This is a genomic window from Agarivorans sp. Toyoura001 (assembly GCF_005405585.1).
Lineage (GTDB): Bacteria > Pseudomonadota > Gammaproteobacteria > Enterobacterales > Celerinatantimonadaceae > Agarivorans.
Genome location: NZ_BJEQ01000010.1, coordinates 55075 through 112745 on the forward strand (window position 1 = coordinate 55075; position 57671 = coordinate 112745).

The 57671-nt window shown below is 44.4% G+C and carries 52 protein-coding genes (1 of these 52 running past the window's edge); 20 read left to right on the top strand and 32 right to left on the bottom strand.

The annotated features are described in order from the left end of the window. The 6 genes from FFR00_RS12890 to soxR all read right to left on the bottom strand — a co-directional run. On the bottom strand, positions 1 to 437 hold the 5' portion of the coding sequence (locus FFR00_RS12890) for a YitT family protein (RefSeq protein WP_137673813.1). Its footprint begins 160 nt before the window's first position; 437 of the gene's 597 nt are visible here — the first part of the coding sequence; its start codon is at positions 435 to 437; its stop codon lies off the left edge, out of view. A 157-nt stretch (positions 438 to 594) separates the two neighbouring features. Next, complete coding sequence (purD, locus tag FFR00_RS12895; protein ID WP_137673814.1) at positions 595 to 1884, bottom strand: phosphoribosylamine--glycine ligase; 1290 nt, start codon at positions 1882 to 1884, stop codon at positions 595 to 597. An 85-nt stretch (positions 1885 to 1969) separates the two neighbouring features. Continuing rightward, a complete protein-coding gene (gene purH / locus FFR00_RS12900; protein ID WP_137673815.1) occupies positions 1970 to 3562 on the bottom strand; it encodes a bifunctional phosphoribosylaminoimidazolecarboxamide formyltransferase/IMP cyclohydrolase in 1593 nt (530 codons plus the stop codon). A gap of 270 nt (positions 3563 to 3832) precedes the next feature. Next, positions 3833 to 5668 carry a diguanylate cyclase gene (locus FFR00_RS12905; protein WP_137673816.1) on the bottom strand — a complete coding sequence of 612 codons (1836 nt, stop codon included), beginning with the start codon at positions 5666 to 5668 and terminating at the stop codon, positions 3833 to 3835. 67 nt (positions 5669 to 5735) lie between these two features. Further along, positions 5736 to 5912, bottom strand: a complete 177-nt coding sequence (locus FFR00_RS12910) for a DUF6435 family protein (RefSeq protein WP_137673817.1) — start codon at positions 5910 to 5912, stop codon at positions 5736 to 5738. Positions 5913 to 5983: 71 nt separating this feature from the next. Next, entirely contained in the window at positions 5984 to 6445 is a 462-nt protein-coding gene (gene soxR, locus FFR00_RS12915) for a redox-sensitive transcriptional activator SoxR (RefSeq protein WP_274595116.1), read from the bottom strand. 117 nt (positions 6446 to 6562) lie between these two features. Between soxR and FFR00_RS12920 the strand changes: the two genes are divergently transcribed. The 3 genes from FFR00_RS12920 (at position 6563) to FFR00_RS12930 (ending at position 8536) form a co-directional block, all read left to right on the top strand. Beyond that, positions 6563 to 6979 (top strand): VOC family protein, encoded by a 417-nt coding sequence (locus tag FFR00_RS12920; protein ID WP_137673819.1) that lies wholly within the window; start codon positions 6563 to 6565, stop codon positions 6977 to 6979. Between the two features lie 116 nt (positions 6980 to 7095). Continuing rightward, positions 7096 to 7503 carry a Zn(2+)-responsive transcriptional regulator gene (gene zntR / locus FFR00_RS12925; RefSeq protein ID WP_137673820.1) on the top strand — a complete coding sequence of 136 codons (408 nt, stop codon included), beginning with the start codon at positions 7096 to 7098 and terminating at the stop codon, positions 7501 to 7503. Beyond that, positions 7487 to 8536, top strand: coding sequence for an SO_0444 family Cu/Zn efflux transporter (locus FFR00_RS12930; protein WP_137673821.1), 1050 nt, complete (start codon positions 7487 to 7489; stop codon positions 8534 to 8536). The genes zntR and FFR00_RS12930 overlap by 17 nt, the downstream gene beginning before the upstream one ends. An 11-nt stretch (positions 8537 to 8547) precedes the next feature. Here FFR00_RS12930 and FFR00_RS12935 read toward each other — a convergent pair whose 3' ends face one another. Continuing rightward, positions 8548 to 8955, bottom strand: coding sequence for an META domain-containing protein (locus tag FFR00_RS12935; RefSeq protein ID WP_137673822.1), 408 nt, complete (start codon positions 8953 to 8955; stop codon positions 8548 to 8550). Between the two features lie 242 nt (positions 8956 to 9197). Between FFR00_RS12935 and udp the strand changes: the two genes are divergently transcribed. Continuing rightward, positions 9198 to 9965: a uridine phosphorylase gene (gene udp, locus FFR00_RS12940; RefSeq protein WP_137673823.1), complete on the top strand. Its 768-nt coding sequence runs from the start codon at positions 9198 to 9200 to the stop codon at positions 9963 to 9965. Between the two features lie 175 nt (positions 9966 to 10140). Here udp and fis read toward each other — a convergent pair whose 3' ends face one another. The 5 genes from fis to FFR00_RS12965 all read right to left on the bottom strand — a co-directional run bounded on the left by fis (position 10141) and on the right by FFR00_RS12965 (position 13491). Continuing rightward, positions 10141 to 10440, bottom strand: a complete 300-nt coding sequence (fis, locus tag FFR00_RS12945) for a DNA-binding transcriptional regulator Fis (protein ID WP_016402072.1) — start codon at positions 10438 to 10440, stop codon at positions 10141 to 10143. Positions 10441 to 10475: 35 nt separating this feature from the next. Further along, on the bottom strand, positions 10476 to 11432 hold the full coding sequence (dusB, locus tag FFR00_RS12950) for a tRNA dihydrouridine synthase DusB (RefSeq protein WP_137673824.1): 957 nt from the start codon (positions 11430 to 11432) through the stop codon (positions 10476 to 10478). Between the two features lie 163 nt (positions 11433 to 11595). Beyond that, positions 11596 to 12474, bottom strand: a complete 879-nt coding sequence (prmA, locus tag FFR00_RS12955; RefSeq protein ID WP_137673825.1) for a 50S ribosomal protein L11 methyltransferase — start codon at positions 12472 to 12474, stop codon at positions 11596 to 11598. A gap of 89 nt (positions 12475 to 12563) precedes the next feature. After that, positions 12564 to 12944 carry a hypothetical protein gene (locus FFR00_RS12960; RefSeq protein WP_137673826.1) on the bottom strand — a complete coding sequence of 127 codons (381 nt, stop codon included), beginning with the start codon at positions 12942 to 12944 and terminating at the stop codon, positions 12564 to 12566. A 76-nt stretch (positions 12945 to 13020) separates the two neighbouring features. Beyond that, positions 13021 to 13491, bottom strand: coding sequence for a hypothetical protein (locus tag FFR00_RS12965; RefSeq protein ID WP_161985161.1), 471 nt, complete (start codon positions 13489 to 13491; stop codon positions 13021 to 13023). A 249-nt stretch (positions 13492 to 13740) separates the two neighbouring features. Here FFR00_RS12965 and FFR00_RS12970 point away from each other — a divergent pair, with 249 nt between their 5' ends. After that, positions 13741 to 14769 (top strand): MBL fold metallo-hydrolase, encoded by a 1029-nt coding sequence (locus FFR00_RS12970; protein WP_137673828.1) that lies wholly within the window; start codon positions 13741 to 13743, stop codon positions 14767 to 14769. A gap of 70 nt (positions 14770 to 14839) precedes the next feature. Here the strand turns inward: FFR00_RS12970 and accC are convergent, their stop codons facing one another. From accC to FFR00_RS12990, 4 genes are all read right to left on the bottom strand, one after another. Next, positions 14840 to 16183: an acetyl-CoA carboxylase biotin carboxylase subunit gene (gene accC, locus FFR00_RS12975; RefSeq protein ID WP_137673829.1), complete on the bottom strand. Its 1344-nt coding sequence runs from the start codon at positions 16181 to 16183 to the stop codon at positions 14840 to 14842. A 12-nt stretch (positions 16184 to 16195) separates the two neighbouring features. Next, on the bottom strand, positions 16196 to 16648 hold the full coding sequence (gene accB, locus FFR00_RS12980; protein ID WP_137673830.1) for an acetyl-CoA carboxylase biotin carboxyl carrier protein: 453 nt from the start codon (positions 16646 to 16648) through the stop codon (positions 16196 to 16198). 35 nt (positions 16649 to 16683) lie between these two features. Beyond that, positions 16684 to 17130, bottom strand: a complete 447-nt coding sequence (gene aroQ / locus FFR00_RS12985) for a type II 3-dehydroquinate dehydratase (protein ID WP_137673831.1) — start codon at positions 17128 to 17130, stop codon at positions 16684 to 16686. Positions 17131 to 17273: 143 nt separating this feature from the next. Then, positions 17274 to 18659, bottom strand: a complete 1386-nt coding sequence (locus FFR00_RS12990; protein WP_137673832.1) for an MATE family efflux transporter — start codon at positions 18657 to 18659, stop codon at positions 17274 to 17276. A gap of 142 nt (positions 18660 to 18801) precedes the next feature. Between FFR00_RS12990 and FFR00_RS12995 the strand changes: the two genes are divergently transcribed. Beyond that, positions 18802 to 19644, top strand: a complete 843-nt coding sequence (locus FFR00_RS12995; RefSeq protein ID WP_137673833.1) for an AraC family transcriptional regulator — start codon at positions 18802 to 18804, stop codon at positions 19642 to 19644. 9 nt (positions 19645 to 19653) lie between these two features. Here the strand turns inward: FFR00_RS12995 and FFR00_RS13000 are convergent, their stop codons facing one another. Beyond that, positions 19654 to 20295, bottom strand: a complete 642-nt coding sequence (locus FFR00_RS13000; RefSeq protein WP_137673834.1) for a TetR/AcrR family transcriptional regulator — start codon at positions 20293 to 20295, stop codon at positions 19654 to 19656. A gap of 178 nt (positions 20296 to 20473) precedes the next feature. Between FFR00_RS13000 and FFR00_RS13005 the strand changes: the two genes are divergently transcribed. Together FFR00_RS13005 and FFR00_RS13010 are read left to right on the top strand one after the other, a co-directional pair. Beyond that, a complete protein-coding gene (locus FFR00_RS13005; RefSeq protein ID WP_137673835.1) occupies positions 20474 to 21712 on the top strand; it encodes an efflux RND transporter periplasmic adaptor subunit in 1239 nt (412 codons plus the stop codon). A gap of 8 nt (positions 21713 to 21720) precedes the next feature. Continuing rightward, positions 21721 to 24906, top strand: a complete 3186-nt coding sequence (locus FFR00_RS13010; RefSeq protein WP_137673836.1) for an efflux RND transporter permease subunit — start codon at positions 21721 to 21723, stop codon at positions 24904 to 24906. 80 nt (positions 24907 to 24986) lie between these two features. Here FFR00_RS13010 and FFR00_RS13015 read toward each other — a convergent pair whose 3' ends face one another. From FFR00_RS13015 to FFR00_RS13035, 5 genes are all read right to left on the bottom strand, one after another. After that, positions 24987 to 25352, bottom strand: a complete 366-nt coding sequence (locus FFR00_RS13015; protein WP_174235952.1) for a rhodanese-like domain-containing protein — start codon at positions 25350 to 25352, stop codon at positions 24987 to 24989. 158 nt (positions 25353 to 25510) lie between these two features. After that, positions 25511 to 27463, bottom strand: coding sequence for an acetate--CoA ligase (acs, locus tag FFR00_RS13020; protein WP_137673837.1), 1953 nt, complete (start codon positions 27461 to 27463; stop codon positions 25511 to 25513). Between the two features lie 288 nt (positions 27464 to 27751). Then, positions 27752 to 28558 (bottom strand): family 16 glycosylhydrolase, encoded by an 807-nt coding sequence (locus tag FFR00_RS13025; RefSeq protein WP_137673838.1) that lies wholly within the window; start codon positions 28556 to 28558, stop codon positions 27752 to 27754. A 157-nt stretch (positions 28559 to 28715) separates the two neighbouring features. After that, complete coding sequence (locus tag FFR00_RS13030; protein ID WP_137673839.1) at positions 28716 to 29348, bottom strand: 3'-5' exonuclease; 633 nt, start codon at positions 29346 to 29348, stop codon at positions 28716 to 28718. A gap of 8 nt (positions 29349 to 29356) precedes the next feature. After that, the gene (locus FFR00_RS13035) at positions 29357 to 31156 is read right to left on the bottom strand and encodes a DUF294 nucleotidyltransferase-like domain-containing protein (protein ID WP_137673840.1); all 1800 of its coding nucleotides are present in this window, start codon (positions 31154 to 31156) and stop codon (positions 29357 to 29359) included. 481 nt (positions 31157 to 31637) lie between these two features. Between FFR00_RS13035 and FFR00_RS13040 the strand changes: the two genes are divergently transcribed. Next, on the top strand, positions 31638 to 35159 hold the full coding sequence (locus FFR00_RS13040; protein ID WP_137673841.1) for a hybrid sensor histidine kinase/response regulator: 3522 nt from the start codon (positions 31638 to 31640) through the stop codon (positions 35157 to 35159). A gap of 464 nt (positions 35160 to 35623) precedes the next feature. Here the strand turns inward: FFR00_RS13040 and FFR00_RS13045 are convergent, their stop codons facing one another. Both FFR00_RS13045 and FFR00_RS13050 read right to left on the bottom strand, forming a co-directional pair. After that, positions 35624 to 36283, bottom strand: a complete 660-nt coding sequence (locus FFR00_RS13045) for a response regulator transcription factor (RefSeq protein WP_137673842.1) — start codon at positions 36281 to 36283, stop codon at positions 35624 to 35626. 67 nt (positions 36284 to 36350) lie between these two features. Continuing rightward, positions 36351 to 36959, bottom strand: a complete 609-nt coding sequence (locus FFR00_RS13050) for a LysE family translocator (RefSeq protein WP_137673843.1) — start codon at positions 36957 to 36959, stop codon at positions 36351 to 36353. 285 nt (positions 36960 to 37244) lie between these two features. On the opposite strand from FFR00_RS13050, the gene FFR00_RS13055 reads away from it, so the two are divergent. Next, the gene (locus tag FFR00_RS13055) at positions 37245 to 37736 is read left to right on the top strand and encodes an ABZJ_00895 family protein (protein ID WP_137673844.1); all 492 of its coding nucleotides are present in this window, start codon (positions 37245 to 37247) and stop codon (positions 37734 to 37736) included. A gap of 14 nt (positions 37737 to 37750) precedes the next feature. On the opposite strand, the gene FFR00_RS13060 is transcribed toward FFR00_RS13055, so the two are convergent. Both FFR00_RS13060 and FFR00_RS13065 read right to left on the bottom strand, forming a co-directional pair. Continuing rightward, positions 37751 to 38143, bottom strand: a complete 393-nt coding sequence (locus FFR00_RS13060) for a DUF5522 domain-containing protein (protein WP_235836222.1) — start codon at positions 38141 to 38143, stop codon at positions 37751 to 37753. Positions 38144 to 38215: 72 nt separating this feature from the next. Further along, entirely contained in the window at positions 38216 to 39187 is a 972-nt protein-coding gene (locus tag FFR00_RS13065; protein ID WP_161985162.1) for an alpha/beta fold hydrolase, read from the bottom strand. Positions 39188 to 39283: 96 nt separating this feature from the next. On the opposite strand from FFR00_RS13065, the gene FFR00_RS13070 reads away from it, so the two are divergent. Then, on the top strand, positions 39284 to 40300 hold the full coding sequence (locus tag FFR00_RS13070; RefSeq protein ID WP_161985163.1) for a GlxA family transcriptional regulator: 1017 nt from the start codon (positions 39284 to 39286) through the stop codon (positions 40298 to 40300). A 58-nt stretch (positions 40301 to 40358) separates the two neighbouring features. Here FFR00_RS13070 and FFR00_RS13075 read toward each other — a convergent pair whose 3' ends face one another. Continuing rightward, positions 40359 to 41255 (bottom strand): LysR family transcriptional regulator, encoded by an 897-nt coding sequence (locus FFR00_RS13075; RefSeq protein ID WP_137673847.1) that lies wholly within the window; start codon positions 41253 to 41255, stop codon positions 40359 to 40361. A 314-nt stretch (positions 41256 to 41569) separates the two neighbouring features. Between FFR00_RS13075 and FFR00_RS13080 the strand changes: the two genes are divergently transcribed. Further along, positions 41570 to 43591, top strand: a complete 2022-nt coding sequence (locus FFR00_RS13080; protein WP_161985164.1) for a methyl-accepting chemotaxis protein — start codon at positions 41570 to 41572, stop codon at positions 43589 to 43591. A gap of 308 nt (positions 43592 to 43899) precedes the next feature. Here the strand turns inward: FFR00_RS13080 and FFR00_RS13085 are convergent, their stop codons facing one another. Together FFR00_RS13085 and cutA are read right to left on the bottom strand one after the other, a co-directional pair. Then, positions 43900 to 45702: a protein-disulfide reductase DsbD gene (locus FFR00_RS13085; protein WP_137673849.1), complete on the bottom strand. Its 1803-nt coding sequence runs from the start codon at positions 45700 to 45702 to the stop codon at positions 43900 to 43902. Then, positions 45678 to 46001 carry a divalent-cation tolerance protein CutA gene (cutA, locus tag FFR00_RS13090; protein WP_235836223.1) on the bottom strand — a complete coding sequence of 108 codons (324 nt, stop codon included), beginning with the start codon at positions 45999 to 46001 and terminating at the stop codon, positions 45678 to 45680. Before cutA ends, FFR00_RS13085 begins: the two co-directional genes overlap by 25 nt. A gap of 189 nt (positions 46002 to 46190) precedes the next feature. On the opposite strand from cutA, the gene FFR00_RS13095 reads away from it, so the two are divergent. Then, positions 46191 to 46673 (top strand): FxsA family protein, encoded by a 483-nt coding sequence (locus FFR00_RS13095; RefSeq protein ID WP_137673850.1) that lies wholly within the window; start codon positions 46191 to 46193, stop codon positions 46671 to 46673. Between the two features lie 54 nt (positions 46674 to 46727). On the opposite strand, the gene FFR00_RS13100 is transcribed toward FFR00_RS13095, so the two are convergent. Beyond that, positions 46728 to 46910 carry a hypothetical protein gene (locus FFR00_RS13100; RefSeq protein WP_137673851.1) on the bottom strand — a complete coding sequence of 61 codons (183 nt, stop codon included), beginning with the start codon at positions 46908 to 46910 and terminating at the stop codon, positions 46728 to 46730. Positions 46911 to 47236: 326 nt separating this feature from the next. Here FFR00_RS13100 and FFR00_RS13105 point away from each other — a divergent pair, with 326 nt between their 5' ends. The 3 genes from FFR00_RS13105 (at position 47237) to FFR00_RS13115 (ending at position 50683) form a co-directional block, all read left to right on the top strand. Then, a complete protein-coding gene (locus FFR00_RS13105; protein WP_137673852.1) occupies positions 47237 to 47527 on the top strand; it encodes a co-chaperone GroES in 291 nt (96 codons plus the stop codon). Positions 47528 to 47579: 52 nt separating this feature from the next. After that, entirely contained in the window at positions 47580 to 49238 is a 1659-nt protein-coding gene (groL, locus tag FFR00_RS13110) for a chaperonin GroEL (RefSeq protein ID WP_137673853.1), read from the top strand. Positions 49239 to 49462: 224 nt separating this feature from the next. Further along, positions 49463 to 50683 carry a tyrosine-type recombinase/integrase gene (locus FFR00_RS13115; RefSeq protein ID WP_137673854.1) on the top strand — a complete coding sequence of 407 codons (1221 nt, stop codon included), beginning with the start codon at positions 49463 to 49465 and terminating at the stop codon, positions 50681 to 50683. Between the two features lie 166 nt (positions 50684 to 50849). On the opposite strand, the gene FFR00_RS13120 is transcribed toward FFR00_RS13115, so the two are convergent. After that, complete coding sequence (locus FFR00_RS13120) at positions 50850 to 51368, bottom strand: hypothetical protein (protein WP_161985165.1); 519 nt, start codon at positions 51366 to 51368, stop codon at positions 50850 to 50852. Positions 51369 to 51370: 2 nt separating this feature from the next. After that, complete coding sequence (locus FFR00_RS13125; protein ID WP_137673856.1) at positions 51371 to 52036, bottom strand: RNA polymerase sigma factor; 666 nt, start codon at positions 52034 to 52036, stop codon at positions 51371 to 51373. A 325-nt stretch (positions 52037 to 52361) separates the two neighbouring features. Here FFR00_RS13125 and FFR00_RS22055 point away from each other — a divergent pair, with 325 nt between their 5' ends. The 4 genes from FFR00_RS22055 (at position 52362) to mobF (ending at position 57578) form a co-directional block, all read left to right on the top strand. After that, positions 52362 to 52571, top strand: coding sequence for an AlpA family phage regulatory protein (locus tag FFR00_RS22055; protein WP_161985166.1), 210 nt, complete (start codon positions 52362 to 52364; stop codon positions 52569 to 52571). A gap of 366 nt (positions 52572 to 52937) precedes the next feature. Next, positions 52938 to 53225 (top strand): hypothetical protein, encoded by a 288-nt coding sequence (locus tag FFR00_RS13135; protein ID WP_137673858.1) that lies wholly within the window; start codon positions 52938 to 52940, stop codon positions 53223 to 53225. Beyond that, positions 53222 to 55018: a type IV secretion system DNA-binding domain-containing protein gene (locus tag FFR00_RS13140; RefSeq protein ID WP_137673859.1), complete on the top strand. Its 1797-nt coding sequence runs from the start codon at positions 53222 to 53224 to the stop codon at positions 55016 to 55018. The genes FFR00_RS13135 and FFR00_RS13140 overlap by 4 nt, the downstream gene beginning before the upstream one ends. Then, positions 55005 to 57578, top strand: coding sequence for a MobF family relaxase (mobF, locus tag FFR00_RS13145; RefSeq protein ID WP_137673860.1), 2574 nt, complete (start codon positions 55005 to 55007; stop codon positions 57576 to 57578). Before FFR00_RS13140 ends, mobF begins: the two co-directional genes overlap by 14 nt. Positions 57579 to 57671 lie beyond the last annotated feature (93 nt).

The window sequence follows — 57671 nt, forward strand, 5'->3', positions numbered from 1 at the left end:
CGAATATTAAAGCGCTTTTGTAAATATAGCGCCAGAATATTTACTCCACCTAAGCTGCCTTTATGGCGGATCAAAATAAGCATACCGGTACCAATTAAGAAACCACCTGCCACAGCGGCATAGGCGCGATTGAGCGCAGCGATATCAATCACAAGGTGCATGTAATCGGTAAACAAGGACACTAGTAATACACATGCAATAGTTCGAAAGGTGAAGGCGGCACCCATTTTGACAAAGCCTAATACAAAAAAGGGTAGGTTAATAATTAAGAAGATTTGGCCAAAGGAGAGGTCTAAAAATTGGTTTGCGAGTAAGGCTAAACCAGCGGTACCTCCGGTGAGTAGCTGAGTCTCTTTAAAAAAGAATACCCCTAAAGCCACCATGGTGGTGCCAATTAACAAGGCTAATATATCTTCTAAAAGATTGTGCCGTTCCATTGAGCTTCCGTTATTAAATACTGACAGAGAATAATAGCATCGCCAGTCAGTGTTTGAGATAAATCGCTATATGAAATCATAGAAACAAAAAAAACCACCATGATTATTACTCATAGTGGTTTTATCTGTTTATGCTACAGGCCGCTGAGTGGCTAAATTAGCTTTTTTCGCGGGCAATCGCGCGGTAACCAATATCGTTGCGGTGGAACATGCCTTCCCACGATACTTTTTTCACTAGCTCATAAGCATTAGCTTGTGCCTCGGTTACTGTGTTGCCTAATGCTGTGGCACATACAACTCGGCCACCATTAGTGACAATGTTACCGTCTTTATCGGCAGTACCTGCGTGGAACACTTTTGCGCTATCGCTTTCTTCGCTAAGGCTTGGCAAGGTGATTACGTCACCTTTTGGGTAAGAGCCTGGGTAACCCGCTGCTGCTAGTACTACACCCATAGCTGGGCGAGCATCAAACCTGGCAGTTTGGGTATCTAGTTTTCCGTCTACTGCAGCTAAACATAGCTCAACAATGTCCGATTGCATACGCATCATAATAGGCTGGGTTTCAGGGTCACCAAAGCGGCAGTTATACTCAATAATTTTTGGTGAACCATCGGCCATAATCATTAAACCAGCGTACAAGAAACCAGTGTATTCATTGTCTTCTGCAGTCATGCCTTTAACGGTAGGCATGATCACTTCATCCATAATACGCTGGTGGATTTCTGGTGTAACCACTGGTGCGGGTGAATAAGCACCCATGCCGCCAGTATTTAAGCCGCTGTCACCGTCACCAACACGTTTGTGGTCTTGGCTAGTTGCCATGGCGAGTACGTTAGTGCCATCTACCATTACGATGAAGCTGGCTTCTTCGCCATCTAAAAACTCTTCGATAACTACACGTGAACCGGCTTCACCAAAGGCATTGTCGGCTAGCATATCTTCAATAGCGGCAATGGCTTCTGCTTCGGTCATGGCAACAATTACGCCTTTACCTGCTGCTAAGCCATCAGCTTTCACTACAATTGGCGCACCTTGCTCTTTTACGTAAGCAATCGCAGGCGCTACTTCAGTAAAGGTTTGGTAGTAACCGGTAGGAATGTTGTGACGGGCTAAGAAATCTTTAGTGAATGACTTAGAGCCTTCAAGCTGAGCCGCTTTTTCAGTTGGGCCAAAGATTTTAAGGCCTGCCGCTCTAAAGGCATCGACCACACCAATCACGAGTGGTGCTTCTGGGCCAACAATGGTCAGTTCAACCTGGTTTTGCTGCGCAAAGCTAAGTAAGCCGGCAATGTCTTCTACACCAATGGCTACGTTTTCTAGCTTAGGCTCAAGCGCAGAACCTGCGTTACCTGGGGCAACAAATACTTTTTCAACTGAAGGAGATTGCGCAGCCTTCCATGCTAGAGCATGTTCGCGGCCACCGCCGCCAATCACAAGTACGTTCATGTTTGTCTATCCAATACTGAGTAAACGGGGCTTGGCGCACCAAGCCAAAATACAAAACAGCCAGCGCTGGGCTGGCTGTTGGTTTCTAGTGGTAGAAGTGGCGCATGCCAGTGAATACCATGGCCATGCCATGTTCATCGGCTGCGGCAATCACTTCATCATCGCGCATTGAACCACCAGGCTGAATCACACAGGTAATACCTGCTTCAGCAGCGGCGTCGATACCATCGCGGAACGGGAAGAAGGCGTCTGATGCCATTACACTTCCGGCTACTTCTAGGTTTTCGTCGGCCGCTTTAATGCCAGCAATTTTGGCACTGTAAACGCGGCTCATTTGACCTGCACCAACGCCAATGGTCATGTTGCCTTTAGCATATACAATCGCGTTAGATTTAACGTATTTTGCTACTTTCCAGCAGAATAGTGCATCGCGCAACTCTTCTTCACTCGGTTGGCGTTTGCTTACTACGCTTAAGTCGCTTGGGTTTACCATGCCTTGGTCACGGTCTTGAACTAACAAACCGCCGTTTACACGCTTAAGCTGTAAACCAGTAGTTTTAGTAGACCATTCACCACACTCTAACAAACGTACGTTTTTCTTAGCGGCAACAATTTGTGCTGCGGCTTTAGAGATTGCAGGAGCAATAATCACTTCAACAAACTGACGAGAAACAATCGCTTCAGCGGTATCAGCATCTAACTCGCGGTTAAAGGCAATAATGCCGCCAAACGCAGACGTTGGGTCGGTTTGGTAAGCACGCTCGTAAGCTTCTTGAATAGTGCCACCTAGTGCTACGCCACAAGGGTTAGCGTGTTTTACAATCACACAGCAAGGCTCGTCGAACTCTTTCACACACTCAAGGGCGGCGTCGGTATCGGCGATGTTGTTGAACGACAAGGCTTTACCTTGTAGTTGGGTGGCGGTAGCAACAGAGGCTTCTTCGATGTTGTTTTCTACATAAAAAGCAGCAGCTTGGTGGCTGTTTTCGCCATAGCGCATGTCTTGCTTTTTAGTGAATTGGCTGTTGAAGGTGCGTGGGAATTTGCTTTCTTCGTCGCCTTCTTTGTTGTCGCCGTAGCTTGGTACCATGGTACCGAAGTAGTTAGCGATCATGCCGTCGTAAGCGGCAGTGTGTTCAAAAGCGGCAATGGCTAAATCAAAACGGGTAGCGTGAGCGAGTGATTTATCGTTGGATGCCATTTCAGCCAATACGCGATCGTAGTCTGAAGCATTAACAACAATGGTCACGTCTTTGTGGTTTTTAGCCGCGCTGCGCACCATGGTAGGGCCGCCGATGTCGATGTTTTCAACCGCATCTTCAAGGCTACAATCTGGGTTAGCAACTGTGGCTGCAAATGGATATAGGTTTACTACTACCATATCGATAGCGTTGATGCCGTGAGTCTCCATCACTTCATCATCGGTACCACGTCGACCTAGTATGCCACCATGTACTTTTGGGTGAAGGGTCTTAACACGTCCATCCATCATTTCAGGAAAGCCGGTGTAGTTAGAAACTTCAATCACTTCAATGCCGTTTTCGGCAAGTAGTTTAGCGGTGCCACCAGTAGACAAGATCTCTACGCCTTGCTGGGCTAAAGATCGAGAAAATTCGATGATGCCTGTTTTATCTGAAACACTGATCAGTGCACGTCGAATTGGTCGAGCGTTTTCCATTGGAGTTTTATCCTCATTAGCAGTTATATGCGCTAGCGGTACAAGTTGCCCGAAAAATAAACAACTTAGGTTTGAGGCGCGCATTTTACAGTAAAAGTGTGAAGAATGCGCCGTTTTTAGCTGAATAATCTTGGGAATTGACACCTACTGGGTGGCTAAAAGCGCAGAAAGTACTATGAACACAAGCCGTTAACTGGGCTTTGTTGACCGCTTGGTGATAAAAATAAGCCTTAAAGGCGGAGTTGGGGCTGGCCTTAGGTTTTTTGTTCGTTAACCCGATTTGGTAGTTTGCTGAGTATTTGCTTGCTGCTTGGCGGCAATAGGTAGCTTAAAACTGTAACTGTTTCGGCCATTTTGCTTGCTGTTATATAAGGCTTGATCAGACAAGCTAATGATTTCTTCAAGGCCGATATCAGCACTTTCTGCAATAGATACACCCACGCTAATAGTGACATGAGACAGTCCTTCCACTCGGGTAAACTTATGGGGTATCTGTTGTTGGTTTATTGATTTAATCAGGCGGTTAGCCGCGTACTCGGCATAGTCGTAATCACTATTACTAAGAATAGCGATGAACTCTTCGCCGCCATAGCGGGCGATTAAATCACCAGGGCGTTTACAAATGCCGGTATCAATGAGGGCTTTGGCGACTTGCTCTAAACAAACATCACCTGCAGGGTGGCCATAGTGATCATTAAATTGTTTAAAGTGATCAATGTCTATCAGCATAATGGTAATTGGGTAGCCGCCGCGCTGGGCGCGTCGCCATTCTTGTTCTAAAAACTCATCCGCGCAGCGGCGATTAGGGATCCCGGTGAGGCTATCGGTAATTGATTGTTTCTCTAGCTCTCGGTAAGCGGTTCTTAATTCTTGTTGCGAGGCTTCTAAGTCAGAGGTGCGCTCCCGTACTCGGTCTTCTAATACTAACTGAGCTTGGCGTAAGTTAAGCTTGGCGTTTCGCTGGCTAAAGTAGAGTAGAAAAAACAAACTGATTGCTACCGACACCGAACTAACAATGCCTAGTACTACAATGTTTCGCGTGCGGGCGTAGACTTCAAAGGCTTCAGCTTTGTCTATCTCGGTGGTTAAGCCAAAATCGTAGGTGGGTTGCCATGTCCAAGCGCCCACCACAGTTACACCTCGATAATCTGGATAGCCCTCGGTGTTATAGCTGGTATTACCTTGAGTAGCACTTTGTGCCATAAAAGTGAGCGCTTTAAAGCTGCTATCGGTGCTGTTAGCTTGCGCTTTGGGGTCGGTAATATAGAGGTTATTAATTGCGCTTTGTCCCGGTTCTAAAATGCCAGAGCGATGTAACTCTTCATCAAATCGACTGGACGAGAGCATTAGGCCGTTACGATCAAAGGCATAGGTTTCTCCAGAGTCCCAAATGCGGCCGAGTTGGGTAATTCGGCTAAAGTGGTCAGCTTGATTCACGCTAATAATAAGCACCCCTTTGATTTGTTGCTGCTGGTTAATAACCGGTGCAGAGAAGTACATATTGTCGAGCTGTTTGGCTTTAGCTTGGTTAATGCCAGTAATAAAAATGGCTTCGCCCTCTAAAACTCGATTCATCTTAAGGTGTTCATATTCAAACAAAGGGTGCAGGGTATTGACTTGATTACGCATATTCGAGTTAAGGACTCGCCCTTCTACATCGCTTAACCAGTAGGCATCGTCTTGATAGGTTTCCATCATTAAGGCAAAGCTTCGTTCTACGTTAGCTTCGGCACTAGCGAGTAACATAGAGGGGCTTTTAGGGTTGCTAAAAATTTCGGCAGACAGAGTGATACGTTCCGACTGAGCGGCATTACGTAGTTCTAACAAACGGTGTTGGATCCAAATATGATGAGCTTCTTGAGTAGCCCTTAGCACGGTGCGCAAAGATTCTTTAACTTTAAGCTGAACCTCATCTTCAATATTCTCTAGCGCGGTAAATACAATGGCGAGAATAGCTAAACTGAAGAAGGCAACCATTGCGACTACGGTGCCTAATTTCACGAACTTGGGTTTGGAGTCTTGTTGATTGCTTAAAATATCTTTCACCAAGAGTTCAAAGGTTGATTGATAATTAACCAGTATGGACGGGGTATCGCGTTGTCTCAACTTAACGGCTTAAAATAACTTTTACATCAATAACTTGCGCATAGGTTAATTAAGCCGGTTAAAGCTGCTATTTCACTTCAGTCTCTAGTTGCTCAATCTCTTTCCACAGTTCGTCTGCATCGGCACTCAACATTGAGTAGGTCATAATGTCACCGCGCCGTTGCGCCAACATCGCTGATTCAAGCAAGGCATCGTACTTTTGGCGTTTGCGTTTGATAGGGTTGGGTTTTAGAAAACTAAACATAAACACTCCTTTGTTATTAATAAGAACGCATGGATGCAGTAAAAAGTTCTGTGTAAATCGATTATTTTTGGCTAGGTTTGCTCACTGCTGCGATTTAAGATCACTGGCCCGGTGCCATGAGCGGCTAACTGATCGTCGGGGTTATACAGCGGGCAGCTATTCATTGATAAACAACCACAACCAATACAACCGGTTAAGGAATCTCGTAGTTGAGTCATTGTCTCAATCCGTTGGTTTAAGTTTTCTCGCCACTGCTGAGAGAGCAGCTCCCAGTCATTTTTATTGGGTGTGCGGTTGTTTGGCAATCGGGCAAAAGCCGCTTTAATATCTGCCAGATTAATCCCCATTTTTTGTGCCGCTTTAATTACCGATACTCTTCTTAGTACCTCCGGGTGGTAACGCCGTTGATTACCTTGATTCCGCTGACTTTGAATCAAGCCTTTGGCCTCATAAAAGTGCAGGGTAGATACTTTTATGCCACAGCGCTTAGCCACTGCGCCTACCGATAGAGCGTGTTTGGCTTGTTGATTCATCTTGCTCTCCATTTTTTTCGAGTTTAGTAAAGAAAAAGCTTTACCTCAACTTAGCTTGAGGTTTTAAGGTATTTACTAAGTCAATACTAAGACGATTAAGCAATCACGGAGAGACGTATGTATTTAGAACATATAAACCTAACAGTTAAAGACATGGATCAAACGTTAGTTTTTTATAAAGCGGCATTTCCTCATTGGTGGGTGAGGGGGGAGGGCCAGCAAACGTGGTACGGTACCGATCGACGTTGGCTGCACTTTGGCGATGACAATCATTATCTTGCCTTTAACGACAACGGATACGGTGAAAATCGGCCTTTAGAGGGGAATCAATTAGGCGTGGCGCATTATGGATATGTAACGGCTGATCTAGATGCTGTGATTAGTCGCTTGCTAGCGGCAGGCTTTGAAATTCATCATGAAGGGGCGCAAAGTCAGCATCGGCGTAACGTGTATTTCCGCGACCCAAATGGCTTTGAAGTGGAGTTTGTAGAGTACTCATCAGACTTACCAAAAGAGCGAAATCTTTACGAATAGACTCCACCTACACTTATTTAAAAGGCCTGCTTGTCAGGCTTTTTTTGTTTCTTTGAGAAAATCCTTGACCCTATACCTAGCTACAGGGTTTATCATAGGTGTAGATGGAGGGTCGCATGTACAAAATTGGCGAATTAGCAAAACTCAGTGGTTTAACTGTGGAAGCGTTGCGCTTTTACGAGCGTAAGGGCTTGTTAGCGCCAGTAGCTCGTGGGGCGAATCAATACCGAATGTATAGCGAACAAGACCTGGCAAGGCTTGGTTTTATTCAGCGCGCCAAGCAAGCCGGATTATCGATTAAAGATATCTTGGAGCTGCTTACCCTGCGCGAGCATGCTGAAACCTCTAGCTGTGGTGATGTAAGCAGCGTGGTAGCCCACAAGCTACATAAGGTGCAGGAACAATTGCTTCAGCTGCAAGCGTTTGAAGCCACCCTCAAAAAGCTGCATGACGAGTGCTGCGGCGGTGAAGAAAGTGCTACCTCTTGTTCAATATTAAAGGCCTTAGATGATGTTATTGAATAACTTTGTAAGTTTGTTTTTAAGTGCTGCTCCTTGGTTGTTTTTAGGTTTTGTTATTGCTGCTAGCTTGAAATTAGGCTTACCAAGCCGTTGGCTAGCAAAGCACTTAGGCAATAGTAAGCCCAGTACGACCATTAAAGCGGCGTTTATTGGCGCGCCTTTGCCTTTGTGCTCTTGTGGGGTTATTCCCGCCGCCATGGGCCTGCGCCGAGCGGGCGCATCTAAAAGTGCCACCACTTCTTTCTTAATTGCCACACCGGAGACAGGTGTTGATTCAGTGGCAGTATCTTATGCCTTATTGGGGCCTGTAATGGCCATTGTTCGGCCCGTAGCTGCTATTACCAGTGCAATTGTGGCAGGTTTACTTGTGGGAAACAGCGAAGATAATAAGCCGGTTACTAGCGAAGTAAAAAGCTGCTGTAGCAAAAAAAACGCTAGCCAACAGCAGCAAGCAACTGCTGAGGTAAAGCTCAGCGTTAAACAAAAAATAAGCGCTTGGCTGAATAGCTTTGCTGAACTGGTGGGAGACAGCTATTTATGGCTCTTGATCGGTTTGGTATTTGCCGCCTTGATTCAAACTTACTTGCCCGAGAGCTTTATGACCCGCTGGGGACAAGGCTGGATCACTATGTTAGTGATGGTGTTGGTTGGCGTGCCTATGTACATTTGCGCCACAGCATCAACGCCTATTGCCGCAGGTTTAATCATTGCTGGTATATCGCCAGGGGCGGCCTTGGTATTTATGCTGGCGGGGCCGGCCACTAATGTTGCTACCTTAATGTTGGTTCGCCAAGAAATGGGAGTGCGTGCGTTAGCCGCCTACTTAACCGGTGTTGTAGTTAGTGCAATGGCCTTTGGCTGGGGCTTAGATTGGGCAATTGGCCAATGGCACTGGCAAGTAAATCCGGTAGCTTGGCAAGAGCACCAGTTAGTGAATAGCTGGTGGGTGGTAAGTAGTAGTTTGGTTATTGCGATATTGATGTTACGCGCAGGACTCAATGATGCGCGGCAGCGCTGGGTGGGCACTGCCGCATAAGTTCAATATTATTAATTAGTTGGCACGCGCTTAAACATTGCACCGTTGTTTAAGCGCAAATTTTCGCCGTCACTCATTAGCGGTTCTTCTAACGCTTGAATGAACTCCATTTCAATTTTATTAGCCATGTCGTCACACAGCATGCGTGTCATGCCAATAGGCTGATTAACCAACAGCTGTTTGCCATTCCACTCAGCTTGGCCAAAAAAGTTATTACAACCCGTGGTGCCAGAAATCTTAAAGCCCTTATCGTTTTCTTCTAAGGTAAACGCTGGCAACTTAATGTCGGCAATGTTGTAAAAGTCACCGGTCATATACCAACGGGTATCTGCTAAATCCATGCTTGGCTCCGATTGATTACTGGTACAGCCGGTTAAGCCCAACGCGATTGTTAAACCCAAAATTAGCTGTTTATTCATGGTAGTTACCTCAAGTAAGCACAAAAACTATTTCAAGCTATTGTAGAACACAGAGAGAGTGAAAAGTTCGTTTACTGATAAAATTAATGTTTTTTTTAGGTGGTTTTAATATCAACACAAAAAGTAACTATCAGCCTAATTGGCACTAAGTTACCGCCAAATGCGAGATGTTTCACACTTATTGGACAGTTCTCGTCCTATGCTTCGCTCATCAATCATTGGACGAAATTAAGTAGGTAAACATGAATCAGCAAGCGAGTGTATTTCATTTAGGTTTGAACCCAGAAATGCTGAAAGGCGCCACGTTGGCCATCATTCCTGGTGATCCACAACGCGTAGAGCGTATTGCTTCATTATTGGAAGAGCCAGAATTTTTAGCCTCACAGCGTGAGTTTACCTCTTACCTTGGCAAGTTGAATGGAACACCTGTTGTAGTGTGTTCAACTGGTATTGGTGGTCCATCTACGTCAATCGCGGTAGAAGAATTAGCCCAGTTAGGTATTCGCACCTTTTTGCGTGTAGGTACTACTGGCGCTATTCAGCCACACATTAATGTTGGTGACGTGATTGTTACCACGGCATCGGTTCGTTTAGACGGAGCCAGCAGCCATTTTGCTCCAATGCAATTCCCTGCTGTTGCCGATTTCTCCTGTATGCAGGCCTTAAACAGCGCGGCGCTAGACGCTAATGCTACTTGTCATGTCGGTGTAACTGCTTCAAGTGATACCTTTTACCCGGGACAAGAGCGTTACGACACGGTATCTGGCCGAGTAGTGAAAGCCTTTCAAGGCTCGATGGAAGAGTGGCAAGCTATGGGTGTGCTTAACTTTGAAATGGAAAGTGCCACCTTATTCACCATGTGTGCATCTCAAGGTTTAAAAGCCGGTTGTGTGGCGGGCGTTATAGTTAACCGTACTCAACAAGAAATTCCTGATGAAAGCTTGATGAAAAACACCGAGCACCAAGCAGTAAACATTGTAGTAGAAGCCGCACGTAAGATGCTTGGTTAACAAAAAACTAAGCCAACTTGCCTGATGGCTTAGCTGTCCTTTCCATATTCAGCCCAATAGTTCGTTAAGTTCTATTGGGCTTTTTTGTTCTCAGCGACCTGATAAGAATAAATCGTATGCAATAAAAAAGGCCTATCAACAGATAGGCCTTTTTGAGCAATATCTAAGTCTTAGCTTAGTTCATGCCGTATTTTTTTAACTTCTTGCGTAAAGTACCGCGGTTGATACCTAACATGATTGAAGCGCGAGTTTGGTTGCCACGCGTGTATTGCATAACTACGTCAAGCAACGGAGCTTCAACTTCAGATAGTACTAATTCGTACAATTCAGACACATCTTCGCCATTTAATTGTGCGAAGTAGTTGCGCAATGCTTGCTCAACAGAATCACGCAATGGACGTTCTTTCACTTCAGTACTCGTAGCACTGCTAGTCATAGTAGAAAGTGTGTTTGTGGTGGTATTTGAATCAAACATACTTGACGCTCTTTTTAATTAATTAATGATCACAACTATTCGAAAAACTGCTCAATCGCGGACGTTTGTACCAGGGCTGATTCAAGCTGGTTAAACTGGCTACGAAACTCGTCCGTGTCCGCTAATTGCTTCAAGTACCACCCCACATGTTTGCGAGCGATACGTACCCCTTGGTACTCCCCGTAGTGTGAATACAGGTTGTCTAAGTGGTGAAGCATTACTTCCTTCACTTCTTCGGCCTGTGGCGAAGCAATATGCTCACCAGTGCTTAAGAAGTGATTAATTTCTCTGAAAAGCCAAGGGTTACCTTGGGCTCCTCGACCGATCATGATGGCGTCCGCTCCAGTATAGGCCAGCACATGCTTGGCTTGCTCTGGGGTGGTGATATCACCATTAGCCACAATCGGTATTGAGACTTCTTGTTTTACTGCTTTGATAGTGTCGTACTCAGCCAAACCTTTATACATACATGCTCGCGTCCGACCATGAATGGCTAAAGCTTGAATGCCAGCCGTTTCTGCAAGCTTGGCAATATGCAAAGCATTGCGGTGTTCTGGTGACCATCCAGTTCTAATCTTTAAGGTCACAGGAACATCAACCGCCTGTACAACAGCATCAAGAATCTTTGCTACTAGTTCCGGTTGCTGTAACAGCGCCGAACCAGCTAGCTTTTTGTTTACCTTTTTCGCCGGACAACCCATATTGATATCGATGATTTGCGCGCCATTTGCCACATTATGTTGGGCGGCGAGAGCCATCAATTCTGGGTCAGCTCCAGCTATTTGAACACTGCGTATGCCGCATTCATCTAGGTGAACCATACGATTTAGCGATTTTTGGCTATTCCACACCCGAGGGTTACTGGACACCATCTCCGAAACCGTAAGCCCTGCGCCTAGTCGCCAACATAAGCGGCGAAAAGGTTGATCAGTAATGCCAGCCATAGGCGCTAGTATCACCGGATTGTCCAGTTTATAACTGCCTATATTCATGACTCGCGTTCTTCTCAATCTCAGGGCGGCGTAGTTTACGACTTTTTTAGCACGCTGGAAAGGCTATATTTTGAACATTTTTCAAAAAAAAAGCTGGATTTTTAGTGGAGGAATATGGCAGCAAACCCTTTGAGATAGGGTTTGCCCCACTTTTTCGGGTAACTTAGCGTTTTGTGCCGCTTAATCGACACCATTCTTGATCGAGAACAACCGGATCCATATCGCACTGTGATTGATAAGCATCCACAACGGTGGAACTTTGTTCTTCTAGAATGCCAGATAAGGCAATTAAACCTTGCGGTTTTAGGTAGGCGAGTATTACTTCTGCCAATTCTTTAAGTGGCCCTGCGAGAATATTGGCCACTACGATGTCGGCTTTAAAATCTGTTGGTTGGTCTTTGGGTAGATATAGCTCGAGTTTGTCGGCAACGCCATTTCGCTCGGCGTTGTCACGGCTGGCAAGAATGGCTTGAGGGTCGATATCAATGCCGACGACGCGTTCAGCGCCAAGCTTGATAGCGGCAATCGCTAAAATGCCGCTGCCACAGCCAAAGTCCACCACTGTTTTACCACTAAGGTCGAGTTGGTCTAGCCACTTTAAACATAGCGCTGTTGTGGGGTGAGTGCCTGTACCAAAGGCAAGCCCTGGGTCGAGCATTACGTTTACTGCGCTTGGGTCGGGTACGTCGGTCCAGCTTGGGCAAATCCAAAGGCGCTTGCCAAATTGCATGGGGTGGAAGTCTTTCATCCACTCGCGTTCCCAGTCTTTATCTTCAAGTTGATCTAGCTTGTAGTTGCCATCGTCAATTATCAGCGCTTCGCGCAAGAACTCAAGAATAGGCGCCATATCGGTGGTGGCGTCGTAAAGGCCTTGCACGTCGGTATCACCCCATAACGGTGTTTCCCCTAATAAGGGCTCAAATACCGGTGTGTCGTGACGGTCTAACAGGGTAACGGCTTGGCTACCGGTTTCCATTAGTATGTCGCCAATGGTCTCGGCAGTGTCTTTTGTGGCGTTAATTTTTAGCTGGATCCAAGGCATTGTCCGCTCCTCTAGAAGATTATGCGGCAAGTGTACTGGGTTAGATAAGGCTTAGCATTAAAAATATGCTAAGCCTTTTATTGGCGGGTTTAACTGCTCGGGCTTAATCCGCGATGGCGGTATTTAGCACGCTTGTATAATAGCTGTAGGCCTCGGTAACAGGCCAGTAGGGCAAGTACAATGGAAGGTGCATTGAACACCACGCTAACAATCACCACCGCTATGGCTAAATAGAGAAAAGGAATAAATTCGTATAGAGGCTCTGGGATCACCTTCCGTTTACGTAGAAAGGATTTTTTAAATTTGTCGTAACGACGGTAGTTAGACCTAAGCACCCACACTAAGGCTCCCATGGCAAATAAAATAGCCCCACCTACATGGGCTAGCCAAGGCTCTAGAAACAACATGGAGCTGGTGCCTGCATACAAATATCCACTAGGTAGTAATTCGTATATCGCTTTCGGTAACATGGTTGCCTCCATTGCTCTTAACATTCCATTAACTTATTAAGCATAGACTCAATGAAGAAATTGACCAAATAGTCTACTAATCTACTGTGCGATGCTTAGATGATTGGGCTGCTGCAGTTGTCGTTTGCGCTTTTTGCCAAGCGTGTTGGCGGTACTTATGCCGCAAATACAGCAGCGAACAGCCACGATACATGCATAACATAGCGATGCCGTAAGCCAGTAAAGTAGATTGGGTAGAGGCTAAGCTTAGTGCTACTGCGATAAAGAAGAAGGGCATAAATTCGTACAAGGATTCGGGAATGGTAAAGCGTTTGCGAGAGTGGACCACTTGATCGTGGCGTCTAAAGTTGGAACGCATCACCCATATAAGCGCGCCAAGGCAAAACAATAGCGCTCCGCCGGCTATGCCTAAGTTTGAGTCTATCCATAATACAGAGCTAGACCCTGCGGCCAAATACAGGCTTGGCAATATTTCATATATTGGCTTGATGATCATGATGTTACACGCTATTCCATTGTATTTATCGGCTAAATTACCACTTCCCAAAGCATAACTTTGCTCTAACTAAGATGAACAAAGTGTAAGTCAAAATGAAGATTCTGCTTTTTTCCGTGAGATTAGCTTGCTTGTTTGCTGTAACAACTTGGTTACAGATTGAACGGTATTTAGTCTTTCAAAAAGTAAACTTTATGGTTTACTTTGTTTGATTTGAATGTAAACTCTTCGGTGTAATTTGTAGAGGTAGAGATGTTGACTATTCGACGTACCGTAATGAGTTTTTGTTTGGGAGGATTAATGAGCACTTCGATAGCACCCGCACTGGCGGCAGACAACAGCATATTTAATACCACACAGCTTGATGGCAAGTATCAAAACAGCCAAGCAAGCCCTGCCAACAGCTCGGCATGGGGAATTTTATGGCGTTACGTGACTGAGCGTCGAGTAGATGCCACGCCGACTAATGCTATTCCAGTGTTGCCATTAACTGCCGCTTCACTCGATGCCTTGCCTTCAGAGCAAGATAGTGTGATTCGTTTCGGTCACTCTAGTGTTTATATGCTGGTGGGTGGGCAGCGATGGTTAATTGACCCTGTTTTTTCACAGCGTACTTCGCCGTTTAGTTTTATTGGGCCAAAGCGCTTTCATCAACCCCCGCTAAATCTTAACGAGCTAGATAACATTGATGGGGTATTGATCTCTCATGACCATTATGATCATTTAGACAAATACAGCATTGGCCTATTAAAAGACAAGGTTAAGCACTTTGTAGTACCTGAAGGTGTTGATCAACATTTAATTGATTGGGGCGTAAAGCCTGAACGTATTCAACGTTTACGGTGGTGGCAATCTGCAAAATTTGGTGAGCTAAGCATTACTGCCACGCCAACTCAGCACTTCTCTGGACGTGGATTATTTGATGGAAACCAAACCCTGTGGGCATCCTATGTGATTGACTCTCCCAACAAACGGATCTTCTTTAGTGGTGACTCTGGGTACTTTGATGGTTTTAAGCAAATTGGCGAGCGCTTTGGTCCCTTTGATCTCACCATGATGGAAACCGGCGCTTATGATAAAGATTGGTCAGCGGTGCATATGACACCCGAACAAGCGCTGCAGGCTCATCTCGATTTGCGTGGTCAAGCCATGATGCCAGTACATAACGCCACTTTCGATTTGGCCTTCCATTCGTGGTACGAACCACTAGAACGCATTAGTGCGCTAAGTCAGCAAGCGGGTGTGGAGTTAGTGACACCAAAAATTGGTGAAGTTTTCAAAGTTGGTCAAAACCAAACTACCGAAGCATGGTGGCGAGACTTAAAATAAGCACTTGGATTTACGCCAATAAAAAAAGGCCCTAAGCATGCTTAGGGCCTTTTTAGTATCAGCTTGTTGCTTATTGCATGCCGAGTTTTTTCTCAAGGTAGTGGATGTTTGCTCCACCAAATTGGAAGTTTTCGTCTTGCATAATTTTTTGCTGAAGCGGCACGTTAGTTTTGATGCCGTCAATCACTAGCTCTGACAATGCGTTCTTCATACGAGCAATCGCTATGTCACGGTTTTCACCGTAAGTGATCAGTTTACCAATCATTGAATCGTAGTAAGGCGGCACTGAGTAGCCTGCATAAACGTGTGAATCCCAGCGAATACCCATACCACCTGGTGGGTGGAAACGGTTAATGCGGCCTGGAGATGGGATAAAGGTTTCCGCATCTTCAGCGTTAATTCGACACTCAATGGCGTGACCCGTTAGCTTCACTTGATCTTGGCTAAACGACAGTGGTTGGCCAGCAGCAATGCGCAGTTGCTCTTTGATTAAGTCGATACCTGTCACCATTTCGGTAACCGGATGCTCAACCTGAATACGGGTGTTCATTTCAATGAAGTAGAACTCACCGTTTTCGTACAAGAACTCAAAAGTACCTGCACCACGGTAGTTAATTTCAATACAGGCACGAGTACAGCGCTCACCAATATTGCGACGCATATCTTCAGTGATGCCTGGCGCTGGCGCTTCTTCTACCACTTTTTGGTGGCGACGTTGCATAGAACAATCACGCTCACCTAGGTGAATCGCTCCGCCTTGGCCATCAGACAATACTTGAACTTCCACGTGACGTGGATTTTCTAAGTACTTCTCCATGTAAACAATATCGTTACCAAAGAACGAACCAGCTTCAGTACGGGTTAAATCAACAGAAGTATGTAGTTCTTCTTCTTTGTGAACCACTCGCATACCGCGACCACCGCCGCCGCCAGCTGCTTTAATAATAATTGGGTAACCAATGCGTTTAGCGATTGCAGCATTTTGCTTTTCATCGGTGCCTAGCGGGCCATCTGAACCAGGTACACATGGTACACCGGCTTTTTTCATGGCTTTAATCGCTTCAACCTTGTCGCCCATCATGCGAATGGTTTCAGCTTTAGGGCCTATGAAAACAAAACCACTTTTCTCAACTATTTCAGAGAATTCAGCGTTTTCAGACAAGAAACCGTAGCCCGGGTGGATCGCTACTGCATCAGTGACTTCAGCGGCAGCAATAATGCGCGGAATGTCTAAATAACTTTCCGATGCTGCAGGCTTACCAATACAAATTGATTCATCGGCTAACAATACGTGTTTTAAATCACGGTCGGCTGTTGAGTGCACAGCGACGGTTTTAATGCCCAATTCTTTACAGGCGCGCAAAATCCGCAGGGCAATTTCACCACGGTTAGCAATAACTACTTTATCTAGCATACAAATGCCTCTTTATTCGATGATGAATAGCGGTTCATCAAATTCAACAGCTTCACCGTCGTCAACTAAGATGGCTTTTACTACGCCAGCTTTGTCAGCATCAATCTGGTTCATCATTTTCATTGCTTCAATGATGCACAATGTATCGCCTACGTTTACTTGCTGGCCTTCTTGTACAAACGGTTGTGCTTCAGGTGAAGATGAACGGTAGAAAGTACCTACCATTGGCGATAGCATTTTGTGACCAGATGCCACAGCTTCGCTGGCAGCTGGCGCTGCAGGAGCATTAGCAGGTGCGGCAACTGGCGCTGGCGCAGCAATAGGTGCTGGGGCGTATACTGCTTGCGCTGCACCACTAAAATTACGGCTAATGCGTACTGCTTCTTCACCTTCAGTGATTTCTAATTCAGCTACACCAGATTCTTCAACTAATTCGATTAATTTTTTAATCTTGCGAATATCCATAAGGGCTCTCTTTATCGTATTAGGTTAATTAACAACTATTGCTGCAGCTTGTTTAAGGCTGCAGTCAAAGCAAATTGATATCCTTGGCTACCCAAGCCACAAATCACTCCCTCAGCTTTGTCTGCTAAGTAAGAGTGATGGCGGAAGGGTTCACGTGCATGCACGTTAGACAAGTGAATTTCTATAAAAGGAATATTCACACCTAGCAGAGCATCACGCAGTGCAACACTGGTATGAGTAAAAGCCGCAGGATTGATGATAATGAAGTCAATCTCGCCCATGGCTTGATGAATGCGATTAATCAGCTCGCCTTCGATATTGGATTGAAAATCCTGAAGGCTAACACCCATGTCATGGGCTTGAATGCGCAGCTGCTCAACAATGTCGTCTAAACTCTGGTGACCGTAAACCTCGGGTTCACGCTTACCAAGAAGATTAAGATTTGGACCATTGAGTAACAAAATAGAGAATTTATTAGTCATTTTCGTTGAAAAGCCAGCTTAAATTATAGAACGTGTCGATTTCTGAAGATTAGCACATTTATCAATGGTAAATGTGCTAAGTCATCGACATTTTCGGTAATTATAGTGTTTTCGCAGAAAATGGCAGCATTTTTCTGGTCTAATCAGTTCGTTTCGGCGAGAGGCTCTGTTGTTAGGTTACGTAGCCATTTCTTTTGGTTCATTCGCCAAAAGCACAACATAGCCTTAAATACTTCTTCGCTTAGGGCAATACAGAAGGCAGTAATTAAGCTCACATCAAACACAAAGATTGCGATAGACGTTAGCATTAAACCCACTCCCCATTGGCAGAAGGTATCCGACATTAAGCAAAAACCATTATCACCACCACTACGTAAAATACCGTTAATTAGCACCATGTTGAAGATGCGTAACCAGGTAGAGGCGGCCAAAATTAGCACCAATTGTTGTGCTAGTTCCAAGGTTTCAGACTCTAGCGCGCCAAACAAGTTCAATAAAGGGTAGCTTAATAGCCACACTGCAACACCAATAGCGATAGCGGCAATTGGGCTAACCAGTAAGGCTAAACGAGCATCTACCCAAGCTTGGTTAAACTGGTTCGCGCCTAGTTTATTACCCACCATAATGGAACAAGCAGCAGAAAAGCCCATGAAACAAGATATAGCCATGCCTTCAATAGGGCTGATCAAGCTCATTGCTGCTAAGGCATTGGTGCCTAGCTGACCATATAAGGTGGCAAATACAAATACACCACTAGACCAAATGCTAAAGTTGATCACTAAAGGCAGTGCCAGCTTGGCATATTTGTTTACTTCTGCGCGGCTAAATTGCCAAAAACCAATCATTGATACTTTTAGTAGTGGGTGCGATTGCCACCATAAACTGGTAACCAAAACGACAAGCTGCAACAAGCGGGCAATCACTGTTGCTACGCCTGCGCCAACAATGCCCATTGCAGGGATGGGTCCAAAGCCAAAAATAAGCACTTGGTTTAATAGAATATTAGCGACTACCGCAAAAATACTAATGTACAGCGGGAGTTTGGTATTGCCGCTAGCACGCAAGGCAGACTCGATTACAATCACTGGTAGGGTGAATAAGATCATCAACGCGGTGGCGCGAATGTAGTCACTACCAATGGCAACCAAGTGTGCGTCGCTGCTGCCCCATTGCATAATGGTGCTTGGGCTGAAGATCATAAATGCCAAGGTAGTAAGGGTAAAAATAAGCCCTGCGTAAAACGACAGTGCCACAGTACGGCCAATGGCGTTCCAGTTCTTAGTTCCCCAGTGCTGAGCACTTAAAATAGCGCAAGCAGTAGAAAAGCCATTCAAGATGACAATTGCCACAAAAAACGCACGACCAGCGTAACCTACTGCTGCCACTTCGGCATCACCTAAAGTAGCAACCATAAGTACATCCACTAGGCCTAACAGGCTTAGCAGTACTGCTTGTAAAGATATTGGCCAAGCTAGGCGCCAGAACTGCTCTAGCCATGAGCGATTCAATGTAATAGGAGATGCTTGCATAACAACCTCAAAACGTGACTTGCATCAGATAAAAGCTATCCGCTTGAAAACGGTAGCCAGAAATTATGGGCGCGATACTATCTTATATAAAAGAACTTCCACATAATTGAAGCTATCTAAAATATGTTTAAAACTATCATTTATGAATGAGCGGCATTGGCAAGACAAGTTTGATATAGGCTCCGCCTGCGTTGAGCGCTTTTTAACCACCGAGCGTTTTTCTGAGCTGGCTAAGCTTCAAGTTAATTTAGCGGGGGTATCTTATATTCGAGGCGAGTACTTCGTTAGTCGGCGAGCCCCGCAAGAACACTCAATTTTAATTTCTATGGCTGGTGTTGGCAGTTTGCATACGCCAGAAGGACGACAACGCTTAGGACCCAATGAAGTGGTGATTCTGCCCGCAGGAACCGATTATTCGTTTAGCTTGGCGAGTCATTTTTGGCGGCATAATTGGTTTCAGTTTTCGGCTGATATTTCTTGGTATCGTTTCCCTAAAAAAGCCAAGGTAATGAAGATTAATTCCAGCCAAAATATTGATAAGTGTTTGAAGCTACTACTAGATGAAGAAGGAAAAACCAAGGCCGATCCACTGGTGGAATCAGCGTTAACCCAATTGCTTAAACGCTATTTATTGCAGCTGCTCAAACCTTTAAAGAACCAAGAGCCTAGCCCCTTGCATAATTTGGAGCAGCAATTGCGCTCTTCATTGCACTATCCGTGGACTGTGAGCGAGATGGCCCAGCGTTTATCTGTATCTGAAGCGCATTGTTATCGCTTATTTCAACAAGAGTTTAAATGTAGCCCTAAGCAATACCTTACCCGTTTACGCTTAGAGCATGGCAGCTATCTATTGCGCGAAAGCCGCTGGTCTATCGACGTTATCGCTAGCCAGTTGGGCTATCAAGACGGCTTTGCTTTTGCTCACCGCTTCAAAAAAAGCTTTGGGGTTTCTCCGGGGCGTTATCGTAGGCAAAGCCAAGCTTAGCGTTAAATATTATCGTTGTAAGCTGGCAGCCAATTTGGCCACACTCACTCGCTTAAAAGTGTCTAAAGTAAGTTCTGCCACTTGTTGCAACTGTTGTTGGCTTGCGCCGTTAGTGGCATGCACATTTAAACCTTGTAAAACGGTGGCAAGATAATGGGCTAGTGCTTCTGGGTCAGCATCTGGGGCTAAATCTTGCTCTTGTTGGGCGCGTTCGAAGCGTTGTTGAAGGGCAATACTGCCTTCGGCTCGGCGAGCTTTAAGGGCTTCCTTAATGGTGCTGGCCGATTCGCTGCAAGATAAGGCTCCTTGCACAATCACACAACCTTGTGGTTGGTCTGGGTCGCTTAAGTTAGCCACCGCCCCCTTCAACATAAAATCAACTACATCGTAAATGGTGGGTTGCTCGAGAGCGGGGTAAAAAAAGGCTTGAGGACGTTTTTCGTAGAGTTCTATCGCTTGCAGAAATAGTTGTTCTTTATTGCCAAATGCAGCGTACATACTGGGTTTATTAATGCCCATTGCTTGGGTGAGCTCATTGAGTGAGGCGCCTTCGTAACCTTTTTGCCAAAACACCTCTAGCGCTTTTTCTAATGCATCTTCTGCATCAAAACTACGTGGACGACCTATATGCGAACAACATTTGGGAGACATTTTGTAACCTTGGTTTACTTTCTACGTTGATCATAGCTAAGCCAAATAGCCCTGTCTAGATAAATGCATACCGACCGGTACAAAAAGTTCTTGATCTTGATCATGTTTCAGAACTAATATACCAAGCAGTACAAAACATCTAGTAATTATCAATTATTCATCACTTGAGGGATCAGAGATGGCTTCAGTTTTTGATTTAACAAAAATCATCGCAATAAGTGCATTAAGCATATCGTTAATTGGCTGCGGTAAACCCGAAGCGGCTACTCAGCAAACCCCTCCACCTCCCAGTGTAGATGTTGCAGAGGTTCTGCTAGAACAAATTACCGAAACAGATTTTTACACCGGTCGCTTACAAGCTCCGCAAACCGTAATGGTGGTACCGCGTGTATCGGGCTATATCGACCAAGTGTTGTTTAATGAGGGCAGCGTAGTAACAAAGGGCGAAGTGCTATTTAAAATAGATAATCGTATTTTTGCTGCTGAAGTTGAGCGTTTAGAAGCCGAATTAGTAAGTGCTAAAAGTAGCTTAGAGTTGGCGAAAAAAGGCTATAAACGGGCCCAAGCCTTGAATAAGAAAAATGCTATCTCAGATGAAATCTTAGATAGTCGCTTCTCTGCCAGGGAGCAAGGTGCAGCAGCGGTAGCCTCAATCACCGCGGCCTTATCTCGCGCTCGCCTTGATTTAGATTTTACCGAAGTGCGCGCTCCTATCGCTGGTCGGGTCTCTAATGCGCTGATCACCGAAGGTAACTACGTAAACCTAGGGTCAAGCCAGTTAACCCGGATTGTATCTATCCAGCATATGTATGCTTATTTTGACGTGGATGAGCAAAGTTTTCTTAAATACCAAGAGCTGAACAATGTGATTCCATTGTCTGACAGCCAAGATTCGATTGCCGCTGTGCAAATGGCCTTGGCCGATGACAGTGTATTTAAACACTTGGGTAAGATTGATTTTATTGATAACGCCTTAACTGGTGCAACTGGCACCATTCGCTTACGTGCTCGCTTTAACAATCAAACTGGCGAATTACGCCCTGGTATGTTTGCTCGTTTGCAAATTGCTGGCAGTAGCCGTTACCAAGCAGTGTTGATTGACAACAAAGCGGTAGGCACTGACCTCAATAACAAGTTTGTTCTGGTATTAGACGACAATGACCAAGTGCAATACCGCCCCGTGGTATTAGGTGAGCAAATTAATGGCTTGCGAATTGTGTCGCAGGGTTTGTCTGGTTCAGAGCGGATTGTGGTTAACGGCATTCAGCGAGTGCGCCCACAAATGCAAGTTACCCCGGTACCTGCCAGCATGGCCAGTGACGAAGTCATATCGGAGCTTCGTCAGTCTCAACGTTTGTTAGAACAGCAGCATCAACAGTTAAGTCTTAATGCCAAGTTATCAGTTCAACAAGGATAAGTTAGCTTATGTTTTCTCAGTTTTTCATTAAACGGCCGATCTTCGCCGCAGTTATCTCCTTGCTAATGTTTATTGGTGGAGCAATTGCAGTGTGGCAATTGCCTATTACCGAATACCCCGAAGTGGTGCCGCCTACCGTAGTTGTGACTGCAAATTACCCAGGCGCCAACCCAAAAGTGATTGCCGAAACCGTGGCTTCGCCGCTGGAACAGGAAATTAACGGCGTAGAAGATATGTTGTATATGTCTTCGCAGGCGACCTCTGATGGCCGTATGACTCTGACAGTGACTTTTGCCATTGGCACCGATGTAGATCAAGCACAAAGCCAAGTGCAAAGCCGGGTCGACCGGGCGACGCCGCGTTTGCCTTTGGAAGTACAGCGCTTAGGTGTTGTGACCGAAAAATCGTCACCCGATTTAACCATGGTGGTTCACTTAAGTTCGCCTGAAGATCGCTACGACTTATTGTACTTATCTAACTATGCGGCGCTTAACGTAAAAGATGAACTGGCCCGTATTGAAGGGGTAGGCGCGGTGCGTTTGTTTGGCGCTGGCGACTACAGCCTACGTATTTGGTTAGACCCTAATAAAGTGGCTTCGCTGGGGCTTAACCCTAATCAAATTATCGCTTCTATTCGTGAGCAAAACCAACAGGCAGCTGCCGGCAGTTTGGGGGCTCAGCCTAGCGGTGAATCTGATTTTCAGATCCTGATTAATGTAAAAGGCCGTTTAAATACCACCGAAGAATTTGAAGATATCATCATCAAAGTCGGTGATAACGGTGAAGTGAGTCGGCTTAGAGATGTTGCCCGAGTTGAGCTTGGCGCAAGCAGCTACGCCTTACGTTCGTTGTTAGATAATAAAGACGCCATTGCGATTGGGGTATTCCAAGCTTCTGGCTCGAACGCGATTCAAATATCTGAAGACGTACGCGCTCGCATGGCTGAGCTGAAAAAGAGTTTCCCACAAGGCTTGAGCTACGACACGGTATACGATCCCACGGTATTTGTGCGCGGCTCGATAGAGGCGGTAGTCAAAACCTTGTTTGAAGCAGTACTACTTGTGGTGCTAGTGGTGGTGTTATTTCTGCAAACCTGGCGTGCGTCTATTATACCGTTAGTAGCGGTACCTGTTTCCTTGGTAGGTACCTTTGCATTTATGCACCTAATGGGTTTTTCACTGAATGCTTTGTCGTTGTTTGGCTTAGTGCTGGCGATTGGTATTGTGGTGGATGACGCCATTGTGGTGGTCGAAAACGTTGAGCGGAATATTGCCGAAGGCTTAAGCCCGGTGGCTGCGACTCAACAAGCGATGAAAGAAGTGACGGGTCCAATTGTTGCCACTACTTTAGTGTTGGCTGCGGTGTTTATTCCGACCGCGTTTATGTCGGGATTAACCGGACAGTTTTATAAGCAGTTCGCCTTAACCATTACCATCTCAACCTTTATTTCTGCGATTAATTCATTAACTCTGAGCCCGGCGTTGTCAGCGTTATTGTTAAAAGGCCACGATCAGCCTAAAGATCGCCTAACCCGTATTATGGATAGTCTGTTTGGTCGATTTATCTTTGCACCGTTTAACCGTGTGTTTGATAAAGGCGCGAATGCTTACGGCAGTATCATCAAAAAGACAATTCGTTTGTCGGCTTTAGTGGGCATTATTTATGTTGGTTTATTAGGCTTAACTGCTTACCAGTTTGATACAACGCCAACCGGTTATGTACCGGGGCAAGACAAACAATACTTAGTGGCCTTTGCTCAATTGCCAGACGCGGCTTCGCTAGAACGTACCGAAGCGGTAGTGAAACAAATGTCGGAAATCGCCCTAGCGCAACCGGGTGTTGAGCATGCCGTCGCCTTTCCTGGCCTAAGCATTAATGGTTTTACTAATAGCCCCAATAGCGCGATTTTATTCACGCCCTTAGCCGATTTTGATCAACGTAAAGATCCAAATTTGTCGGCTAATGCCATTGCTGGTGCGCTCAATCAACAATTTGCCGGTATTCAAGAAGCCTTTATTGCGATATTCCCACCGCCACCAGTGCAGGGGTTAGGCACTATTGGCGGCTTTAGGTTACAAATTCAAGATAGAGCTAACCACGGTTATGAAGAGCTGGCTAATGTCACTATGCAAGTGATGCAAAGAGCCTGGGGCACACCTGCATTAGCAGGAGTATTCTCGAGTTATCAAGTGAACGTACCGCAGTTGGACTTGGATTTAGACCGAACTAAAGCCATGCAGCAGGGTGTATCAGTAGACGAAGTCTTCTCTACCTTGCAAGCGTATATGGGGTCCACCTACGTGAATGACTTCAATAAGTTTGGCCGTACCTATCAGGTAAACGTGCAAGCCGACGAATCGTTTAGGCAATCGCCAGAGCAAATTAGTCAGCTTAAAGTACGCAATATTGATGGTGCTATGGTACCGCTGGGCTCATTTGTTGATGTGGATTATGTAGCAGGCCCAGACCGGGTGATGCACTACAACGGCTATACCACAGCTGAAATTAACGGCGGCCCAGCGCCGGGTTACAGTAGTGGTGAAGCGCAAGCGGCTATCGAGCAAATATTGGCGGAAACTTTGCCAATAGGCATGACTTACGAATGGACCGAGCTAACTTACCAACAGAAGCTGTCGGGTGATACTGCCATGTTGATTTATCCGCTGGTGATTATCTTGGTGTTTATGGTGTTAGCGGCACAATACGAGAGCTTACGTTTGCCAATGGCGATTATTCTGATCATTCCAATGACCTTGTTATCGGCGATTAGCGGAGTATTGCTGTGGGGCGGGGATAACAACATCTTCACCCAAATTGGGTTGATTGTACTGGTTGGCCTCGCGACCAAAAATGCCATTTTGATCGTTGAGTTTGCCAAAGAGCTGCAAGACCAAGGTCGCACCGTGATAGAAGCCGTATTAGAAGCCTCTCGCTTACGTTTGCGTCCGATTTTAATGACCTCAATTGCCTTCATTATGGGAGTGGTACCGATGGTGTTTTCTACTGGAGAAGGCGCCGAAATGCGTCAAGCCATGGGGGTCGCGGTATTTGCAGGTATGATTGGCGTGACGGTATTTGGACTGTTACTCACGCCACTGTTTTATTACTTGCTGGCCAAGCGTACACCAAAGCCTAGTGAAGAAGATGATAAACAAGACTTAGCTATAGCAAACCCTGCGTTCATTGCTAAGTGACCCTGTTTTAATCATTACACACTTAAAAGAAAACGCCGCCGCTTGAGACTCAAGCGGCGGCGTTTTAGTTTTTATCTTGGTTATTTAGGCTGAGAGGCTAGCATCTCATTTAGCCCACCACCATTTACCACTTGCTGATAACCCATTGCTTGCAATACCTGCAAGGCGTAACCAGAGCGGTTTCCTGAGCGGCAATATACAACGATTGGCTGGCTCTTATCTTTAGTCACTGAAGCAATTTGCTCTGCAATTGCGGTATGTGGAATGTTATAAGCCTGCTCAATATGACCTTGGGAAAACTCTCCTTCGGTGCGTACATCAATCAATAGGGCTTGTTGTTTAAGTACATTTTGCCAAGCTGTATCTGCGCGTTCCGTCGCCTGAGCCCCGGTAATGCTGAAAATACTGCAAAGCCATAAACAGCTTAATATTCGAATCATCTTCATAATGTTCCTTGTAATGAAGTTAATTTCTGCATCGGTCTAGTTCACAGTAGTGTATCGGCACAGCTTGCTTAATATTTTGATCTAAATTCGCTAGCTGGACAGTTCTTAATCAGCATACACAAAAAAGCCGCTAACTTAGCGGCTTTTTTAATCAGCGCTTAGGCTGCGTTAGATTTTTCTTCTATTAGCTTATCGACTACCGACGGATCGGCAAGGGTTGAGGTATCGCCCAATGAGTCCGTTTCATTGGTGGCAATTTTACGCAAAATACGGCGCATAATCTTGCCTGAACGGGTTTTTGGTAGCGCTTCTGCCCAGTGTAAAATATCGGGAGTTGCGATGGGGCCAATCTCTTTACGTACCCAGGCTTTCACTTCTTTGTGAAGTTCAGCGCTGGCTTCTTCGCCCGCCATAAGGGTGATGTAAGCGTAAATGCCTTGGCCTTTAATTTCGTGTGGTACACCCACAACGGCCGCTTCAGAAATCTTAGGGTGAGCTACCAGTGCGCTTTCAATTTCAGCGGTGCCCATACGGTGGCCACTTACGTTTAACACATCATCTACACGGCCGGTAATCCAAAAATACCCATCTTCGTCACGGCGTGCGCCATCTCCGGTGGTGTAAGTGCCCGGGAAGGTAGAAAAGTAGGTTTGCTCAAAACGTTCATGGTCACCGTAAACGGTGCGCATTTGTCCTGGCCAACTGTCTTTAATAATCAGGTTGCCTTCGGCAGCGCCTTCTAGTTCATTGCCCTCGTTATCAACCAAAGCGGGTTGCACACCAAAAAATGGGCGAGTTGCAGAACCGGGTTTTAAGGCGGTGGCGCCTGGTAGTGGAGTAATTAAAATGCCACCTGTTTCGGTTTGCCACCAAGTATCTACAATTGGGCAACGCTCGTCACCAATCGTGCGGTAATACCATTCCCAAGCTTCTGGATTAATCGGTTCACCTACCGAGCCCATAATACGCAAACTGCTGCGTTTGGTACCTTCGATAGCGGCGTCACCTTGAGCCATTAGCGCGCGAATAGCGGTGGGGGCTGTGTACAATATTGTTACTTGGTGTTTGTCACATACTTCACTCATGCGTGCTGAAGTAGGGTAATTTGGTACACCTTCAAACAAAATAGTGGTGGCGCCGTTGGCCAGTGGTCCATACACCAAATAGCTGTGGCCGGTAATCCAACCTACATCGGCTGTACACCAGTAAATATCGCCAGGGTGATAATCAAATACGTATTTAAAGGTCATGGTAGCGTAAAGTAAGTAACCGCCAGTAGTATGTAATACGCCTTTAGGCTTGCCCGTTGAGCCCGAGGTATACAAAATAAATAGCGGATCTTCGGCATTCATTGCTTCTGGTTCGCAGTCACTGGCTTGATTCTCAGTAATTTCATGCCACCACACATCGCGACCAGCATGCCAGTCTACCGAGCCTCCGGTGCGTTTAAGCACTACGACACTTTTAACAAAGGCACAATCTGGGTTTTCTAAGGCTTGATCTACGTTGGCTTTGAGTGGAACGCCTCGGCCACCACGTACCCCTTCATCGGCGGTAATCACGTATTTGGAGTTTGAGTCGATGATTCGGCCCGATAGGGCTTCTGGAGAAAAACCACCAAACACAATAGAGTGCACTGCGCCAATGCGGGTACAAGCTAACATGGCAACGGCGGCTTCTGGCACCATTGGCATGTACAAACATACCACTTCGCCTTTTTTCACACCTTGTTCTTTTAGCGCGTTAGAAAATTTACATACCTGCTCATACAGTTCGTTGTAAGTAAGCTTACTGTCTTCTGCTGGGCTATCGCCTTCCCAAATTATGGCTACTTCATCACCTCGTTCTTTTAGGTGACGGTCGATACAGTTAGCGCTGACATTTAGCAGGCCATCTTCAAACCATTTAATGCTGACATGGCCTGGGTCGTAAGAGGTATTTTTTACGCTGTTAAACGGTTTAATCCACTCGAGTAACTCACTACCGTGTTTACCCCAAAATTGGTCTGGCTGAGTAATAGACTCTTGGTACATGTCTAAGTACTGTTGGTCGTTTAGTAGGCAGCTTTCTGCAATGTTAGGTTTAACCGGGTACAGCTTCTGTTCACTCATGTTCCTCTCCTTGCTTCCTCTTATCGAGGCGGGATATCGTCAATGACGTCTCGGATTTGGTTCTAGACTCGCACCGACATAGGTTGTCGACAATTAGACTTTTGGTTAATTATTTGTGAAGAATAGTAAAATGCTTTATTAATCAAAGTGATTTTTTCTGTTGCGAGGTCAAACTGAGAGGCGGCTCACGGCGCTTGAACACTAAATGGTTAGTGCTTCTGGTCAGAGTTGTTATAGCGGAAAAGGGTAGGGAGAAACCCCAGCGCTTAGGCTGAGGTTTGAAATAGCTTACTCGCTGTCGTTGGCAGACATACCTTCTTCGGTAAGGCTTAGTACTAGCTTACCGTTAACAATGTTGGCGTTGTTTGGCGAGAACATCACTAAATTCGAGTCAAAAGCCCAGTCGCCTTTACCCCAGCGTTTTTCGTCAAAGTTGTTGAAGTCATCACGCCAAGACAGTGAAAACTCGCCGTTGTCTTGGTATTCGTAGTATTCCATCCAATCAACCACTTGGTGTAGCGGTAAGCTGCTTGCTTGGAATTGTCCTACCCAGCCAATGGCTTCGGAAATCCAAATATTCATTCGGTAGCTTTGTGGTATATCACGCATCGCAATCACTTGCTTAGAGCCGCTGTCGTGGCGAACGGTTTCTCCGTCTACTTGCCAAATAATATCGTTGGGTGTCCAGATGATGGTGTATTCAACAAATTCTTCAAGTTGAGGAACATTGTGTTTCTTTTCACTGTGCTCTCTTTTATTCACTTGGCCAGTGATCAAGTTAGTTTGTAATTGGTTTGGGGTTTTACCAATGGCTTCAAAGTCGATTTCGCTCCAAGGGATCCCTTTGCCTTGCCAAGATTCGTTATCGTAGGTAAAAAATGACGATACCACACCAGGGCTAGACACTAGCTTCATACGAGTAACAAATTTGCCGTATAAGACTTTGTCGTTACTATAAACCTCTGCCCCAAACAGCGGTTTGTCGCTGCGATTTAATGCGCCGGTTTGTGCATGTGTATCTTGGTTGGGTTGTTCTGCGACAGCACATGCCGAGAGGACTGCGGAAAGTAAGGTGAGTAGGGCGATTTTTTTCATGAATTGTTCCATACATCATAATAATTGCCCTCAATTTAGCGGCTTGAAGAGGATCTCTCCAGCGCTATATTGGGTCACTTTCTCAGCCTGTGAGTAAGCGCTAGTTTGTTGAAATAACGATGAAATGCTTTGTCATTTTTAATACAAAAAGTGGCACTTATGCGGAGATAGCTTGTGGAATTGCGTGAGTGGGGCGAGGGCCAAACTGCAGCCGCAGATAAATCATTGCCGCGGTAATGGCGTCGTCAATGGCTTGATGGCGGCCAGACAAGGGGATTCCCAAGGTTTGGCAAATATGGACTAAGTCCAAGTTGGGGCTAATACCTACGTGGTCTACATGCACTTTGTCGGCAAACATGCGGCCAACATCGATTAGAGGATTTACCAGCTTAAAGCCATACAATTGGCGACAAAAGCGATTAAGAATGCGTTGGTCGTAAGCTATGTTGTAACCCACTATTGGCCTTGGGCCTATAAAATCTAGCAGTTTGGGCAGTGCTTCTTCTAGCTGACTCGCTTGCTCTAAATCGCTGTGGCGTAAGCGGTGAATTTTTATCGAATCGGCGGCTAATTTCTCTGTGGATCGTACTTTTACATCGAAACATTGGCTCGACAAAATGCGCTGCTCGCGAATAATGACAGCACCAATAGAAACAATGTCAGCCTGCTTGGTATCTAAGCTGGTGGTTTCTAAATCTAAAGCAACAAACTCTGGACCACGGTAGTACTGAAACAGCGTGGCAAAAGGACTATCTCGATATTTTCGTTGGTAAAGCAAACGTTGCAACATCGAACTACCTAATAATCGCGAATATTAAAGTGTAGGGCTAATAACTGTTTAAACTTTTTCACCACATGCAACCCGTGGCGCAATAAATCCCGTTGGCTATGGTTAAGTTGGTCCACTTTTAGTACGTGATAATCTTGGTTCTCATCCACTGGGAATAGTTGCTGGATGCGCAATTTAAAGAACAACAGTAAAGCTTCTTTAAGGTTAGCAGCGGTATCTTCGTCTAGCACTTTTAGCAAGGCGAGTTGTTCGATTCGCTCAAGGGTATTGGTGGGGGCTATCGAGCCCTCTAAGGCGAGTGCTCTTACGCCATGCACGATGGGGAAAATACCGCCCTTCTTAATATCTAAGCCAGCTTGTTTAGACTTGATGTTGCCAAACAAGGTTAAAGGAGTATGGAACTTAAGGGCCGGCTGGGCAAAAAACGCCAGGGTTACACTGCGATTAGCCATTTGTGCCATTAAGTCTTTTCGCAAACGCCGCAGTAGGCTTTTATTACCGGCAATGGCGTGGGCGTCAATCACAATGGCTAGGTTCATCATTGCATCGCCGTGGCCTGTTTCTATCCATTTAGCCATGGTTCGGCTCCATTGACTTTGTTGCTGCACCCATTGTGTGTTGTTCACCATTATGTTGCCAGGGCAAGGTGGGTAGCCTAATTCGAGCAAGTATTCGCTAAACTGATTTAGCTGCTGTTGTTTTTCTGGCCAGTCGTAGCCATCTTCTATCACCAAGCCGTTGTCTTGATCAGTTTTTACTATCTGTTCTCCGCGGCCTTCGCTGCCCATTACCATTAAACAAATGTGGTTGTGATGTTGCTGGGGAATACTTAGCTCAAATACGCGGCTAATAATCTGCTCATTCATGGTGGCTAGCAGCTTCATAATAAACAGGGTTCGAATACCGTTGTTACACAGATTTTCTACCAAAGTATTGAGGGTATGTGCGGCTTCGCTCAGCTCTTCAATGGTAGAGGCGCGGGCAATGCGCAGAGCCAATACATGCGAATGGGTAGAGAATAAGCTAAGCAAGTGGGCCATTTCGAGTATGCCAATGATCTTCTGCTGATCCTTCACCACTACTCGTTCAATGCTGTTGCGGGTCATTAGCAGCATGGCGTTAAATAGAAAGTCACCTTTGTTTACGCTAATTAAATTGAAGTTAGCTAACTGACAAACTGGCGTGTCTAAAGATTGCTGCACTAGCACGGCTGCGTGCAGTAAATCGGTACCGGTTAGCATGCCAAAACAGCCATCGTGATTCACCAGCAGTGATTCCAATTTTTGCTCGCGCATAATTAAAGTGGCTTGTTGTAGCGAAGTTTCTCCCTCTATCACAACTGCGGGCTGCACATTGCGTTCATCAATAGTGGTAAGAATAAATTCGGCCAGGTTTTTGTTACCTTCGCGCGATTCAACCAGTTGATGGCGAGTGGCTAAATCTCGTTGAAAGTAATCACCAAAGTCGCTGTTTTCACTCACCAGTTGGCGAAATACTTGGCTGGGAAGGGCGTAACAAAGGGTTTCTTCTAGGGCGATGTAATCGTGTTTGGCGTAGCCGCCAAATTGCGAGCGAACATCAAACCAGTCTTCTACGGTGTAGTGGGCAAATACTTCATCGTTATTGTCGGCACGCTCTTCTACTTGGCCTTTTATTACAATGAATAAGTCGGCTGCGAGTGCGCCCGCAGTAACAATTTTTTGCTGGCTTTGAAAATAATGAATATCTAGGTTGCTAGACACAAGGTCACGCTGCTTAGGCTCAAGCTGATCAAAGGGCGGGTGCTGAAAATTAAAGTCTGAGCTCATTGCCTCACCTAGCAGTTCGGTAAATTAATCACAGTTAAGCTTGTTCTTTTTTGCTAACGTAACCAAGGCGACTTTAGTCTAAACGTGCGCACAACACGGGTTTAACAGAGTAAAGTGGGCTAAATGAGCACTCGAGCAGAATGCAGATGCTTACTCTAAGTGACTTATGAGACTGGGCGGGTCTTTTAATCGCTAACGCACGGCGATAAGCATTTATTTTTTTGAAAATGAAAGCCGAGGAAATGGATTTTAGATGCTGATATGTCGCTGAGTGAAGAGTGAAGTTTGGCGGTTCTATCGTTAATTTGCGGTAGATGATCAGTAATAAATCATTTTGGAAAATGAAAGTCTAGGAAATAGATTTTAGATGCTGATATGTCGCTGAGTGAAGAGTGAAGTTTGGCGGTTCTATCGTTAATTTGCGGTAGATGGTCAGTAATAAATCATTTTGGAAAATGAAAGCTGAGGAAACGGATTTTAGATGCAGATAGTGAGTGAAGGTTGGTTAGTGATTCCCTTGTCTTTGGCATACTTGGGGTTATTGTTTGTAATTGCCTACTATACCGACCAAAACCCTAGCGCTCGCTTACGCTGGCAACCCGCGTTTTATAGCTTTTCTATTGCAGTGTATTGTACCTCGTGGACCTTTTACGGCACGGTGGGGCAGGCCAGCGAAAACTTCCTGTCCTTCATTCCCATTTATCTTGGCCCCGTGCTGCTATTTATATTTGGTTGGAAGCTGCTTGCGCGAGTGGTGTTAATTGCCAAACGCGAGCATATCACTACTATTGCCGACTTTATCGCGGCACGTTACGGTAAATCTCAAACCTTGGCAGTGGTCATCTCATTGATTTGTATCATTGGTGTATTGCCTTATATCGCCCTGCAATTACGCGCCATTGTTATGGGCTTGGATCTGTTTGGTGGCGAAGCCATGCGCGAAGCGGTGGGTAAGGGCAGCAGCTCACAGATCGCCTTATTTGTAAGTATCGCCTTGGCGATATTTACCATGTTATTTGGTACTCGCCATATTGATGCCACCGAGCACCATCGCGGGGTAATTGTGGCAATAGCGTTTGAATCCCTAGTAAAGTTGGTGGCCTTTGTGTGCGTTGGCTTGCTGGCTGTATCAATACTCTGGGACTTACCGTTCGATGCTAAGCAGGCAGTGGGGGAGTCGTTCAGCCTTAAGTGGCAAGAGATTAGCTTTGCCGATGTTAGCGATTTAATTGTGGCAACCTTGCTGGCTATGTCGGCGGTGATTTGTTTGCCCCGCCAATTCCACGTGACAGTGGTTGAAAACAACCAAGTTAATGATTTAAAAACTGCTCGCTGGTTATTCCCAACTTATTTAGTGCTGTTAGCTATTTTTGTATTGCCTATCGCCTTTGCGGGTGACTACTTGTTACCGAGCAATACCCCTGCCGACAACTACGTGATTAGCCTGCCATTAGCGGCCGGCCAAAACATATTGGGTATGGTGGCCTTTTTAGGTGGTACCTCAGCCGCAAGCGGCATGGTGGTGGTGTCTACCATTGCTTTGGCCATTATGGTGAGCAATGATTTAGTGCTGCCTCTACTGCTTAAACAAGGTGGCTTAAGCCGCCGTAACTTTGCCCAATTTAGTGAACTCCTGCTAAACGTGCGTAGAACCACCATTTTAGTGATTTTGCTGTTGGCCTGGGGCACCTTCTTAATGTTGGGTGAGATTAGCAATCTTGCCGATATTGGCTTTTTGTCTTTTGCCGCCATTGCCCAACTGGCTATTCCTTTAATATTTGGTTTGTACTGGCGCGAAGGTAATCGCACTGGTGTGTATGCCGGTTTGTTGGTGGGTATGAGCCTGTGGTTGCTCAACCTGTTAAATATGACCGATAGTTTGAATCCACTTATTTTTAATCAGTGGATTGCCGATTGGTTAAGCGCGCCGCAGTTACAGGGCCATGTCCTTATCTCTAATCAAAATTGGGGCATATTACTGAGTTTGTTAGGAAACTTATCCGCCTACATTTTAATTTCTAAGCTATCTAGCCCAGCGGTATCAGAGTGGCTGCAAGCCAGTAATTTTGTTGGCCAATCGGGTAAGAGCGATGACGCTGGCGCGCTCTATCAATCGAAAGTGAGCGTAGAAGAGTTACATATGCTGGCGTCGCGCTTTTTGGGCTCCCAACGTATCAGTGATGCCTTTGGTAAATATGCCACCTCACGCGGCGTAGAGTTAAGCCCAAACCAGCAAGCTCCGGTAGAATTAATTGCCGAAACCGAGCGTATGTTAGGTGGTGTATTTGGCTCTTCGTCGGCGCGTTTAGTATTAGGCTCAGCTTTGCAAGGTAAGCAAGTTCAGCTAGAAGAGTTTGCTTCTATCGCCGAAGAAGCCTCAGAACTTTTACAGTTTAATAAACACTTATTGCAAGGCGCGATTGAACATATTGACCAAGGCATTGCCATTGTTGATCAAGAGCTCAAGTTGGTCTCGTGGAATCGTCGCTATACCGAGCTCTTCGACTTTCCAAACGGCATGATCTCAGTAGGCCGGCCGATAGAAGATTTAATTCGCCATAATGCCGTAAACGGTTTATGTGGCCCTGGCGATATTGAAGAGCATGTAGAGCGGCGGGTAGAGCATTTACGCCGTGGAAATAGTCACACATCGTCGCGGATCCGCCGTGATGGGCGGGTGATTCAAGTGCAGGGAAACCCTATGCCCAATGGTGGCTATGTGATGACATTTAGTGACATTACTACCTTTCGCCAAGCCGAAGATATGCTTAAACAGGCCAACGAAATTCTAGAAGCGCGAGTAGCACAGCGTACTCAGCAGCTTTCATCAATCAACCAGCAGCTAGTACATGCCACAAGCTCTGCCGAGCAGGCTAACCAATCTAAAACTCGTTTTTTAGCGGCGGTTAGCCACGATTTAATGCAACCACTTAATGCAGCCAAATTGTTTACCGGTTCACTACTGGAAGCCGAGTTAGAAAAAGAGGCCAAGTTTTTAGCCGCCAGCATTGATAAATCCTTATATTCTGCCGAAGAAATCATCAGTGATTTGCTGGATATTTCGCGCTTGGAATCTGGCCGAGTAGTGGTGAGTACCGAGCAGTTCGAGATTGGCCATTTACTGGATCATATTCATGCAGAGTTTATTCCTTTAGCTCAACAGCAAGGTGTAGCGCTTAAGTTGCAGGCTAGCAAGTTAACCGTGCGCAGTGACAGCAAATTATTGCGTCGAATATTGCAGAACTTTTTAACCAATGCCTTGCGTTATAATCCCAATGGCAAAGTACTGTTGGGCGGGCGGCGTAAAGGTAACAACCTGCGTTTAGAGGTATGGGACAACGGCCCCGGTATTGAAGAAAGCAAACAGCAGCAAATATTTGAAGAGTTTCAGCAGCTACAAAAATCTGGTAGAGCCCGAGAGGAAGGACTGGGTTTAGGTTTAGCCATTGCTCAGGGTTTTGCCGAATTGCTCGAGATACCGATTGGCGTGGAGTCGGTACCCGGTAAAGGCTCGGTATTTTATATCACGGTGCCAGTAGTTGAAGCATTGAACGTGCAAAAACAAGTGAAGCCAGAAGGTGATGCAATTACCACCACTCAAGGTGCGAGGGTACTGTGTATTGATAATGAACCAGACATATTAGTGGGAATGGAGAGTTTACTAAGTCGCTGGGGTTACGAAGTGATTTGCTGTGAAGATGCTGACGTAGCCGAAGAAGTGATCGAAGGTGGATGGGTGCCGGAGCTAATACTCAGCGATTACCACCTTGATTTTGATAAAACCGGATTAGAAGCCCTGCAAAGACTCATTCACGAACGCGGCTTATCGTGTCATGGCATTGTGATTAGTGCTGACAGACAAACCGATCTCATTGACCGAGTACGCGCCCAGGGTTTCGCATACTTGAGCAAACCGTTACGACCACTGCGTTTGAAAAAGCTCTGTCAGCAGCTGCTCAATAGTAAAACGGAGGCTAATTATTGGCTAAAGCCGAGTTCTTAACTCTTATTTTACTCGGTAGACTTAACATTTTTGATTAAAGTGATAGCCATTATACTTTCACTCTTTAAATGTTATTTATTTTAAATAAGACAAAGGGTTAAGTTATATTGAGATTGTTTTTAGGCAACAGGAGAGTATCGTGGGAGTAAGCACACAGGGTGGTGGGATTGAACTGGTCATAATGTTTTTTTGACCGTTCTACCAATAGCTATAACAGCATTCATTTTGGCTAAAGAGAAAGGAAGAAATGTCGTTCTTTGGACGATTCTAGAGTGTATACCGTTTCTAAATATGTGGATGCTTGCATTTTTTGTAGGTGCAACTAACTTAAAGCAAGAAAACAAGCTAGATAAGATTCTTGATAAGTTAGGAGCGAAAGAATAGCGGTTGCTATTACCTGTTATTTCTGACGTATCAGCATTCTATAAAGCCCACTTCAGCGGGCTTTTTTGCAACAAATTTTCCTAAATTTCGTTATCTTCCGGACTTGGCTCTAGCTCCAATTGCTGCAAAGCAATTACTGCTTGGGTACGATTCTTAACGTTAAGTTTGCGGAAAATAGCCGTAACGTGCGCCTTAATAGTTGCTTCAGACACACTGAGTTCGTAAGCAATTTGTTTGTTTAGCAAACCTTCGTTCAGCATGACTAATACTTTGTATTGCTGCGGTGTGAGGCTGGCTAAGCGCTCAGCGAGAGGGTCTTCTTCTACTTGGCTGGTAAAATCTATACCGGCAGGAAACCAATCGTCGCCTTCCATAATGTGTTGAATAGCGGCAACTAGTTGCTGCAATGGCGTTGATTTAGGAATAAACCCTGTCGCGCCCAATTGCTTGGCTTTTTGTACTACGCTGGTTTCTTCACTGGCCGAAATCACCACAATAGGTAGTTCGGGGTATTGGCCATGTAAATGGGTAAACGCCGAGAAACCATTGGCACCAGGCATTTTTAAATCGAGTAGCAATAAGTCGGGGTCACGCTCTAGGTCTAAGAGCTTGAGTAGGTCGTTAACATTCTCAGCTTCTAGTAACTGAGCATCGGGAACTGCAGTTTGCACTGCTTGCTGAAGAGCACTACGAAACAAGGGGTGGTCATCAGCGATAATGATCTTGTAAGTATCTTCCATAGCGAGGGTTTTCTGCCTTTTTTTTGACCATAGCACCAAGCCCTCACGGATTCAATTTGCTTACTAATTAACTGTGAAGGCCGAGCAAAGTTCCCATGCCAAGCAGGGTTGATCCGCTAAAGCGATTTACCCATTGTTGATAGCGTTGCAGCTTAACTTGTACTCGATGATGCGAAAGAATTCGCACGATTACGTACCAAAGCAGGGCGGTTTCGAGCAGCAAGGCTGCACCCAAAATCAGCTTTTCGCTAAGCAAAGTATCGCTGCCAATAAACTGGCTAAATACGCTAACCACAAACACTAAAATTTTAGGATTGAGTAAGTTACAAGCAACGCCACTAAGCACCACTTTTTTAGCTCGTTTGGGTTGTGGCTCTCCGGCCAGTTCAATTAGTTCTGAGCGACTAAATAAGGTTTTTAAACCAAGAAATACTAAAAAGCCAGCGCCGCTCCAACGCAAAACTTCGAACAGCAAGGGCGATTGTTTGATAAGGATAGACAGCCCACCAATAGCGAGGCTGATATGAATGCTAAAGCCTAGCAATACACCCATTACACATAGTGCGGCTTGGCGTTTACCGCTACTGGCATTGCGCAATACCATCACCATATCTGGGCCAGGGCTTAACATGCCAAGAAGATTAATTAATAAAAGAGCACTGAGGGCTTCTAACACGGGTCGTCCCTGAAACTGGAAGTCGAAAACTGGCGCTAGTGTAAGAAGCAATGCTGACTAGATAAATGGAATTATCGTTATTTGAAGTATTCCAAAGTGGAATTTTGCTTATCTGAAAGAGTTATTGTAGAAAATGTGAGCTGAGTTTTTGTAGCGCTGCTTAAATTGATATGGGTTAATTTGTTTTTGAGTAGGCAGTGATAATTTTTGGCTAGTAGGTAAACTACGCCATGCAGTTATTGCTAAGGCAATCGATGTTTAGCTAAACAAAGTTAAGGGAAGAGCGTGCAAACAGCTGATGTATCAATTAACAAATATTTACTCTGGTTTTCGCTGGTGTATTTCGCCAGCTCCTTAGTATTTGGCATGGTGGTGTCTTACTTAGATTTAGAAACCAATAGCTTTTTAGGCCTTATTATTTTGATGCTGTCGGCTTTAATAACTGTTCAGCTGTTTGTAAACGATCATCGCCGGGTACTTACTCGGCGTGAACTGCGGTATTTAAGTTTTTGGTCTTGGTTAGCGTCGGTGCTTATTTCTGTGATCGAGTTGCTGGCGGTGTTTGCTTATTCTTTTTACGAGATTTACGGCATGATTGCTTGGTTAGATGTGCAAGCAGAACTGTCGGCTTTATTATTTGAACTGTCTATCGACTTACATGCTCTTTATGCGATTATTGCAGTGGTATTGTTAGTATTTTGGGGCTTAACACGTTTAGCTTATGGCTTTGCTAATAAAGCATTTACTAAGCAATTAGCCAGAACAAATCCACTTTAGGCTTCAATTTTGGTTTAACTTGGGTAGGGGCAATGTCTACAGCCATTGCCGCAGCATGTGCCGCGCTTAAGGTGATACCAGGCACTAAGCACCATAAAACCATTCTCTGTTGTGTAATCTAGATGCTCTTGAAGTTTGCTTGATGCCTCGCCTATAGGGCGATAGCGCGCTGCTTGTTCTAACATTTCGGCATGTGGTGTACTGGCAATTAACCGTTCTAGTTTAACCGCCAGTTTTTTAGATAAACAGCCTTGGCAGAAACAAGCATCGCCGGTTAAACCCAGCGTAACCGGCAATATTGTGGGCATTTTCATACACCAGCATTGTGCATTTGCGGTGCAGGCGAGTGATTCCCCGCAGCCCGGGCAGATAGGCGAAGAAGGTGTAGTTGATTCAGGTTTATTCATGGTGGCCTAATTAGGCGATACTTGATATTCGCCAGCATAAACAATTTAGCTACTTCCGCCTATGTTTCCCTGTTAAACCTCACCCTCTATTTTTCGCTGGTTTACCAAGAACTGCACCGTTTGTTCTATTACCTGTGGGTCTTTAAGGATCTTAAAATGGCCTAAACCTTGGGTCTGGTAGTGGTTAGCGGCTGTCCAGCGCTGCTCAATTTGCTTAAACTGATGTTGAGCTACTTCTTGGTCTTGATCATCACTGATCAACAAACCTTTGGTGGTTTGCGGCACCAAACGCTCTACGGTAAATAACTGCCAAGGATCGTCGCCCGCCAACAAGTGCTGCATTTTTTCGCCCACTTGTTGTTGAAACGAGGTTTTAAGCCCACGACTTAAGTTAAGTAGCTTGGCGTAGGTATTAAACATTTCTTGAACGTTTAAGTGTGGCGCTAACATCACAATATTGTTGGTGGTAAACCCTCGCTGCTGAGCGGTGGTAGTAGCCATCGCCCCAAAGGAGTGAGCTAATACGCAGTGCACTGGGGCATATTGCTGAGCAATCGCGCTGAGGCTGTCGCTAAAATTAAGCAAGTGGCTATGTTTGTCTGTATGCATGCCATGACCAGGGGCGTCAAATGCTGCGACTTGGTATCCAGCCTCCACCAATGGTTTTACGAAATGACGAAATTGAATCCCACTGCCACTCCAACCGTGTAAACACACCACCAAAGGCCCACTTCCCCAAAGATGTAGATCCACTTTATGTTGGTTTACGTTAATAGAGTGCACTTGCTCGGCGCTTTGCCAAAACTGCTGAGCCTTAGGGCTAGGTTTACGTTTAAACACTCTAAACCACAAATTGGCGAGTTGGGCTCCCGCCCAACGTTGGTGGCAATACCCCGCCAAGTTGAATAACAAACCTGCTGCTTGGTAACTCAGCGGTACCACACGTTTGTGGCGCTTACCTGCAAGGGCATGATTAATATCGGTACTTGCTTTTGTTGTTTCGCTATTAATCGATGTTGGTTCTTGAGAGATGGGCTGATTCATTTTATGGCTCCATGCGACTGAGTGGCTAGTATGCCGATTGCTAGAACACAAAATAAGTGTCATATTTGCCAATCTAATGGTGAAATTGGACATAAGATGAAAGCGGCAATTTTATTAATGGATAACTGTTTTGGTACAGGTATTAACGGTATTTTAGATGCCCTAATTGCCGCCAACTACAGCTTAATTAAGTCTGGTGCGCAGCCTTTATTTGAATGGGAGTTGGTGTCTTTAGACGGTAATAGTGTGCAACCCACCAATGGTTTACGCATTGATGCCGATTGTGATTTAGCCAGTTTTGTCGCGCGTGGCGACAAACCCGATATTTGGATTATTCCTGGTATTTATCAGTCGGCCAGTAACTTTGGTAAAGTGCAGGCGGCAATGCAAAAAAGTGAAGTAATGGTACCGGTACTGCAACAACACATGGCCGAGGACAAGATGATTGTGTGCATGTGCACCGGAGCGTTTTTACTGGCCCAAGCGAATTTACTGGGAAAGAACCCAGCACTAATGCATTGGCGTAACGAACATCATTTTCGTCAAGCTTTCCCTACGCTCACCATTGATAGTCAAAACACCATTGCTGAGTATCACAATTTGTTGTGCTCAATTGGCGGCAGCATGGCTTATGAGTACCTAGTGTTGCGTTTAATTGGCCGTTTTGCGGGACATCAAACGGCAATTAACACTGCTAAGTTATTGATGATGGACTTAAACGCGCCGCCTGCAGCGCCTTATCGGGCGACTCACTTCAAACCTGAACACCAAGATGCGTTAGTGCAACAGGCGCAATTGTATTTGCAACGCAATAGTAGCGAAGAACTGAACATGGTGGGTTTAGCCGAGGAACTGAATATTAGTGATCGCCAGCTAAAGCGCCGTTTTGCCGCTGCCTTAGCTTGTTCACCACTACAGTACTTGCAACAGGTGAGGGTGAATCAAGCCTGTAATTTGTTAGAGGCAACTCAGCTGCCGAGTAGCAAAATTGTACTAGAAGTGGGCTACAAAGACGAAAGTAGCTTCCGCCGATTATTTAAAAAGCAGATGGCAATGACCATGGAAACCTATCGCCAGCAATTTGGCATTATGGCTCACGGTATCTCAGCGTAAGAACTGTTGCTTTATTAGGCCTTCAATTTGTTCAGGTGAGCGCTTACTTACATCTTGTTTAAGTCATTGCTTGGTGTATCTGCTGCCTAAACCAAGAGTGCGCTGGATCGTGATGATTACGGTGATGCCAAATTAGCGAGTACTCAAAATTTTCTACAGTAAAAGGTAAATCAACGATTGCCAGTGGTCGCTGTTTTACTAACTGCTGGGCAATCTTTGCTGGCAAAGTAAGAATAAAACGCGTTTCGCTAAGTATTTGAACGGTCGCTGGATAAGACGATGCACGAAACTGTATTTGTCGCTGAAACCCTTGTTGCTGTAAGTACCGGTCAATGTGGCTATTTTTATCTGCACCGGTGGTAATAATGGCATGGGGATAGCGACAATAATCAGCGACACTGGGCGTGTTAAGGGCTAAATAGGGATGCTGTTGGTGCATTAAACACACTAAACGGTCGGTGCCTAAGGTAGTGGCATGTAACTCGGTACTGTCTTTAGGCGGTAGTGTCATGCCTAAATCTACTTCACCGCTGTGCAGTAGCCGATTGGTGGTGTGATCCCAGTTGCACAATTCTATATTAAGCTGCGGCGCTTGCTCATAGATTAAGCCTAGCACCTTAGGTAGTAAGTGTTCACTAACGTAGTCGGAGGTGGCAATGGTAAAGGTGCGCTGGCAGAGGCTGGGCTCAAAGACCTGTTGATGTAACAGATTTTCTACTGAATCCAGCAGGGGAGCGACTTGGGCTTTTAGCGCTAAGCCTTTAGGTGTGGCTTGTAATTGGCCCTGCACACGTACTAACAACGGGTCGCCAAACACTTCGCGTAATTTAGCTAAATGCTTGCTCATGGCTGATTGGCTTAAATGCATTTTTTCAGCTGCGCGAGTTACGCTTTGCTCTTGCAGCAGGTAATACAAAGCGCTGAGTAAATTTAGGTTTATCTTACCAAGTTGCATGGGGTGTTCCTGTTATGAAGTGTTTAGCTTACTCGGGCTGGTGTTTTGTGTATAGCGGCAAATAGTTTGATTCACTATTTGTTGATATTATTGATTTTATTGTCAGCATGTTGTTTTGCTACAGCTCTTTGTTGAGCTATATCACTCTTTTATTTTGTAACAAGATGTTAACGTTCACACAAACTTAGATTAGCTCTCGAAAACGTGATTACATAATTGCTGATCTGGAAAACATAATAAGTGGTGATGTGCCATCCAGTTAACATGTAAGCGCTTACATATGGATGTGGCAAATTTTTAAAAGTGAGATAGAGATGCTAATACACAAAAAGTTGTCAATTACTCAATTGATTCTCGCAACATTTTCGCTGCTATGTGTCGTATTGTTAGGTTTAGGCTTAGTGGCTTGGAAGCAAATGCAGCAAGCCGAAAATACCATGGGTGAAGTGATTACCCAAGCGTTCCCATTAATGGAGCATACCAGCAATTTAGACCGAAGCTTAACCGCGGTTGAACGGGTACTGAATAATGCGATTCAAGAGCGCGATGAGCAACAAGTTAATCAACTCATTGAGCAATATCGTCAGCGTGTGGCTGACTACAAGGTGGCTGAAGACGTGCTGGTTAACTGGTTAGCTGAAAACGGCGTAGAGAGCGAGAGCTTCACTTTAGTGCAAGAGCAAAATGAGCTGTTGTTTGAAGATAGCGAAAGCTTATTGGAACTGCACCAGGATGTTATTTCTAGCGGTACTTCTTTGTCAGAGCGCACCGCAACTTTCCAAGGTATTTCACTTCGTATTAACTTATTGTTAGGCCAACTGTTTGATGAAACCGATCCTAATATGACCAGAGTGTTATTGGATGCGGTAAGCACCGATTTATCGGCCATGCAATTGGCCACCATTAACGTATTAAATTCAACTAACCCGCGAGAAGTGGGTAAATTGATGACCAGCAACCGCGAAACTAAAACTTACGTAGAAGAAGATTTTGGTGACTTGATTGTGGAAAAAGAGCTGTCAGGTGACTCTCAAGGCGAGCATGAGTTGGTAACGCAAGTTCCATGGTTATTGAATGAAGTGACTGCCTTTGGTGGTTTGTTAGGGCAATACCAGCAGTATTTGATTAAGCAAAACCAGTTAATGAAGCTTAAAGGCTCAATTACAGAGCAATTAGAGGCCGTTAATGCCAACCTTAGCCAGCTAATTACCGAGAGCCAAAGCGCCACAGAGAAGCAGATTGAAGGTGCGTCGGGCAGTATTTCTACCTTGATTAGCAGCGGTGCAGTGGTCATTCCCTTAACGGTATTGTTTTGTTTAGCCATGGGATTAACTATTCAACAATTGATTAGGGCTCCATTGAAGCAATTGATCGAAACCTTGAAGCACTTAGCGGCCGGCGATTTAAGCCAACGCTGCCAATACCAAAGTGGCAACGAGTTTGGCATGTTGAGTTCACAGCTTAACCAAGTGATTGAGCAACAGCGGGACACTGTGACCGGTTTGCGCAATAAGAGTGAGGCTCTAGGCCAAGCTTCTACGGTTAACCGCCAGCACGGCAACGATATGTTGAAGCAACTGGATGAACAACGCAGCCAGTGTATTACCGTGTCGGCCGCCATGACTGAAATGGAGCAGGCGATTCAAGATGTGGCTCGACGCGCCGAATCAGCCGCCCAAGGGATGCGAGAAATTAGTGATAGTACCCAAGATGGTGTGCGTTTAACTGAAGAAGCTTTAGAGAACAACCAAGCCTTAGCGGACAATATTGCGAGTTCGACCGATAGAGTTAAACACGTAAATGAAAGCAGCAACGCCATTTTTGGTATTTTAGAAGTGATTGAAGGGATTACTCAGCAAACTAACTTGTTAGCACTTAACGCAGCCATTGAAGCGGCTCGCGCCGGTGAACAAGGTCGTGGCTTTGCTGTGGTAGCAGATGAAGTTAGACAACTAGCGCAGCGCACCGCGTCGTCTACCACTGAGATTCAAACCATGATTGGTGGGTTACAGCAAGATACCTCACTGGCAGTGAAAGAGATTGAGCAGTGTAATCAGAGTATGGAGCTGAATGCCAACAACGTGAACAGCATTAACCAGCAGATCCGTGACATTAACACTCACATTGAGCGACTGTCGCTGCTTAATGAAGAAATTAGTGTAGCCACTAATCAGCAGCAAACAACCAGTGAAGATGTGTCGTGCAGTATGGAAACCATTTCTAGTGCGGCGCAGCAAAACTTAACCGTAGTTACTGAACTAAATCGCCTGAGTGATGATTTAGAATCGGTGGCTAAAGAACAAGTTGATTTGGTACAGGGCTTTAAGGTCGCTTAAGTATCGACGGTACTAAAGAAAAAACCACCTTAGGGTGGTTTTTTCTTGGCCAATACTGGTTATAGTTCGCCTTATAAGGCCGCCAGTAGGTGAAACACTTACTGTATCTTTGCTAAGGCATTAGACCTTACTGAAAGCGAGAGCTGAACCACCACTATATTTAGCGCCACGCTAAAATTGTTAACTACGACTCCATTTTAGGGTTTAGTAATTAACAGGCTAATAGTGCTAGCGAACGAAATTATTGAGTAGAGCCTTAAACCATAACAGCACTGAATAAAAAGCCACCCTAAGGTGGCTTTTTATAACTATAAACCGTTGAGTATTAAATGGGCTTTAAAGGCTTCGGCGTTCATAAAGCCGGTGACTCTGGCTTGATTTAGTTCTTCGCCTGCGTGGTTAAACAACAATATGGTGGGCAAACCTAAGACTTCATAATGGCCGAGTAATTTTATTGCTGTGGCATTGGTTTTCGTCACATCGGCTTGAATCAGTACCATGTTGTCAAGCTTTGCAGCCACTTGTGGCGCATGAAAGGTTTCATTTTCAAAGGCTTTACAGGCGGTACACCAATCGGCGTAAAAATCGACCAACGCGGGTTTACCTTGCGCTGCGGCTAACGCTAACTGCTGCTGCATTTCTTCCAAGTTTGCTACTTGAATAAACTCGCCTTGTTTAATGGCTTGAGGAGCCGACAACCAAGGTTGAGCGGCCCACAGCAAGGCTACAATCATTATTGCCGACAAGATAAGCTGACGGGTAGTTTGCCAAGCACTTAATACGGTTAAGCGGTTCTGATGATAGTAGTAAGCGCTAGCGCCAATGACTAATACCGCCCATAAAGCGTGAACCGCCGAAGCCGGAATAAACCGCTCTAGCAGTAATACCGCTACCGCTAATAACATCACGCCAAAAAATGTTTTAACGTGGTTCATCCATGCGCCAGCTTTAGGCAGTAAGCGGCCGCTACTTGCGCCAAGTATTAGCAGCGGTAAGCCCATGCCTAAACTCAAGCTATATAAAGTGAGCGCGCCCAAGCCAATGTCGCCACTTTGGGCCACATAAATGAGAACGCCAGACAACGGTGCTGCTGTACAAGGCGAGGCCACCAAGCCTGAAATCATCCCCATAATTGCAGCACCAGTGAGCGAGCCGGCCTGTTGCTTATTGCTTAAGTTGTTTAGCTTCTGTTGTAAGTTGCTAGGAAGCTGTAGGTTGAAAACGCCAAACATTGATAGTGCCAACACTACAAACAGTATGGCTAAACTGCCTAAGATAACAGGGTGTTGTAAGGCTGCTTGAAATTGCAATCCGGCGCTGGCTACTACTAAGCCTAAAGCCGTAAAAGTCACCGCCATGCCTTGCACATAAGCTAAAGATAATGCAAACGCGCGTTTGCTACTCAGTTGCTTGCCCGCGCCGGCAATAATTCCAGTAAGAATGGGGTACATAGGAAATACGCAAGGTGTAAAGGCCAGGCCAATTCCCAATACAAAAAACAACAAAGTATTTAGCCAAATACTGCTATTGGTTAAACGCTCGGCCAGTACCCATTGTTGGCTAATAGGCACTGATTCAGTGCTAGCTGATTGCGCTGGGCTGTTGTTGTCGGCCTCGCTAATCGAGTTCGCTGAGTCAGAAGGGGCTGAACCGCTTTGCGAAAGAAATACCGATTTGGTTTCTGGTGGGTAACATAAGCCTGCTTCAGCACAACCTTGGTAAGTCACGGTAATATCGCTGGCGTTATTAAGCTCACTTAAGGGCAGTGAAAAGGACACATCTTGTGGGTAAATCATCACTTCACCAAAATAGGCGTCGTTATATAGTTTACCTTGTGGTAAGCGAGAGCTTAAATCTAGAGATTGTCCGTCGGCCTCAACAATAAATTGCGCCTGATAGAGATAATACTCTTCAGCCACCTGCCAGCTTAAGTGCAGGGCTTTGTCTTGTTCTACAAAATTAAAGGCGAAGGCGCTGTCTACCGGCAAAAAATCATGAGCGTTGGTCGACGGGCCAGTATTTAAGCCCGGTAGCTGATCTAGCAAGTTGTTGGCATGGGCGGGTAGGCTCAAGCAGAGCGCTAATACTACTGTAAAGAATCGTTTAGCCATTTGAGGTAATCACTCGCTCCTTGTTCAATCGGTAGTGCAATGTATTCAGGGCAATCATAAGGGTGCTCTTTTCTTAAAAAACACTGCAATGGATTTATACACCGTAAATTGGTTTTAATTTGCAGTTGTACTTCTTGGCTAGACTCAATTTTGTCTTGCCACCGATAGACAGACCTGAGTTGCGGTAAAATGTTAACACAAGCGGCTAACTTTTTTTCTACCACTTGCTGGGCAAAGTCTTGCGCTGAGTCTTGATCTGGGAACGTGGTGAGAACCAAATAGCAGGCCGTGTCCATCATCAACTCCTTTTTTAAGGCTTTATTAAAGTGTAGAAACCTTAGCGTTAAGTGCTTAAGCTATTTACTAACAGCAGGGTTAACCGCTGCTTTATTGAACACAAACCTTTAAATTTGCCCCATTAGCCCCCATATTTTACTCTTAAGGTGAAGCGCTGGTTAAGCTTCTCCATGACTTAGAGGAACTACGCCTTGTTTTTATATGTATTTTTGTTGTTTGCTGGCCTGTCGTACGCCGAGATTTATGTACTGATTCAGGTGGGCAGCCAAATGGGAGCCTTAAGTGCCATCGCTCTCACTATTCTTACCGCATTGGTGGGTGCGTCATTAGTTCGTAGCCAAGGATTACAAACCGCTTTTCAAGCGCGTTCGGCGATGGAGCGAGGAGAAACACCTGCTCAACAAATGATTGAAGGGCTAATGTTGATTATTGCTGGCGCTATGCTGGTAATGCCAGGTTTTATTACGGATACTTTTGGTTTACTTATTTTACTGCCGCCGCTACGGGCTTTTTTGGCGTCGCGAGTATTAAAATCTCAAGCGCTTAAGATGCAGTCGATGCGTTTTCAAACGCCAGGAGGCGGCAATGTGAAAGATGCTAATCCGCCAAGCGGTAAAGTGGGTGAGAAACCCGGCAGCACCATTGAAGGCGAGTTTGAAAGAAAAGATGACTAAAACAAAAAAGAAGGGCAAGCCCTTCTTTTTTTATATCTGTCTAAAGCTTATTGCTTAGTGTTTGGTGGTCACGATGCGTGGATTCAAACCTTTGCTAGTAGACAAAAATGAATCAAACTCATCGGAACGCAGATGCTCTTCGGCTTCTTTAACGCTACCCTGGAAAGACAAATAAACAGTTTTCTCTTTTGAGAGAAACCCGCTTAAACGCTCAAATGCAATGTAAAGTTGCTGCATGCTAAGTGCTCCCGCTATTACGCTAAATTCAACCAACGATTTGTTATCTGTTTGTTATTCAAATGTTGGTATAACTGTCTAGTATGACCAGTAGCTGTGATCCTGCTCAAATTTTTATTCGGGTTCAAGTGTTTTTTGTAAAATTTGTTGCTGAAAATGTTTTCATTTTGATATTCGCTAAGTTTTTGCGATAAAAAACCAAAAAAATTTCTGCTTTACCCCTTGTATGCGCTTTGAACGCCCCCATCTTATTTTCAACAGAAAGCTTTGTAGCCTTGGCTGCATTTTACAAACAAACATGAATGTTTTTTAAAGGAGAGATAGCAATGAACATCCGTCCGTTGCATGACCGCGTTATCATCAAACGTAAAGATCAAGAAAGTAAGTCTGCTGGTGGCATTGTGCTAACTGGTTCAGCGGCTGAAAAATCGACGCGTGGCGAAGTTGTTGCCGTAGGTAAAGGTCGTATGCTTGATAACGGTGAAATCCAAGCCTTAGATGTAAAAGTTGGTGACACTGTAGTATTTAACGAAGGTTACGGCGTTAAATCTGAAAAAGTTGATGGCGAAGAAGTGCTAATCATGTCTGAGTCAGACATTCTAGCAATTGTAGAATAATCTCCCTTTTTTCTGGTTAAGAAAAAGCTGAACGAATATTAGGAAATGTATCATGGCAGCTAAAGACGTATTATTTGGAAACGATTCACGCAGCAAAATGTTGGCTGGTGTAAACGTACTTGCAGACGCAGTAAAAGTTACTCTAGGTCCTAAAGGCCGTAACGTAGTATTAGACAAATCTTTTGGCGCACCAACCATCACTAAAGATGGTGTATCTGTTGCTAAAGAAATTGAACTTGAAGACAAGTTTGAAAACATGGGCGCACAAATGGTGAAAGAAGTTGCTTCTCAAGCCAACGATGCTGCTGGTGACGGAACGACTACTGCAACAGTACTTGCTCAATCTATTGTTAACGAAGGCCTTAAAGCAGTAGCTGCTGGCATGAACCCAATGGATCTAAAGCGCGGAATCGACAAAGCGGTAATCGCTGCAGTTGAAGAGCTTAAAGGTTTATCTGCTCCTTGTGCCGACACTAAAGCGATTGCTCAAGTAGGTACTATCTCTGCTAACTCTGATGTCACTGTTGGTAACATCATTGCAGAAGCAATGGAAAAAGTAGGTAAAGAAGGCGTAATTACGGTTGAAGAAGGCCAAGCGCTAACAGATGAATTAGACGTGGTTGAAGGTATGCAGTTTGACCGTGGCTACCTATCTCCTTACTTCATCAACAACCAAGAGAACGGTACTGTTGAGCTAGACAGCCCATTCATTCTGTTGGCTGACAAGAAAATCTCTAACATCCGCGAGCTACTTCCATTATTGGAAGCACTAGCAAAAGCGGGTAAGCCACTGCTTATTATTGCTGAAGACGTTGAAGGCGAAGCCCTAGCGACATTGGTTGTAAACAACATGCGCGGTATTGTTAAAGTATCTGCGGTTAAAGCCCCTGGTTTTGGTGACCGTCGTAAAGCTATGCTTCAAGACATCGCTATTCTAACTAACGGTACTGTGATTTCTGAAGAAGTTGGCCTAGAGCTAGAAAAAGCGACTTTAGAAGACCTTGGTACTGCCAAGCGTGTCGTTATCTCTAAAGACAACACCACTATCATTGATGGTGTTGGTGAAGAAGCGGCGATTCAAGGTCGTGTAAATCAAATTCGTCAACAAATCGAAGATACCTCTTCTGATTACGACAAAGAAAAACTTCAAGAGCGCGTAGCTAAACTAGCTGGCGGTGTAGCGGTAATTAAAGTTGGTGCTGCTACTGAAGTTGAAATGAAAGAGAAAAAAGACCGCGTAGAAGATGCATTACATGCAACTCGCGCAGCGGTTGAAGAAGGCGTAGTGGCTGGTGGTGGTGTTGCTCTAGTGCGCGCTGCTGCTAAAGTAGCTGGCCTTGAAGGCGACAACGAAGACCAAAACGTAGGTATTCGTGTAGCACTTCGCGCAATGGAGTCTCCACTTCGCCAAATCGTAACTAACGCGGGTGACGAAGCGTCTGTTGTTGCTAACAAAGTTAAAGAAGGCGAAGCTAACTACGGTTACAACGCTGGTACTGGCGTATACGGCGACATGCTAGAAATGGGTATTCTTGACCCAACTAAAGTAACCCGTTCTGCTCTTCAGTTTGCTGGTTCAGTAGCTGGTTTGATGATCACTACCGAGTGTATGATCACTGACAAGCCTGAAGATAAAGCTGCTGGTGGCGCTCCTGATATGGGCGGCATGGGTGGTATGGGCGGCATGGGTGGCATGGGCGGCATGATGTAATCATCGCTCCAGCTATTCATAGAAACTCATAACGTTCCATTAAGCCCGTAAGGCACTGCTTTACGGGCTTTTTTTTGTTTTTGTTAGTTCAGATTGTTTCATTGTAGGTCATGAAGTTGCAGTTTTTATTAGGTGAAAAGTGGGGTATCAGTAATTTCTGTGTGGTATATTTCTACTGTAAATAGTATTGATACCCCACATTGACTGCAATAGAGAGTCCATTAATGGCATTAACTGCGCTAGAAGTTAAAAGCATATCTTGTCCAGAAGATAAAAAGCAAATCAAGAAATCTGATGGTAATAGTTTGTTTTTATTAATAAAATCAAATGGATCCAAGCTTTGGCGTATGCGCTTTAAGTATGCTTCTAAGCATCAAGAAATGGCTCTGGGAAAGTACCCCACTGTATCACTTCATAAAGCTAGAGAAATGGCGAGTGAAGCTCGAATATTGCTTGCTCAAGGTATTAATCCTATGGAAGAGCGACGCGAACGAAAAAGAGCAAGTGATCCTCAAGATAGAGCGTTTGGCATAGTTGCCTTGAAGTGGTGGGAACAACAAAAAGACTCTTGGAGTGATGACCACAAGATGAGAATAAAACGCTGGATCACTCAAGATGCCAAGTCCATAAATAAACTTGCTATTGATCAAATCGATGCAGGACACATAACAGAATTAATGCTCTCTATTGAAGCTGCCGGAACTCCTAAAAAAGCACCTGTAATTCTATCGGTAATCAATAGAATTTTTGGTTATGCGTTAGCGCATAGATTAACGAGGACTAACCCTGCACAGGGATTACCTCTGAGTGATATCATTAAACCACTACCAAAAGTTAAGCATCGTGCTGCCATAGTTAAGCCAATCGAATTAGCTAAATTAATTAAAGATATTGATGTAAATGAGTCAGGAAATTTCTGTACTGTCAACGCACTTAAGCTTATTCCAAGAGTATTTTTAAGACCGAAAGAAATTCGCTGTTTGAAGTGGGAATATATTGATTTTGATGATCGGATGATAAGGATTCCAGCTGAAGATATGAAGCGAGATAGAGAACATCTAGTGCCTATAGCTAGTCAAGTATTAACTCTGCTCAAGAGTATTAAACAAGTAACTGGTTACTCTCAATACGTTTTTCCGAATGAAAGAGATAGCTACAAACCGCTTAGTAAAAATGTGATGACAAATCGTTTGAGAGATCTAGGTTATCCCGCAGACGTAATGTCCGCTCATGGTTTCAGAAGCACGGCATCTACCATTCTTCATGAGCAAGGCTGGAAAGCTGAAGTCATTGAAGCGCAATTAGCTCACCTAACTGGAACTGCAACTTCACGAGCATATAATCGCTCTATTTATCTGTCAGAGAGAAAAAAAATGATGCAAGAATGGGCTGATTATTTAAATGTGCTTAGCAATAATAGTTCGTCAGAATGGAAGAACAGCTAAACCGTATGTGATTTACCATATATGGAAGCTACTGTTCAACTACAACTAATGCGTCTGTCCACGCGCGCGAAGCGTTAAGTATTATGCGGCGCAACTGCGCTTTTACTCAAATTATAGGAGAACCTAGTATACAACCATCTTCAAATGATGGGACTTCAGCTTGGCTTTAAGCGTCTACTGGATCAGAATTTAACTCAAAGAAGTCGATAATATGTTTGAATTCATCATCCAATTCTATATTTGGGATAATTGATATAGAGCAAGATTCCCAGTATTTAAATTGGTTGATAATAGTGTTGGATTCTTCGAGTTCATTCTCATTCACTATTTTTAGACGTAATAAAGGATTTGAAATGAAAGTGTTTTCGTTGCGCGTGCGTGTCGGAGGTATAAATACCCATTTATCAATTATAATGCTTTTTTCAAAACCAGGGATAAATTTTCGCAAGTAAAAGAATTCTGTTTTACTCACATTCACATCATAGCAATATTTATCTATAACAGCCCTTATTGCAGATTTCTGGCTATACTCTGAGTTGTTTATAAAAGTTCCGTTAGTTTTTGGTGTTTCATAAAGTAGTACTTTCATTTTCGAGTTTCCACCTACTTCGCTAATATCTAACCTATAGCTTGCGAAACAGGGTTGCTGTATATTTCCACCATATATGATAGTACCCGATATCATTATTAATCCACCTTTTTTGATATTTTTTCACCAGCCAATAATCTAACTATAGATAATTCGTTTCTGACGGTTCTTTCTGATATTCCAAGTTCTGATGCAACTTCTTTATGTGTTTTTTTGTTATCACCTAGGAATCCATTTTCCATTATCTTTATAATGGACTTTTGCCTAGTTGTTAGACTATCCGAAATCATATCGAGATAATGGTCAAATCTAGAATACTCTGCTTCCTCCACTATACCCGCTTGTACGCTAGAGACTTCTATAGCTAAGCTCTTGTTGCCGTGGTTAACCTGGTCCTTACTGATAAATTTATTGCTGCATCCAACCAAATTAGTAGACTTTCTATTTCGAACGCTTTTACGTTTGTAAGTTCTAGTTTTATTTTTGCAAACGGTGGTAATAACCTTTGCTAACGAAAATTCATCTTCAAAGTATATACCTTTATTTATACTCTTTCTCAATCCAATCCAAACTTCATTTGTTATATCTTCAATGATATTTTCGAAGCCACACATCATCTGCTTATATATGTCACCTCTTCCTGACGTTAGTTCTTTATATATAATGCTGCGTACATTGCTAGTGTTGTTTTTTATTATGGTTTCAAACGACTTGTTGCAGCCTAAATGAGCCTTTTCAACTAATTCTTGGTCTACGAATTTCATGTTATATCCTTTTTGATTTGCCTCTAATAGTAAGGCTGGCAGGAGGAATAGCAACGAAAATTTTTACTTTTATTTTTGCCGGATTTTGATTTTCATGCGTTATAACGTAGAGCCAATAATCAAAGGAACGCAGTGTTATTTCTAATTTTATTAAAGATACCTAAGGATAAATTGCCAGTAAACTAGAGAGTTTATAAAAAGTAATCATTCTCTGAGTCTCATTTGTTTATTTGTTTTTGCCGCTTTAGGTTGTCAGTGGAGATATATATTAGTGAAGGCAGTATATCTGCCATGTGGAAAGATAATGACTTATAGAGGTGTTTTTATGGAAAATTTTAGTTGTCAGAATGTAAGTTCTTCAAGTCTTCAGTTTGTGAGGGCGTCGGATCTCACTAGCTACTTAGGAATTAGTCGGTCTACGTTATGGCGATGGTGTAGCTCAGGTAAATTTCCTAAACCAATTCCATTAGGTCCTAGAGTCGTTGTATGGCGGTTAAAAGATATCACTACGTTTTTCGATTCATTGGAGAAGTAACAAGATGATTGGTACAGATGATTCAAATTTTTGCTTTTTATCTATTGAGGTACAAGGGCATGTAGCACGACTTCCACTAATTGCATTTCGTAGGATGGGGTGCTGTTCGGCTGGTAATTTCATTTTATTCTGGGTTGGCTTTCTATCCTCATTAAGGCCGGTTGGAGTTTTCGGCCTTGTCGAAGAGGATGATGAACAGACCAGAGGCACTAACGGTGCTTGTGGGAACATAACAACATCGCTTACAACCCAATCTGCTCCTGGGTTAAGCCTACAAGCCATCCCACAAGTTAGACAAAGTTTTTTTAAGGCTAAGTTGTTGAAAATAATGGGGCTTGTCGGGATTGTTAAATGTGGAGGTGCAAAATGAGTGATTTAGTTGGAAGAACCTTCTCTTTGAAATTTCCTGCTGATGTACTTAATCGAATAGAAGCGGAAATGGATAAAACAGGGCTAACAGGTAATGAAGTCATTCGAAATGCAACTACTTCTCACCTCATGCAGCCCTCGCTAATATATTTGCTGAAGCAGTTTGAAGTTAACATGTTGCGTAAAAATTTTGAGATGAATGCCATCATCGTTGGGCTAACTAAAGAGCAACGTCTGCAAGCTGTAGAGGATTGTAACGTAATATTTGGTAAGGAGGTATTATGATGGATCTTAATAATATACCGCCGAGCCAGCCATACCAGCGTTGGGATCTAATGGCTGTCTTTACGTTACTACTAAGCATACCTGGTAGCCTGGCCGCTATATACTATTGTTGGTCAATTCATACGACTTGGGAGCCGATTGGTCGGCATCTTAAATACTTTGGTTGGATAATCAAAGAGTGGTTTGTCGGTGAGCCAAAAACCTGGGAGTTGTACAGTGAATACCTTAATAGTAACCACTGGATGGATGATTTTATTGCACACTTGTCTATACCCACAATAGCGGTGTTTAGCTTGGCGGTTTGGTTTAGCGTTAAATTATTTTATGTTTCTGGGGGGCGTACATTAGATCGACATAAAGAAGGCGTTCGCAAATATGTCGGTAAAGCTGCGTACGCCCATGCAAACAAGCAGTTAAAACTAGAGCTAAAACAGGGAGGTAAACCTGCTATTCGTTTGCATCAGAAGGTAGAAATCACCTCTAGGGCTGAAGAAGGTAATACATTTATCACCGGAAAGCCTGGATCAGGAAAAACCGTCGTAATTTCTTGGTTGTTACTACAGCTACTAAAAAGGCGTAACCTTAGATTATTCATTTTTGATGCAAAACGAGATTTTACTCAAAAGCTATATCAACCTCAGAATAGTGAGCTTATCGCACCATGGGATAAACGTAGCAGTGTGTGGAATATTGCTAAAGACATGTGTCATACCGCAGCCCCTGCCAACTTTGCAGCTCATGTTATTCATGACACAAAGGACATGATCTGGTGCCAGTCTGCACGCTTAATTTTTACTGGAATTATAGTCGCACTAAAAAATAGGAATAAACCGTGGGGGTGGCTACAAATACAGAACTGCATGAACTTTGATGATGACAAGCTTCGTTGCCTGTTAGAACAAAACTACCCACAAGCAATGCGTTATGTTGAAGAAAATAATCGCACCACACAAAGTATTATGTCGACCCTGTTGAGTGATTTAGCTTGGATAGATTGGCTAGCATTGGCGTGGCCCAAGTCATATCAAGGGCAATTCTCTGTTTATGATTGGGTACATAATAACAACGCCAAGCCAAGGTTAATTGTGCAAGGTAACAGTAAGTTTAGTGTCATTGGTTCACCGCTATGTCATGCATTAATGAGCATCATGTGTGATGAATATTTATCTATGAATAAACAACAAGAGTGCTATCTCGTATTAGATGAATTAGCCAATTTGCCTAAATCACCTGGCTTATTACGTTGGATTGAATTATCGAGGGATAAAGGTGGCCGGACAATTGCTGGAACTCAGGCCATTAGTCAGCTTAAATCTTTGTATGGAGAGCATGAAACAGACTCACTTACTAGCATGTTTTCTAACTTGATCACACTAAAAGTTGGTGCAACGGGTGGTACAGCTGAGTACATGAGTAAGGCCTTGGGTGAGCGTATTATTGAGAGGCCACAACGTAGCACTGATGCTCAAGGTCGCATTTCAACTACTTGGCATCAGCATACTTTACCCACTGTTCATAGCTCAGAATTAACCCAGTTACCCGCACCAGGTAAAAAAGGGATAGTTGGTTTTTTATCTGTGAATGGCTGGGGCGCATGTTATCGGATGCTATGGGAATTCCCTAATTTCCCGACAATCGCGAAGCGCCAGCAGTTGGCTGAATGGACGCAAAAATCTAGTGTTTCCACTGAGAAAAAAGAATGCGAAACACTGAATAAGGGCGTTAAGGAACAAGGTATAACACCTACACGTATAACCAATCGACGTGAGGGTTCTAAACATGCTAACTCTTAGTCAAATTAGAGACGCACGTTATTACGGGCAATGGACAACCCAAGATTACTACAACAATACAGGTGAACAGAGAGGCATATGGGCTGGTCAATTAGCCCCTGTATTAGGCTTGTCTGGATACATACAAACGCAAAATTACCAACATATTATTGAGGGCTTTTCACCAGATGGTAAGCAATCACTTGTACGTAATGCAGGTAAAGATCATGCGCCTGGTCATGATCTAACATTTTCAGCCCCCAAAAGTGTTTCTATTTTACAGGTGTTTGACAAAAGTGGCGAGATATTAAGGGCACATGAGTTAGCAGTAAAAGCGGCATTACGCTATATAGAGAAGCATGCAGCGTTTACACGTCGTAATGCACAAGGTAAAGATATTGAACGATTACCTGGTTTACTATTTGGGCTGTTCACTCATTTCGAGTCTAGAGCAGAAGATATGGCTATCCATTCGCATTGTTTAGCATTTAACATAGCTAGGCGTTACGATAAAACCTTTGGTAGCGTTCACTCCAGAGCATTTTATCAATGGAAAATGGCCTCAGGCGCGGTGTATCGTGCTGAACTTGCTCAACAATTGCGCTTGCTTGGTTACAACATTGAAATTGATGGTGATAGTTTTCGTGTTGTCGGTGTTCCTAAAAGTATTTGTGAGTATTACTCAAAAAGAGCAGAGCAAATTGAGAAAAACCTTAAAGCATTAGGTGCTAACAGTAGTGCGAGTGCCGTCGGTCAATATGCCAAACTTAAAGACAGACAAAAGAAAGCTAAAACGCCATTATCTGAACTAACAAATAGGTGGAAAAGTGAGCTAAAAACTCTAGGTTTTTCTTATGAGCAATCTCGAAAAATTCAACATGAGCAAGCAACCTATTCCTTTGAAAGTATTAGCACTGCGCAAGCACTCATCGAGCTGACCGAATCGCGTTCAACTTTTAAGGTGCAAGATTTACATCACCACTTGGCTAAACAAGCACAATTAACGGGAGATGATGCAATCACCATTTCTTCCCAGGCCAAGCAATGCCTTGATTCAGATAATGTGATTAGCCTTGGGCAAGATCATAAAAATAACCGTGTTTTCACCACAACCGCCATGCTAGAGATTGAGCAACAGATGATTGAACTCGCTAAAAATTTGAGTAAGCAATCACATAGTGCCCCTGACAATGAAGCGCTTAAGCAGGCGGTTGAGCAAAAACAATTACAGTGCGGCTATCAATTATCAGAAGAGCAAATCGAAGGGTTACAAACCGCTTGTGCTCCAACTCGATTATCTATTTTACAAGGCTCCGCAGGGGCTGGTAAAAGTGTTTCCATGGAATCCGTGCATACGGCCTATGAAACCATGGGAGAGCGTGTTTTAGGTGCATGTATCGCTAAAATAGCGGTTGATAACCTTCAGCGTGAGACAGGCATTCAAAGCATGACAATTGCAAAGCTATTGACGGATATTGAACGTGGCAGAAATGTATTATCAACAGTCAGTGTACTAGTGATTGATGAGGCTGGACAAGTCGGTAGTAAACAGATGCATGCATTGTTAAAGGCGGCTGAAACGTCCCAAACTAAAATAGTTCTAGTTGGTGAAGATAAGCAGCTTGATGCTATTGAACATGGTGGTGTACTAAAATATCTATCTCGTCCTGATGTGATCGGAAAAAGTACAATAAAAGCAGTTCGTAGACAGCGAAAAGCAATTGCACGACAAACGGTTATGCAGTTGCGAGACGGTAACGCCAAAGCCGCTCTGGCAACGCTTGATGAGCATAAACAACTAAATTTTGCTTCATCACATGAAGCCGCCATTCAAAAATTAGTCGCTAAATGGAAGGACTATACCGCGTTACAGCATAATAAAAGTGCGGTCGTGCTTGCTCAACGTTGGACTGAGGTTGAGGTTATATCGAACAAATTAAGGGAGATATACCAAGAAAGATCACTTGTAGGGCATGAAAACATTACGTTTGATTGTGTTGTCTCAAACAAGCTCATGACTTTACCTTTTTCAATAGGTGAGCGCGTGCGATTTGCGCAAAATGATTATCGATTAAATGTGAGTAATGGCAGTTTAGGAACCTTAATGAAACTGGAAAAGGTACAAAATCAATGGCAATTTCACATTAAGTTAGACAACCAAAGAACAGTGATTATTAATCAAAGGGACTACCAAAACGAACAAGGAAAACTACCATTGGTTCACGCTTATGCCATGACGGTTTACTCATCGCAAGGAGTCACGATTGATGGAGATACCTTTATTTTATATAACGCTTACATGGATAGAGCAAACAGCTATGTGGCCGGAAGTCGGCATAAAGACAATAGCCATTGGTTTATTAATAATAAAGAAATAGATGCTTTGGTTTCACCAGATGGTGAATTCATTTCTAAAGAGCAACGACTTGCTGTTTTGGCCGAACAGATGAGTCGAGAGCAACGCACTCAATTAGCAATTGAATATTTAACAGCTGATCAGCAGCAACAATATTTATGTGCCCAGCCTGCGGCTGAATTGAACCATTGTGATTTGGAAGTGGATCTAGAGTTTGTACTTTAGATGGTGTAATCGTTCTCTGCGTAGTTTGAAGAATCCCAACGTTTTTCTCAGTTTCCAGCCTTCGACTGAACGAACAAATGCTTTCTAATGTTA

Excerpts from the sequence above, each read along its gene's own strand:
- FFR00_RS13105 (WP_137673852.1), top strand. The coding sequence starts at position 47,237 with ATGAACATCCGTCCGTTGCATGACCGCGTTATCATCAAACGTAAAGAT.
- purD (WP_137673814.1), bottom strand. The coding sequence starts at position 1,884 with ATGAACGTACTTGTGATTGGCGGCGGTGGCCGCGAACATGCTCTAGCA.
- FFR00_RS12910 (WP_137673817.1), bottom strand. The coding sequence starts at position 5,912 with ATGTTTAGTTTTCTAAAACCCAACCCTATCAAACGCAAACGCCAAAAG.
- FFR00_RS13115 (WP_137673854.1), top strand. The coding sequence starts at position 49,463 with ATGGCATTAACTGCGCTAGAAGTTAAAAGCATATCTTGTCCAGAAGAT.
- purH (WP_137673815.1), bottom strand. The coding sequence starts at position 3,562 with ATGGAAAACGCTCGACCAATTCGACGTGCACTGATCAGTGTTTCAGAT.
- FFR00_RS13120 (WP_161985165.1), bottom strand. The coding sequence starts at position 51,368 with ATGATATCGGGTACTATCATATATGGTGGAAATATACAGCAACCCTGT.
- FFR00_RS12920 (WP_137673819.1), top strand. The coding sequence starts at position 6,563 with ATGTATTTAGAACATATAAACCTAACAGTTAAAGACATGGATCAAACG.
- soxR (WP_274595116.1), bottom strand. The coding sequence starts at position 6,445 with ATGAATCAACAAGCCAAACACGCTCTATCGGTAGGCGCAGTGGCTAAG.
- FFR00_RS12930 (WP_137673821.1), top strand. The coding sequence starts at position 7,487 with ATGATGTTATTGAATAACTTTGTAAGTTTGTTTTTAAGTGCTGCTCCT.
- FFR00_RS13125 (WP_137673856.1), bottom strand. The coding sequence starts at position 52,036 with ATGAAATTCGTAGACCAAGAATTAGTTGAAAAGGCTCATTTAGGCTGC.
- FFR00_RS13100 (WP_137673851.1), bottom strand. The coding sequence starts at position 46,910 with ATGCAGCAACTTTACATTGCATTTGAGCGTTTAAGCGGGTTTCTCTCA.
- prmA (WP_137673825.1), bottom strand. The coding sequence starts at position 12,474 with ATGCCTTGGATCCAGCTAAAAATTAACGCCACAAAAGACACTGCCGAG.
- FFR00_RS13000 (WP_137673834.1), bottom strand. The coding sequence starts at position 20,295 with ATGTCTCCCAAATGTTGTTCGCATATAGGTCGTCCACGTAGTTTTGAT.
- FFR00_RS13035 (WP_137673840.1), bottom strand. The coding sequence starts at position 31,156 with ATGAGCTCAGACTTTAATTTTCAGCACCCGCCCTTTGATCAGCTTGAG.
- FFR00_RS13040 (WP_137673841.1), top strand. The coding sequence starts at position 31,638 with ATGCAGATAGTGAGTGAAGGTTGGTTAGTGATTCCCTTGTCTTTGGCA.
- FFR00_RS13015 (WP_174235952.1), bottom strand. The coding sequence starts at position 25,352 with ATGAAGATGATTCGAATATTAAGCTGTTTATGGCTTTGCAGTATTTTC.
- FFR00_RS12970 (WP_137673828.1), top strand. The coding sequence starts at position 13,741 with ATGAGCACTTCGATAGCACCCGCACTGGCGGCAGACAACAGCATATTT.
- FFR00_RS13070 (WP_161985163.1), top strand. The coding sequence starts at position 39,284 with ATGAAAGCGGCAATTTTATTAATGGATAACTGTTTTGGTACAGGTATT.
- FFR00_RS12960 (WP_137673826.1), bottom strand. The coding sequence starts at position 12,944 with ATGTTACCGAAAGCGATATACGAATTACTACCTAGTGGATATTTGTAT.
- FFR00_RS13060 (WP_235836222.1), bottom strand. The coding sequence starts at position 38,143 with ATGAATAAACCTGAATCAACTACACCTTCTTCGCCTATCTGCCCGGGC.
- dusB (WP_137673824.1), bottom strand. The coding sequence starts at position 11,432 with ATGAATATAGGCAGTTATAAACTGGACAATCCGGTGATACTAGCGCCT.
- FFR00_RS22055 (WP_161985166.1), top strand. The coding sequence starts at position 52,362 with ATGGAAAATTTTAGTTGTCAGAATGTAAGTTCTTCAAGTCTTCAGTTT.
- acs (WP_137673837.1), bottom strand. The coding sequence starts at position 27,463 with ATGAGTGAACAGAAGCTGTACCCGGTTAAACCTAACATTGCAGAAAGC.
- FFR00_RS13045 (WP_137673842.1), bottom strand. The coding sequence starts at position 36,283 with ATGGAAGATACTTACAAGATCATTATCGCTGATGACCACCCCTTGTTT.
- FFR00_RS13085 (WP_137673849.1), bottom strand. The coding sequence starts at position 45,702 with ATGGCTAAACGATTCTTTACAGTAGTATTAGCGCTCTGCTTGAGCCTA.
- cutA (WP_235836223.1), bottom strand. The coding sequence starts at position 46,001 with ATGATGGACACGGCCTGCTATTTGGTTCTCACCACGTTCCCAGATCAA.
- accC (WP_137673829.1), bottom strand. The coding sequence starts at position 16,183 with ATGCTAGATAAAGTAGTTATTGCTAACCGTGGTGAAATTGCCCTGCGG.
- FFR00_RS13135 (WP_137673858.1), top strand. The coding sequence starts at position 52,938 with ATGAGTGATTTAGTTGGAAGAACCTTCTCTTTGAAATTTCCTGCTGAT.
- udp (WP_137673823.1), top strand. The coding sequence starts at position 9,198 with ATGAATCAGCAAGCGAGTGTATTTCATTTAGGTTTGAACCCAGAAATG.
- mobF (WP_137673860.1), top strand. The coding sequence starts at position 55,005 with ATGCTAACTCTTAGTCAAATTAGAGACGCACGTTATTACGGGCAATGG.
- zntR (WP_137673820.1), top strand. The coding sequence starts at position 7,096 with ATGTACAAAATTGGCGAATTAGCAAAACTCAGTGGTTTAACTGTGGAA.
- FFR00_RS13140 (WP_137673859.1), top strand. The coding sequence starts at position 53,222 with ATGATGGATCTTAATAATATACCGCCGAGCCAGCCATACCAGCGTTGG.
- FFR00_RS13065 (WP_161985162.1), bottom strand. The coding sequence starts at position 39,187 with ATGAATCAGCCCATCTCTCAAGAACCAACATCGATTAATAGCGAAACA.
- FFR00_RS13025 (WP_137673838.1), bottom strand. The coding sequence starts at position 28,558 with ATGAAAAAAATCGCCCTACTCACCTTACTTTCCGCAGTCCTCTCGGCA.
- FFR00_RS13080 (WP_161985164.1), top strand. The coding sequence starts at position 41,570 with ATGCTAATACACAAAAAGTTGTCAATTACTCAATTGATTCTCGCAACA.
- FFR00_RS13075 (WP_137673847.1), bottom strand. The coding sequence starts at position 41,255 with ATGCAACTTGGTAAGATAAACCTAAATTTACTCAGCGCTTTGTATTAC.
- fis (WP_016402072.1), bottom strand. The coding sequence starts at position 10,440 with ATGTTTGATTCAAATACCACCACAAACACACTTTCTACTATGACTAGC.
- FFR00_RS13010 (WP_137673836.1), top strand. The coding sequence starts at position 21,721 with ATGTTTTCTCAGTTTTTCATTAAACGGCCGATCTTCGCCGCAGTTATC.
- accB (WP_137673830.1), bottom strand. The coding sequence starts at position 16,648 with ATGGATATTCGCAAGATTAAAAAATTAATCGAATTAGTTGAAGAATCT.
- FFR00_RS12995 (WP_137673833.1), top strand. The coding sequence starts at position 18,802 with ATGAATGAGCGGCATTGGCAAGACAAGTTTGATATAGGCTCCGCCTGC.
- FFR00_RS12990 (WP_137673832.1), bottom strand. The coding sequence starts at position 18,659 with ATGCAAGCATCTCCTATTACATTGAATCGCTCATGGCTAGAGCAGTTC.
- FFR00_RS13005 (WP_137673835.1), top strand. The coding sequence starts at position 20,474 with ATGGCTTCAGTTTTTGATTTAACAAAAATCATCGCAATAAGTGCATTA.
- aroQ (WP_137673831.1), bottom strand. The coding sequence starts at position 17,130 with ATGACTAATAAATTCTCTATTTTGTTACTCAATGGTCCAAATCTTAAT.
- FFR00_RS13030 (WP_137673839.1), bottom strand. The coding sequence starts at position 29,348 with ATGTTGCAACGTTTGCTTTACCAACGAAAATATCGAGATAGTCCTTTT.
- groL (WP_137673853.1), top strand. The coding sequence starts at position 47,580 with ATGGCAGCTAAAGACGTATTATTTGGAAACGATTCACGCAGCAAAATG.
- FFR00_RS12935 (WP_137673822.1), bottom strand. The coding sequence starts at position 8,955 with ATGAATAAACAGCTAATTTTGGGTTTAACAATCGCGTTGGGCTTAACC.